This is a genomic window from Roseovarius sp. JB2-10, from assembly GCF_055693585.1.
The window spans coordinates 114095-171216 of the sequence record NZ_CM146337.1; the positions used below are offsets into that span (position 1 = coordinate 114095).

General features: G+C 56.6%; 53 protein-coding genes and 1 pseudogene (2 of these 54 running past the window's edge). 23 read left to right on the plus strand and 31 right to left on the minus strand.

From position 1 onward, the window contains the following. Positions 1–812, minus strand: partial view of a glutathione S-transferase family protein gene (locus ACZ1HJ_RS00550; protein ID WP_472720425.1) — the 5' portion only. Its footprint begins 133 nt before the window's first position; 812 of the gene's 945 nt are visible here — the first part of the coding sequence; its start codon is at positions 810–812; the stop codon falls past the left edge of the window. Between the two features lie 348 nt (positions 813–1160). On the opposite strand from ACZ1HJ_RS00550, the gene ACZ1HJ_RS00555 reads away from it, so the two are divergent. Next, positions 1161–1937: a methyltransferase domain-containing protein gene (locus tag ACZ1HJ_RS00555; protein ID WP_472720426.1), complete on the plus strand. Its 777-nt coding sequence runs from the start codon at positions 1161–1163 to the stop codon at positions 1935–1937. Positions 1938–2138: 201 nt separating this feature from the next. Here the strand turns inward: ACZ1HJ_RS00555 and ACZ1HJ_RS00560 are convergent, their stop codons facing one another. The 3 genes from ACZ1HJ_RS00560 to ACZ1HJ_RS00570 form a co-directional block, all read right to left on the minus strand. Further along, the gene (locus tag ACZ1HJ_RS00560; RefSeq protein WP_472720427.1) at positions 2139–2468 is read right to left on the minus strand and encodes a hypothetical protein; all 330 of its coding nucleotides are present in this window, start codon (positions 2466–2468) and stop codon (positions 2139–2141) included. A 392-nt stretch (positions 2469–2860) separates the two neighbouring features. Continuing rightward, complete coding sequence (locus ACZ1HJ_RS00565; RefSeq protein ID WP_472720428.1) at positions 2861–3493, minus strand: Hint domain-containing protein; 633 nt, start codon at positions 3491–3493, stop codon at positions 2861–2863. A 254-nt stretch (positions 3494–3747) separates the two neighbouring features. Next, positions 3748–4422, minus strand: a complete 675-nt coding sequence (locus ACZ1HJ_RS00570) for a sulfotransferase family 2 domain-containing protein (protein ID WP_472720429.1) — start codon at positions 4420–4422, stop codon at positions 3748–3750. A gap of 95 nt (positions 4423–4517) precedes the next feature. Between ACZ1HJ_RS00570 and ACZ1HJ_RS00575 the strand changes: the two genes are divergently transcribed. The 3 genes from ACZ1HJ_RS00575 to ACZ1HJ_RS00585 all read left to right on the plus strand — a co-directional run bounded on the left by ACZ1HJ_RS00575 (position 4518) and on the right by ACZ1HJ_RS00585 (position 8070). Then, the gene (locus tag ACZ1HJ_RS00575) at positions 4518–6146 is read left to right on the plus strand and encodes an AMP-binding protein (RefSeq protein ID WP_472720430.1); all 1629 of its coding nucleotides are present in this window, start codon (positions 4518–4520) and stop codon (positions 6144–6146) included. Positions 6147–6228: 82 nt separating this feature from the next. Then, positions 6229–6951, plus strand: coding sequence for a VPLPA-CTERM sorting domain-containing protein (locus tag ACZ1HJ_RS00580; protein ID WP_472720431.1), 723 nt, complete (start codon positions 6229–6231; stop codon positions 6949–6951). A gap of 93 nt (positions 6952–7044) precedes the next feature. Further along, positions 7045–8070 (plus strand): hypothetical protein, encoded by a 1026-nt coding sequence (locus tag ACZ1HJ_RS00585; protein ID WP_472720432.1) that lies wholly within the window; start codon positions 7045–7047, stop codon positions 8068–8070. Between the two features lie 16 nt (positions 8071–8086). On the opposite strand, the gene ACZ1HJ_RS00590 is transcribed toward ACZ1HJ_RS00585, so the two are convergent. Both ACZ1HJ_RS00590 and upp read right to left on the minus strand, forming a co-directional pair. Further along, the gene (locus ACZ1HJ_RS00590; RefSeq protein WP_472720433.1) at positions 8087–9187 is read right to left on the minus strand and encodes an SPOR domain-containing protein; all 1101 of its coding nucleotides are present in this window, start codon (positions 9185–9187) and stop codon (positions 8087–8089) included. A gap of 64 nt (positions 9188–9251) precedes the next feature. Next, entirely contained in the window at positions 9252–9884 is a 633-nt protein-coding gene (gene upp / locus ACZ1HJ_RS00595; RefSeq protein WP_472720434.1) for a uracil phosphoribosyltransferase, read from the minus strand. A 250-nt stretch (positions 9885–10134) separates the two neighbouring features. On the opposite strand from upp, the pseudogene ACZ1HJ_RS00600 reads away from it, so the two are divergent. Beyond that, positions 10135–12415: pseudogene (locus ACZ1HJ_RS00600) on the plus strand (NADP-dependent malic enzyme). Positions 12416–12612: 197 nt separating this feature from the next. After that, positions 12613–14505, plus strand: a complete 1893-nt coding sequence (gene prpE / locus ACZ1HJ_RS00605; protein WP_472720435.1) for a propionate-CoA ligase PrpE — start codon at positions 12613–12615, stop codon at positions 14503–14505. A 406-nt stretch (positions 14506–14911) separates the two neighbouring features. Here prpE and ACZ1HJ_RS00610 read toward each other — a convergent pair whose 3' ends face one another. Beyond that, entirely contained in the window at positions 14912–15673 is a 762-nt protein-coding gene (locus ACZ1HJ_RS00610) for an NAD kinase (protein ID WP_472720436.1), read from the minus strand. 174 nt (positions 15674–15847) lie between these two features. On the opposite strand from ACZ1HJ_RS00610, the gene glyA reads away from it, so the two are divergent. After that, the gene (gene glyA / locus ACZ1HJ_RS00615; RefSeq protein WP_472720437.1) at positions 15848–17131 is read left to right on the plus strand and encodes a serine hydroxymethyltransferase; all 1284 of its coding nucleotides are present in this window, start codon (positions 15848–15850) and stop codon (positions 17129–17131) included. A 79-nt stretch (positions 17132–17210) separates the two neighbouring features. Here glyA and ACZ1HJ_RS00620 read toward each other — a convergent pair whose 3' ends face one another. Beyond that, the gene (locus ACZ1HJ_RS00620) at positions 17211–17585 is read right to left on the minus strand and encodes a hypothetical protein (RefSeq protein WP_472720438.1); all 375 of its coding nucleotides are present in this window, start codon (positions 17583–17585) and stop codon (positions 17211–17213) included. A gap of 90 nt (positions 17586–17675) precedes the next feature. Between ACZ1HJ_RS00620 and ACZ1HJ_RS00625 the strand changes: the two genes are divergently transcribed. Next, a complete protein-coding gene (locus ACZ1HJ_RS00625; protein ID WP_472722252.1) occupies positions 17676–18434 on the plus strand; it encodes an alpha/beta fold hydrolase in 759 nt (252 codons plus the stop codon). A gap of 894 nt (positions 18435–19328) precedes the next feature. On the opposite strand, the gene ACZ1HJ_RS00630 is transcribed toward ACZ1HJ_RS00625, so the two are convergent. Further along, complete coding sequence (locus ACZ1HJ_RS00630; RefSeq protein ID WP_472720439.1) at positions 19329–19505, minus strand: hypothetical protein; 177 nt, start codon at positions 19503–19505, stop codon at positions 19329–19331. A 405-nt stretch (positions 19506–19910) separates the two neighbouring features. On the opposite strand from ACZ1HJ_RS00630, the gene ACZ1HJ_RS00635 reads away from it, so the two are divergent. Both ACZ1HJ_RS00635 and ACZ1HJ_RS00640 read left to right on the plus strand, forming a co-directional pair. Continuing rightward, positions 19911–20066 carry a hypothetical protein gene (locus ACZ1HJ_RS00635; protein WP_472720440.1) on the plus strand — a complete coding sequence of 52 codons (156 nt, stop codon included), beginning with the start codon at positions 19911–19913 and terminating at the stop codon, positions 20064–20066. Positions 20067–20169: 103 nt separating this feature from the next. Then, on the plus strand, positions 20170–20322 hold the full coding sequence (locus ACZ1HJ_RS00640; protein WP_472720441.1) for a hypothetical protein: 153 nt from the start codon (positions 20170–20172) through the stop codon (positions 20320–20322). A gap of 61 nt (positions 20323–20383) precedes the next feature. On the opposite strand, the gene ACZ1HJ_RS00645 is transcribed toward ACZ1HJ_RS00640, so the two are convergent. Continuing rightward, the gene (locus tag ACZ1HJ_RS00645) at positions 20384–20626 is read right to left on the minus strand and encodes a hypothetical protein (protein ID WP_472720442.1); all 243 of its coding nucleotides are present in this window, start codon (positions 20624–20626) and stop codon (positions 20384–20386) included. Positions 20627–20896: 270 nt separating this feature from the next. Next, positions 20897–22696 (minus strand): translation elongation factor 4, encoded by a 1800-nt coding sequence (gene lepA / locus ACZ1HJ_RS00650; RefSeq protein ID WP_472720443.1) that lies wholly within the window; start codon positions 22694–22696, stop codon positions 20897–20899. Between the two features lie 60 nt (positions 22697–22756). Here lepA and ACZ1HJ_RS00655 point away from each other — a divergent pair, with 60 nt between their 5' ends. Continuing rightward, positions 22757–23377 carry an Hcp family type VI secretion system effector gene (locus ACZ1HJ_RS00655; RefSeq protein WP_472720444.1) on the plus strand — a complete coding sequence of 207 codons (621 nt, stop codon included), beginning with the start codon at positions 22757–22759 and terminating at the stop codon, positions 23375–23377. Between the two features lie 107 nt (positions 23378–23484). After that, entirely contained in the window at positions 23485–24633 is a 1149-nt protein-coding gene (locus ACZ1HJ_RS00660) for an amidohydrolase (protein WP_472720445.1), read from the plus strand. Here the strand turns inward: ACZ1HJ_RS00660 and ACZ1HJ_RS00665 are convergent, their stop codons facing one another. The 4 genes from ACZ1HJ_RS00665 to ACZ1HJ_RS00680 are packed head-to-tail and all read right to left on the minus strand — an operon-like array spanning position 24634 to position 27986. Continuing rightward, positions 24634–25185, minus strand: coding sequence for a hypothetical protein (locus tag ACZ1HJ_RS00665; RefSeq protein ID WP_472720446.1), 552 nt, complete (start codon positions 25183–25185; stop codon positions 24634–24636). Next, positions 25182–26294 (minus strand): exo-alpha-sialidase, encoded by a 1113-nt coding sequence (locus ACZ1HJ_RS00670; protein WP_472720447.1) that lies wholly within the window; start codon positions 26292–26294, stop codon positions 25182–25184. Before ACZ1HJ_RS00670 ends, ACZ1HJ_RS00665 begins: the two co-directional genes overlap by 4 nt. Positions 26295–26301: 7 nt before the next feature. Next, a complete protein-coding gene (locus ACZ1HJ_RS00675; protein ID WP_472720448.1) occupies positions 26302–27285 on the minus strand; it encodes an NAD(P)H-quinone oxidoreductase in 984 nt (327 codons plus the stop codon). An 11-nt stretch (positions 27286–27296) separates the two neighbouring features. Continuing rightward, on the minus strand, positions 27297–27986 hold the full coding sequence (locus ACZ1HJ_RS00680) for a COQ9 family protein (protein WP_472720449.1): 690 nt from the start codon (positions 27984–27986) through the stop codon (positions 27297–27299). A gap of 108 nt (positions 27987–28094) precedes the next feature. Here ACZ1HJ_RS00680 and rpsU point away from each other — a divergent pair, with 108 nt between their 5' ends. Beyond that, positions 28095–28301, plus strand: coding sequence for a 30S ribosomal protein S21 (gene rpsU, locus ACZ1HJ_RS00685; RefSeq protein WP_008207378.1), 207 nt, complete (start codon positions 28095–28097; stop codon positions 28299–28301). Positions 28302–28951: 650 nt separating this feature from the next. On the opposite strand, the gene ACZ1HJ_RS00690 is transcribed toward rpsU, so the two are convergent. Both ACZ1HJ_RS00690 and ACZ1HJ_RS00695 read right to left on the minus strand, forming a co-directional pair. Beyond that, complete coding sequence (locus ACZ1HJ_RS00690; protein ID WP_472720450.1) at positions 28952–30097, minus strand: M24 family metallopeptidase; 1146 nt, start codon at positions 30095–30097, stop codon at positions 28952–28954. A gap of 54 nt (positions 30098–30151) precedes the next feature. Next, positions 30152–31054, minus strand: coding sequence for a LysR substrate-binding domain-containing protein (locus ACZ1HJ_RS00695; protein ID WP_472720451.1), 903 nt, complete (start codon positions 31052–31054; stop codon positions 30152–30154). 209 nt (positions 31055–31263) lie between these two features. Here ACZ1HJ_RS00695 and katG point away from each other — a divergent pair, with 209 nt between their 5' ends. Then, a complete protein-coding gene (gene katG, locus ACZ1HJ_RS00700) occupies positions 31264–33426 on the plus strand; it encodes a catalase/peroxidase HPI (protein ID WP_472720452.1) in 2163 nt (720 codons plus the stop codon). A 195-nt stretch (positions 33427–33621) separates the two neighbouring features. Continuing rightward, positions 33622–34218 (plus strand): YceI family protein, encoded by a 597-nt coding sequence (locus ACZ1HJ_RS00705; protein ID WP_472720453.1) that lies wholly within the window; start codon positions 33622–33624, stop codon positions 34216–34218. A 77-nt stretch (positions 34219–34295) separates the two neighbouring features. Here the strand turns inward: ACZ1HJ_RS00705 and ACZ1HJ_RS00710 are convergent, their stop codons facing one another. The 9 genes from ACZ1HJ_RS00710 to ACZ1HJ_RS00750 form a co-directional block, all read right to left on the minus strand. Further along, on the minus strand, positions 34296–34949 hold the full coding sequence (locus ACZ1HJ_RS00710) for an SCO family protein (protein WP_472720454.1): 654 nt from the start codon (positions 34947–34949) through the stop codon (positions 34296–34298). Then, entirely contained in the window at positions 34949–35515 is a 567-nt protein-coding gene (locus ACZ1HJ_RS00715) for a hypothetical protein (RefSeq protein WP_472720455.1), read from the minus strand. Before ACZ1HJ_RS00715 ends, ACZ1HJ_RS00710 begins: the two co-directional genes overlap by 1 nt. Beyond that, positions 35512–35967 carry a hypothetical protein gene (locus ACZ1HJ_RS00720; RefSeq protein WP_472720456.1) on the minus strand — a complete coding sequence of 152 codons (456 nt, stop codon included), beginning with the start codon at positions 35965–35967 and terminating at the stop codon, positions 35512–35514. The genes ACZ1HJ_RS00715 and ACZ1HJ_RS00720 overlap by 4 nt, the downstream gene beginning before the upstream one ends. 155 nt (positions 35968–36122) lie before the next feature. Continuing rightward, the gene (locus ACZ1HJ_RS00725) at positions 36123–40052 is read right to left on the minus strand and encodes a tetratricopeptide repeat protein (protein ID WP_472720457.1); all 3930 of its coding nucleotides are present in this window, start codon (positions 40050–40052) and stop codon (positions 36123–36125) included. A 231-nt stretch (positions 40053–40283) separates the two neighbouring features. Continuing rightward, complete coding sequence (locus ACZ1HJ_RS00730; RefSeq protein ID WP_472720458.1) at positions 40284–41543, minus strand: TRAP transporter large permease; 1260 nt, start codon at positions 41541–41543, stop codon at positions 40284–40286. Next, complete coding sequence (locus ACZ1HJ_RS00735) at positions 41540–42073, minus strand: TRAP transporter small permease (protein ID WP_472720459.1); 534 nt, start codon at positions 42071–42073, stop codon at positions 41540–41542. The genes ACZ1HJ_RS00730 and ACZ1HJ_RS00735 overlap by 4 nt, the downstream gene beginning before the upstream one ends. A gap of 68 nt (positions 42074–42141) precedes the next feature. Next, entirely contained in the window at positions 42142–43116 is a 975-nt protein-coding gene (locus tag ACZ1HJ_RS00740) for a TRAP transporter substrate-binding protein (protein WP_472720460.1), read from the minus strand. 32 nt (positions 43117–43148) lie between these two features. Further along, the gene (locus tag ACZ1HJ_RS00745; protein ID WP_472720461.1) at positions 43149–43691 is read right to left on the minus strand and encodes a 3-hydroxyanthranilate 3,4-dioxygenase; all 543 of its coding nucleotides are present in this window, start codon (positions 43689–43691) and stop codon (positions 43149–43151) included. Positions 43692–43874: 183 nt separating this feature from the next. Next, entirely contained in the window at positions 43875–44828 is a 954-nt protein-coding gene (locus tag ACZ1HJ_RS00750; RefSeq protein ID WP_472720462.1) for a dihydrodipicolinate synthase family protein, read from the minus strand. Between the two features lie 152 nt (positions 44829–44980). On the opposite strand from ACZ1HJ_RS00750, the gene ACZ1HJ_RS00755 reads away from it, so the two are divergent. From ACZ1HJ_RS00755 to ACZ1HJ_RS00765, 3 genes are all read left to right on the plus strand, one after another. Next, complete coding sequence (locus tag ACZ1HJ_RS00755) at positions 44981–45760, plus strand: aspartate dehydrogenase (protein WP_472720463.1); 780 nt, start codon at positions 44981–44983, stop codon at positions 45758–45760. A gap of 15 nt (positions 45761–45775) precedes the next feature. Further along, complete coding sequence (locus ACZ1HJ_RS00760; RefSeq protein WP_472720464.1) at positions 45776–46720, plus strand: LysR substrate-binding domain-containing protein; 945 nt, start codon at positions 45776–45778, stop codon at positions 46718–46720. A 105-nt stretch (positions 46721–46825) separates the two neighbouring features. After that, positions 46826–48256 carry an NAD-dependent succinate-semialdehyde dehydrogenase gene (locus tag ACZ1HJ_RS00765; RefSeq protein WP_472720465.1) on the plus strand — a complete coding sequence of 477 codons (1431 nt, stop codon included), beginning with the start codon at positions 46826–46828 and terminating at the stop codon, positions 48254–48256. A 32-nt stretch (positions 48257–48288) separates the two neighbouring features. On the opposite strand, the gene ACZ1HJ_RS00770 is transcribed toward ACZ1HJ_RS00765, so the two are convergent. From ACZ1HJ_RS00770 to ACZ1HJ_RS00785, 4 genes are all read right to left on the minus strand, one after another. Next, positions 48289–49395, minus strand: coding sequence for a phosphagen kinase (locus tag ACZ1HJ_RS00770; protein ID WP_472720466.1), 1107 nt, complete (start codon positions 49393–49395; stop codon positions 48289–48291). Continuing rightward, positions 49385–50551, minus strand: a complete 1167-nt coding sequence (locus ACZ1HJ_RS00775; protein ID WP_472720467.1) for a phosphagen kinase — start codon at positions 50549–50551, stop codon at positions 49385–49387. Before ACZ1HJ_RS00775 ends, ACZ1HJ_RS00770 begins: the two co-directional genes overlap by 11 nt. 232 nt (positions 50552–50783) lie before the next feature. Beyond that, positions 50784–51380, minus strand: a complete 597-nt coding sequence (locus tag ACZ1HJ_RS00780) for a tetratricopeptide repeat protein (RefSeq protein ID WP_472720468.1) — start codon at positions 51378–51380, stop codon at positions 50784–50786. A gap of 177 nt (positions 51381–51557) precedes the next feature. Further along, positions 51558–52436, minus strand: a complete 879-nt coding sequence (locus ACZ1HJ_RS00785) for a LysR family transcriptional regulator (protein ID WP_472720469.1) — start codon at positions 52434–52436, stop codon at positions 51558–51560. 116 nt (positions 52437–52552) lie between these two features. Here ACZ1HJ_RS00785 and ACZ1HJ_RS00790 point away from each other — a divergent pair, with 116 nt between their 5' ends. Next, positions 52553–53185 (plus strand): glutathione S-transferase family protein, encoded by a 633-nt coding sequence (locus tag ACZ1HJ_RS00790; protein WP_472720470.1) that lies wholly within the window; start codon positions 52553–52555, stop codon positions 53183–53185. 334 nt (positions 53186–53519) lie between these two features. Beyond that, a complete protein-coding gene (locus tag ACZ1HJ_RS00795; RefSeq protein WP_472720471.1) occupies positions 53520–55322 on the plus strand; it encodes a 2Fe-2S iron-sulfur cluster-binding protein in 1803 nt (600 codons plus the stop codon). A 71-nt stretch (positions 55323–55393) separates the two neighbouring features. Here the strand turns inward: ACZ1HJ_RS00795 and ACZ1HJ_RS00800 are convergent, their stop codons facing one another. Then, positions 55394–55984 carry a LysR family transcriptional regulator gene (locus tag ACZ1HJ_RS00800; RefSeq protein WP_472720472.1) on the minus strand — a complete coding sequence of 197 codons (591 nt, stop codon included), beginning with the start codon at positions 55982–55984 and terminating at the stop codon, positions 55394–55396. Between the two features lie 149 nt (positions 55985–56133). Here ACZ1HJ_RS00800 and ACZ1HJ_RS00805 point away from each other — a divergent pair, with 149 nt between their 5' ends. The 3 genes from ACZ1HJ_RS00805 to ACZ1HJ_RS00815 all read left to right on the plus strand — a co-directional run. Next, positions 56134–56517, plus strand: coding sequence for a RidA family protein (locus ACZ1HJ_RS00805; RefSeq protein ID WP_472720473.1), 384 nt, complete (start codon positions 56134–56136; stop codon positions 56515–56517). Then, on the plus strand, positions 56514–56993 hold the full coding sequence (locus tag ACZ1HJ_RS00810; protein WP_472720474.1) for an L-2-amino-thiazoline-4-carboxylic acid hydrolase: 480 nt from the start codon (positions 56514–56516) through the stop codon (positions 56991–56993). Before ACZ1HJ_RS00805 ends, ACZ1HJ_RS00810 begins: the two co-directional genes overlap by 4 nt. A gap of 61 nt (positions 56994–57054) precedes the next feature. After that, positions 57055–57122, plus strand: partial view of an arginase family protein gene (locus ACZ1HJ_RS00815; protein WP_472720475.1) — the beginning only. It continues 853 nt past the right edge of the window; the window shows 68 of its 921 coding nt (coding positions 1–68); its start codon is at positions 57055–57057; its stop codon lies beyond the right edge, outside the window.

Below are 57122 nucleotides of genomic sequence, written 5' to 3' on the forward strand. Positions count from 1 at the left end.
CCGTCGAGGTCAGGGCTGACCATCACTGAACTTCCGATTTCCAGACCTTGCGGATCATTCGGTGCTACACCGGTTTCGGAGGCAGGCATCAGGCTATTCGCGCGTGCAATGGCGTCTTCCGGGCTCATGTCGCTTGGCGTTCCATGGCCAATTGCACGCACATTGTCTTCCCAACGAACAAGATCGGGAAACTCGGACAACATTGCTGGTCCGCCAACCCATCGCCCACGGATGAACCAAACGATATGGTAAATCTGCGCATCGATTGCTGCAGGGTCAGAGCCGAGCAAATAGCGCCGCCCATCACTTAACTGAGCATTCAGCCAAGAAAGCGGTGCCCGCATTTGCGCCACAAGGTGGGGAAGCTGGTCGTTGGCGCGTTTGAGCCCTTCCGCCCAATTCTCGCCGAGATACAAACGGCCCCGGTCTTCTGCGAAGTCGCCCGGTAGATCGTCGCCCGCCGACCCGAGGACAAGCTTTACGGCGAGGGTGAAGAATTCACCATCTGTCCATCGACTTAGGCACCACATCAATCCAGCCTCGGCTGTCGGCATGTAGGATGGGGAAGGGTAGCGGCGCTCAAGCTCGCGAATGATGCATTGGCTGTCGCAGTAGATATCAGCACCGATTTGCATGACGGGTGTGCGTCGGTATCCGCCTGTAAGCGCGGTGAGCATCGGTTTTGGTGGCAGGCGTGGTATTTCGACATCGCGCCACGAAAGACCTTTCACGCCAAACGCAATACGCACTTTTTCTGCGACTGGTGATTGCGGATAGTTGTGAAAGACTATCTCCGTAGCTGATTTAGACATATTGCCTCTTTCATGTTTCCACTGATCTGCAGCACTACCGTACCGATCAGACCCATGGAACCCCAGTGGTATTGAATGCCCATTTTTCCACGTTGCGGCCGCAACTTCTTCGAGCTGCTGTGTCGCGAACAAAGGTCCGGTTTCGGGAAATCGGAAAGTCGTAAAATGGATAGCCGGACGGCGGCTATGTACCGCTCGTATCGCTCGGTGACGCAAAGATTGAGAAGATGCTACACCGGCCCCGATGACTGCTTCGCGCCCAAACTGACCGATCCTGCGAAGCGCTTGAGCGTCGACTAACGGCGATCAACGATGTCATATTTGCCGTATGCACATTAAGAGTTGGTCATGCTTAAGTTTGATGAAGAAACGACAAAGCTGCTCGAAATTGCCTACCAGGGCGGTGATGTAACACGGCGAAGACGCAAGGCACTCGATGCTCTCCACCTTGCCGAAGGCGACACAGTCATCGATATCGGCTGTGGAAATGGGTTGCTGACAGAAGAAATTGCACTTGCTATCGGAAAGACCGGGCGAGTCATCGGGGTTGATCCTAGTGAAGATATGCGTGCTCCGGCTTCAGCGCGCTGTGCTGCCTTTCCGTCCGCACAAATCATGGACGGATTAGCGGACCAGCTTCCGTTGCGAGATGGTGAAGCCGACAAGGCAGTGGCAGTGCAGGTACTTGAGTACCTTTCGGATATTCCGTCAGCTATTCGCGAAGCCCACCGCGTTTTGCGCGTTGGCGGCAGGTTCGTTGCCGTGGACACGGGTTGCAAGACACTGGACTGGTTCTCCGAAGACACAGACCGAATGCAACGTGTTCAAGCAGCATGGGATCACCACTACACTGAGGCTCGTGTGGCTGCACTTTGGCCCAGCCTGACACAGGATGCCGGTTTTGCCGCGGTAGAAGTCGAACCGTTTACTTTTTGTGATGTGACTTTGCGGCGCGATGGCATCGCTTTTATGTTAATGCATCTGATGTCGCGTTATGCGGCTGAAAACGGCCATATGCCTGAGGCAGAGACAACTGCTTGGTTTGACGAACAGGTGGACCTCGCAGAAAAGGGCCGCTTTTTCTTTTCTCTCACGTACTATCGATTGAGCGCAATTAAGGCGTAAGCCGTGAGCGACTTCGTTACTATTCAAAGTCTTGCATGCGGTATCAAAGCGGCCATTGGCGCCGACGCCGCGAATGCTCATTAAGTTCGCTGAGCCGCTATACAGCCATGGAATGACCGAAAGTTTGCTTCAGATGACCGTATTGAGCCCGTTGCAGTCATTGGTATGGCCCCCCTTTTTTAACTTGTAAAACCACCATTTTTATCCATCGTGTAGATCTGCTGAGAGTTGGCAGAAATAGTCTTTTATAGGCGCACCTTCGACACCAAGAATTTTGCTAATCCCAAATGCACGCCACATAAATTCTGCACTCAAGAAAACAACTAAGCACATTGGCAGAAAAAGCAGCAGCCATAGAGGAAGCGTCAAAAAAATTAGAATGTCTGGATCCAGCGGAAGTATTGTCTTGAGTAATTCAAAAATAATTCCAACAACAGCCATGGCTGAAAACAAGAGGAATATACCTAGCAGCGAAGTAAGTAGTGACCGTTTACCATAAAATTTTAGATACCTTTTTACGATCCTTTTCATTAATTTACCCTGCATTCTTCCAAGACTATCGACCTGAACGTTCCTGGCAAAAGTGCTGGTAGCGCGGTTTGTTGCTAGCCGCAAACGCATACTCACAACAATCTGGCAGTGACGGTACCATGAACGATTCCAGACATACGCCACGTAAAGATGCATCGTAACTCGGTCATCAGCGCAAGCGTAACGAAATTACCCTTTGACCGCTGAACAGACACACAATCTAAAACCTCGAAGCAACGCCAGATTTCACGCTTGAGGCGGTTGATTTGCGCTCAAAGCCAGCGCTTCCAAGTCCGGCCGCGCGTTCTAGGTTTTGTCGATCACAAAATAAAAACCGCGCGGCCTCCATGCATAGGCCACGCGGTTTAAGTATGCCGCCTCTTCTCTGCCCGTCAGGCGGCAACCATGCCCTCACAAATCGACATGTCGCATACGGCAGCGGTGGCCGCCTGTATTTCCTTGGCAAACACGCGCGCCTCCACCAGGGGACGCACGACATAACTTGACTGCTCGACGGTCTCGAACGCGTGATCCAGAAGATCGCGGGCGGAGGGGCAGAAGAACAGCGCACCGCTGTTGCCAAACACCACCTGATCGCTCTCGAAGTGGATGACCAGAACCTCAAAACTTGGATTTGGCTCGACCCGGCGAATGCCGTTGACGCCGTCCAATGCAACAGCCGGGATGAGCGTGAACGGATCACCATAAGCCGCCTCAGCCGCATCGCTTTCGATCATCACGCTTTGGTTTGGCAGAACCGTCATCTCGTCGCGATTACCCAGAGCACCAACCGGCACATGCAGCGGCCAGAAGCGTTCCGGGCAGGGACCATCGCTGCTCCAGAGTTGTAAACGTGTGATTTTGCTGATGGGTTGCATGCCTGCGTCAAACGTCAGGACCTTGTCACCTTCGGTCAGCGCGCCAACCTTGCGCCATCCCATCGAGGACGCCACTTTGGTGTTCAACGAGAGGCCCGTCATGACCCCTGTGGCGCCGCCGTCATAGGCTCCTGTTGTTTCTGTCATCCGGCGGGTTTTCCCGTCTCTGGTGTTTGACCAACCTAGCATTTCTTGCATCCCCTCGCGGTGTTCCGGTGGCAGCCGGGCAGTGTGGCATTAACCAGTTTAGTTTGAGAGTTTCTTTTGCCCGCTCTTGGGCCGAACCGGGGCAGAAATAAGGCAATGTCGCCTCATTGTGGTCAATCAAACGCCGCGATCCATGATTGTTCACGTTTCGGGTGAAGTTATTCCGGTATTTAGGAGAATCTCACCCAAGCGCTCTATCCGAATCGGTAGCCAAACCGCCCGATATCTGCCGCAGAAATGTCCGCAACAAGCGCACGATCCGCTTCCGTGTAATAGTCTTGGTACGCCGCCCGCCTTCTGGATGGGTTGAGCATGGGCAGGTCTATCTCAAACCCGAGGTGATCAAAAAACGGTGCCGCGTCGGTTCCAAAATGCTCCAACCGCACATAGGCGTTACAATATTCAACACCATCTGCGGCCGTCATGTAATGTCCGTAGGGTTGCGCCCTGAGGGCTTCTTTGATCGGCGTTGCATTAATGAACCCGCTGAAGTCGCGCGATTTCGCCACCTCTACAGCCGGGTGATCAAAGCTCTGATCCTGCAGCCAGTGATAATAGCTGACCAACCGATCCCAGGGATTACGAACCAGGGTGATCGTGAAACTGCGTTTGATCTGATCAAGCGATACAGCCCCATTGATATCGGCAAGCGTTGAATGCTTCCACAACCGACCCGTCGCTTGCATTGCGGACACACGCGCGCGACGTCGCACCGCCTTGGGCGTATCGCCAATCAGGATATCATCCTTCTTGGCGCGATCCTCCAATGCCAGCGCCAAAGACGTCCCGCCGGTTTTCGGGATATGGACGAAGATATAGCCGCGGCCGGGTGAAATGATCATGACCCGCAGGCTAAGTCGGCGCTGCATCGAATTCAATTGTCTGACATTTAAAAATTGATCACGGGCGCATTTTCAATATCCTCACCCAAATCGCCACGGCTGGCAGAATCAGGGAGACGCCAATGGGTTGGATGAAAGACGAAACCGGGCTGGAAAAGAATGCGGCTAATTTCGTACCGTTAACACCGTTGTCTCACCTGCGCCGCGCCGCAAAACTCTTTCCGCAATATGACGCGGTTATCTATGGCGACACGCGTGCCACCTATGCCGAATATTATGAACGCTGTTCGCGATTGGCCTCGGGCCTTGCCAAATTAGGTGTGACACCCGGCGATGTTGTGGCATCGGTCATTCCAAACGTACCGGCGCAGGCCGAGGCGCATTTTGGCGTGCCTGCCTGTGGTGCCGTTCTGAATACCATCAACACGCGCCTTGAGGCCAATACGGTCGGCTACATCTTCGATCATGGCGAGGCCAGAGTCGTAATGGTCGATACGCAGTTTCTACCAATGGTTCTGGAGGCGATTGATCATATGACGGGCCCTGCCCCGCTGATCATCGAAGTTCCCGATCCCCAGGCCGGTATGCCCGCCAGCGGCAACCACCAAACCTATGAAGATCTTTTGGCATCCGGCGACCCGGCATACGATTGGATCATGCCAGAGGATGAGTGGGAAAGCATTTCGCTGAATTACACCTCCGGTACAACGGGCAGACCCAAAGGCGTGGTTTGCCATCACCGGGGCGCGTATCTGATGACCATGGGCACCGCTCTGTCGTGGGAAATGACGTTACATCCGCGCTACCTGACCATCGTGCCGCTTTTTCATTGCAACGGCTGGAACCATACATGGATGATGCCACTGCTTGGCGGAACACTGATTTGTCTGCGCGATGTGACGGCCAAGGGAATTTATGATGCGATCGCAGATCAAGGTGTGTCGCATTTTGGTGGCGCCCCGATCGTTTTGAACATGATCGTCAATGCAGATGACGCGGACCGGCGCGACTTTGATCACGTGGTGAAGGTGTTCACCGCTGGTGCCCCGCCGCCCGCGGCAACGCTGAGCAAGATCGAACCTCTGGGGTTTGAAGTTACCCAGGTCTATGGCCTGACCGAAACCTATGGCCATGTCACGGAATGTTTGTGGCACAGCGAATGGGACGACAAACCACAAGAAGAGCGTTATGCGATCAAAGCGCGCACTGGCGTGTTGATGCCCATGACCGAGGACATCACCTCGATGGATGCGGACACGATGACGCAAATCCCGATGGACAATGAAACCCAGGGCGAGATCATGATCCGGGGCAACACCGTCATGAAGGGGTATCTGAAAAACCCCGAAGCGACGGCCGAGGCGTTTGCCGGGGGCTATTTCCATTCCGGCGATATTGCGGTGCAATTGCCCGACGGATACCTCAAGATTGCGGATCGCGCCAAGGACATCATCATCTCCGGTGGTGAGAACATTTCATCGGTCGAGGTGGAGGGCGTCTTGATGGCCCACCCAGACGTTTTGCTCTGCGCCGTGGTGGCTAAACCTGACGAAAAGTGGGGGGAAGTGCCCTGTGCCTTTGTGGAGTTGAAACCGGATGCCACGGCGGATGAAGCCGCATTGATTGCGTTTTGCCGCGAACACCTCGCCGGGTTCAAATCCCCCAAAACCGTCGTCTTTCAGGAATTGCCCAAAACCTCGACCGGCAAGATTCAGAAGTTCGAATTGCGGAAAGTCGCTCAAAACCTTTAGCAGAACGGCGCATTCCGACGACACCCTTGACCGGTTCCGGGAAACCCAACCAAATGGTGCTCCTGGACAGGAGGGTTTGCGCATGAAACTGCTTTTCTCGATTTTGGGGATCACGTCATTGGCCCCGGCGATTGCCTCGGCCGTGGTGATTGACACGTTCGATACAGACCAAAAGGCACGGTCCATTCCCGACCCTATGGGCGGGCTAAGTGACTTCGTGGAGTTAGCGGACCCGCTGGTTCTCACCGGATACCGCGATGTCGAAGCGGCCAATTTTGATTCCGTTGTCGACGGCACAACCGCCAGAACAACGGCAGGCATTTTCAACGTGTCTCATGCCATCGGCGACGCGGGCGGTCTGGGTGCGCTTTCATATGACGGGAATGACGACACGCCCGACCTCGATCTCACGGGCCTCGACTCTTTTGACCTGACCGAAGGCGCCAATAGCGGCTTTTCCTTTGATATCGTCTTCAACGACCTGTCTTGGGACTACGCAATTCAGGTGGCAGATCAGGAGAATACCGAAACGGTCGGCGGCACGATTGACGGGCTCAACAACGGCGGCATCGCTACAGAAACCCTCTTTTTCGACGCCTTCACCGCCATTGACTTCAGCCAGATCCGTGCCATCCGCCTTGCCTTCATCGGCGACGAGAATTCGGAACTCCTGATTGATAATTTCCAAACCTTCGGGGATGGCGAGCCAATCGCACCGGTCCCCCTGCCGGCGTCGGGTCTTTTGATGCTCGGCGGCATTCTGGCCCTTTGCGCGGGCCGTCTGCGGTCACGGCACTTCATCTAGGTCAAAAACTCAAAGACCCTCCACCGCAATTGCCCCGCTTGCCCCGGGCATGCTACGCTTGCACGCAACGAGGCGGAGCAGGCCCACACGGAAATGACAGCACTTGAAGAATATCAACGGCTTGAGGCGTCGGGCCTGTGGCGTGCCACACCTGATGCGCAACGGGTTGATGTGATTGTTGCCATCGGGGATGCGACCTTGATGATCACAGATTTGCGCGAAACGCCCCTGGCCCATTGGTCCATCCCGGCGATTGAACGCGCGAACCCTGGCCAGCACCCGGCGATCTACCACCCTGACGGGGATCCCGGCGAAACGCTGGAACTCTCTGAAAATGAAGCCGAAATGATTGCGGCCATCGAAAAGCTCCGCGTTGCGGTCGAACGCAAACGCCCCCATCCCGGACGCCTCCGCATGATCATGTTCCTTGCCTCCATGGCGACAGTCGCGGCCTTGCTGGTGTTTTGGCTGCCGGGTGCCATGCGCGCGCATGCCGTGTCGGTCGTGCCGGATGTCAAACGCGCCGAAATTGGCCAATCGCTTCTGTCTATGATGCAGCGTATCACCGGCCCAGCCTGTCGTGATACTGAAGGGATGCACGCGCTGTCCAAGCTGGCCACGCGCTTGCCGTCGCCCAACGGGCCCGGTCAAATCATGGTGGTTCGCAGCGGCGTCACTGATGCCAGCCACGTGCCGGGTGGCACCATTCTGATCAACCGCGCCCTTGTGGAAGACCACGAAGAACCCGACGTCTTGGCAGGCTTTATCGTGGCCGAAAGGTTGCGTGCCGAACTTGAGGATCCATTGGATAAGCTGCTGGAATATAACGGCTTATGGGCCAGCTTCCGCCTCTTGACCACCGGGGAATTGAAACCAGAAATGCTGCAACGATATGCCCAGCACCTTCTGACCGGACCACGCGAGCAATTGGAAGACACGGCCTTGTTGCCCGGATTTCGCGCGTGGTCGGTGCGCTCGACGCCTTACGCTTATGCCATCGACATTTCGGGCGAAACGACCCTGGGCCTGATCGAAGCGGATCCCTATGCCGAGATCGAACCGGAACCGGTGTTGAACGACGCAAATTGGGTGCGCCTGCAGGGGATTTGCGGCGGCTAGTGCGTTTGCCGGGGGTTTACTTGCGCAATGTCGGGTTTTGATATCCAGCGGACCGGACGGAACGGACCGCCCGATCAAGCTGCGCCTGCGTGCCAAACGGCCCCGCCAGAACCGACAGGTACGTTTTGCCCTTGTACCGAACCTTACCCATCCGCGTAGGCAGCCCCGTTGCAGCAATCCGCTTGGCAGCTGCGCGCGCCTTGGCATCTGTGGAAAAGAGGCCGGCCTGCACATACCGATGGCTTGCCTTCAGCTTGGGTGACTTGACCTGCGCAGACCGCGTCGACAACGTAACAGAGCCGCTGGTTGATGTCGACGTAACATACTGGCCTGAAACATTTTTCACCGTCGGCGCAGTTGTTCTTCGCGTGATCAGTTTGCGTGGCAGTGTCTTCGTCCACACCTGATCCATCTGGGCTTTGCCCGACAAGGTCTGGTGCGCGCGTTTCGTATTCAACCTGTCATCGTCCCACGCCGGTTTGTACCCTTCGGGCACACGGATCCCCGGCACGCTGACCAACTGGCTTTCATACACATGGCGCGGCGCAACACGCGCCTCCCCTTGGCGCGATCTGCTGTGCGACGCAGTGCGACCCCGGTTGTCATGCGTGTTTGCAAACGCCCGTGAGCCGGATTGTGGACCACATCGTACGTTTTCTCCCACATTCCCCACATACCGCTGCGATACGGCATTCCCACCGCGGCAGGCGTATTGCGGATCGACCGCAGCGGGCTGCGGCGCCGTCCTTACGGCAGGTTTCGCCGCGGCCTTCCGGGGTTTCTTCGCGGGCTTCGGCGCGGTCACAACAATCGTTGCCGCAGGCGCGGTGGCCTTCGGGGCGGCCGGAGCCGCTGGCGCAGCCGCTTTGGCAAAGGTCGGTTGGAACCCACAGATCACCGTTCGACTGCGAGTCACACGCGGCACCCACGTGACATTGCCGTCGATTCCCGCCCGGATGAAGACACATCCCTTGCTGTCCACATATTGCCGCCCCTGGTAGGAGGCTGGCGGAAATTCAGCAGGAACAATGCCTTGCGACACCGATTGTGCAGAGACACCTGTCAGGTTGAAAGTTGCAGCGATGGCAGCCGCCGCAAACATACGCAATTTGCTCATTTTACCCCCAGAACAATTGGGGGAAGAGTGCCCGATTTTCCCTGTTTAGTAAACAGTAGATAGCTTATTTAGTACCGAACATCCGATCACCCGCATCACCTAGTCCTGGCAGGATGTAACCCACATCATTCAATCGATCATCAAGTGCGGCGGTCACAATGGGCACGTCCGGGTGCGCATCTTTCATCCGCGCCACCCCTTCAGGGGCCGCCAAAAGGCACAGGAAGCGGATGTCCTTGGCGCCGGCGTCTTTCAGCAAATCGATCGCAGCGGCCGATGAGTTACCTGTGGCCAACATGGGGTCAACGACAATCACCAAACGCTCTGACAGATTGTCCGGCACTTTGAAGTAGTATTGTACAGGCTTCAGTGTCTCTTCATCGCGGTAAAGACCGACGAACCCGACACGCGCTGATGGGATCAATTCCAACATCCCATCCAACAAGCCATTGCCCGCGCGCAGGATTGAAATCAGCGCCAATTTCCGTCCCGCCAATGCCGGGGCATCCATTTCCTGCAGCGGAGTTTCGATCACCCGGGTGGTCATCGGCAATTTGTCCGTCACCTCATAGGCCAGCAATTGGCTGATTTCCCGCAGAAGCTGACGGAACACAGCCGTGGAAGTGTCCTTTTCGCGCATCAATGTGAGTTTGTGTTGAATCAGCGGGTGGTCCACCACGCGTAAATGCTGGGTCATGTCCTCTCCTGTGCTTCGGGCGCGATTGCGTTCCATCGTCATTCCAGAATCCGGCGGCAAGGGCAATGCTCAAGTCGGGAGACCTTTCGCCGTCAATCTCGTTCCAGTTAACCTTCTGTTGATCTTTCAATGCAATTCGAGATTGCGTCCACACGTCACTGCGGGCAAGCTGGTTGAAAGCCAAGTGATACGCAAACCAGGTGGCGATAAAAAATAGTTTAATACTAAACTAAATAAATGGGAGAGTGATATGGACGACAGCCAAAAGGAAAATTTACGTCAGGCGGCCTTGCAATATCACGAGTTTCCCAAACCCGGAAAACTGGAAATTCGCGCAACAAAACCTCTGGCAAACGGGCGCGATCTGGCGCGCGCCTATTCGCCCGGCGTGGCGGAGGCCTGCCTTGAGATCAAGGAAAACCCGGCCGACGCGAGCAAATACACGGCGCGTGGCAATCTGGTCGCTGTTGTCACCAACGGGACGGCGGTTCTGGGGCTTGGCAACATCGGCGCGTTGGCCAGCAAACCCGTGATGGAAGGCAAAGCCGTCCTGTTCAAGAAATTCGCCAACATCGACTGTTTCGACATCGAGGTTGACGAATCCGATCCTGAAAAACTGGCCGATATCGTCTGTTCTTTGGGGCCTACTTTTGGCGCGATCAACCTCGAAGACATCAAGGCTCCAGATTGCTTCATCGTTGAAAAACTATGTCGCGAGCGGATGAACATCCCGGTATTTCATGATGATCAGCACGGGACCGCAATTGTTGTCGGCGCGGCTGCCTACAACGCGCTGCACGTGGCTGGCAAGAAATTTGAAGACATCAAGATTGCCTCAACCGGCGGCGGGGCGGCGGGCATTGCCTGCCTCAACATGCTGTTGAAGTTGGGGGTGAAACGGGAAAACATCTGGCTCTGCGATATCCACGGACTGGTCTACAAAGGCCGGACCGAGGATATGAACCCGCAAAAGGAAGCGTTTGCACAAGACTCGGACCTGCGCACACTGGATGACGTGATCGAGGGCGCGGATCTCTTCCTCGGCCTCTCCGGCCCGAACGTCCTCAAGCCTGAAATGGTGGCGAAAATGGTTGATCACCCGATCATCTTCGCCCTGGCCAATCCCAATCCGGAAATCATGCCCGAAGAGGCGCGCAAAATAGCGCCCGATGCCATCATCGCAACCGGCCGCAGTGATTTTCCCAATCAAGTTAATAACGTACTATGCTTCCCCTTCATTTTCCGCGGGGCATTGGATGTGGGTGCCACGACAATAAATGACGAAATGCAGGTGGCCTGTGTCGAAGGTATTGCCGCGCTGGCCCGCGCCACCACCAGCGCCGAAGCCGCAGCCGCCTACAAGGGCGAGCAGCTGACATTTGGCGCAGATTATCTGATCCCCAAACCCTTTGATCCGCGTCTGTCCGGCATTGTTTCAACCGCCGTGGCCCGGGCGGCCATGGAAACCGGTGTTGCCACCCGTCCGGTCGAAGATCTGGAGGCGTACAAAGACAAGCTCGACGCCTCAGTCTACAAGTCCGCCCTCTTCATGCGCCCGGTCTTCGAAGCTGCGGCACAGGAAACCAGACGGATTGTGTTTGCCGAAGGCGAAGACGAGCGGGTGTTGCGCGCCGCGCAGGCCATTTTGGAAGAAACCAATGAGCAGCCGATCCTGATCGGCCGGCCCGCCGTCATCGATCAACGGTGCGAAAGGCTCGGCCTGAACATTCGACCAGAACGCGACTTCAGGCTGGTCAACCCGGAGGACGACCCCCGCTATCGGGATTATTGGGGCAGCTATCATGAAATCATGAAACGCCGGGGCGTCACCCCTGATCTTGCGCGCGCCGTGATGCGCACCAATTCAACTGCGATTGGGGCCGTGATGGTACACCGTGAGGAGGCCGACAGCATGATCTGCGGCACCTTTGGTGAATATCGTTGGCACCTGAACTACGTGACACAAGTTCTGGGCAACGACGGGTGCAAACCGCAGGGCGCGTTGTCAATGATGATCCTCGAAGACGGCCCATTGTTCATTGCCGATACCCATGTCCGCACGTTTCCAAGTCCTGAATACCTGACCGATGTGGCAATCGGTGCCGCGCGTCACGTACGGCGGTTTGGTGTCGAGCCCAAAATTGCCTTCTGCTCGCAATCCCAGTTTGGCAACCAGGGCGAGGATCTCGGGCAAAAGGTTGCGCGCTACGCTGGCTTTGCTCGACAGCGAGCCGCGCGATTTCAGCTATGAGGGGGAGATGAATGTCGACACCGCCTTGGATCCTGAATTGCGCGCACGCCTGTTGCCGGACAACCGCATGGAAGGGTCCGCAAACGTGCTGATCTTCTCGAATGCGGATGCCGCGTCGGGGGTGCGCAACATTCTCAAGATGAAGGGGGGCGGCTTGGAGGTTGGCCCCATTCTGATGGGCATGGGCAACAGGGCGCATATCGTGACCCCCTCCATTTCAGCGCGTGGATTGCTCAACATGGCGGCCATCGCGGGGACACCGGTGGAAAATTACGGCTAAAACAGATGTCGTCGGTCGAAACGGCCAATTGCGCACCCAATTGCCGGCACGTCCGACCCAAATCCCGGAAAAATTTTCGATAATGACGCCCGAACACTTGGAATTCCGAGCCAACGCCATGTTGGCAGCTAAAACCAGCTTGTCGGGGTAACCGCCAATCTCGTAAAAGCAGTCCGGGGAATGTGGAGGACTGCACCATGGCTTACAAAGACGTTTATGAGGGCTGGCAAAAAGACCCGGAGGGGTTTTGGATGCAGGCGGCTGAAGCCATTGATTGGGAAAAAGCACCAACAAAGGCGCTTTTTGATGAAAACGCTCCGCTTTACGAATGGTTCAGCGATGGCATGGTCAACACCTGCTACAACGCGGTCGACCGCCATGTGGAGGCGGGCAAGGGTGATCAAACGGCGATCATCTACGACAGTCCGATCACCGGCAAAAAGGACGCTGTGAGCTACGGCGAGTTGCAATCGCGCGTCGCCTCGCTGGCCGGAGCCCTGCGCGCCAAAGGCGTCGATAAAGGGGATCGCGTCATCATCTACATGCCCATGGTCCCGCAGGCGATTGAAGCGATGCTGGCCTGTTCCCGTCTGGGCGCGGTGCACTCGGTCGTGTTTGGGGGATTTGCGGCCAACGAACTTGCCGTGCGGATCGACGATGCACAGCCCAAGGCCATCATTGCAGCCTCCTGCGGGCTCGAGCCCGGCCGCGTCGTGGACTACAAGCCGCTTCTGGACGGGGCGATTGATCTGGCCGCGCACAAACCCGAATTTTGCATCATTCTGCAACGCGAAGAACACCCCGCCGCCCTGACCGAGGGGCGCGACCATGACTGGTACGCCGTGCAACAGGGCGTGACACCCGCCGAATGTGTCCCGGTTGAGGGCAATCATCCGGTCTATATCCTTTATACGTCCGGCACTACAGGCGCGCCCAAAGGCGTTGTGCGGCCCACCGGCGGGCATCTGGTTGCGCTGAACTGGACGATGAAGAACATCTACAACGTCGATCCCGGTGATGTGTTCTGGGCTGCCTCGGATGTGGGGTGGGTCGTGGGCCACAGCTATATTTGTTACGCGCCCTTGATCCATGGCAACACCACGGTTGTCTTTGAAGGCAAGCCCGTTGGCACACCGGACGCAGGCACATTCTGGCGGGTCATCAGCGAACACAACGTCCGCTGCCTTTTCACGGCGCCAACGGCCTTCCGGGCCATCAAGCGTGATGATCCCAGGGGCGAGTTGATCAAGGATTACGACGTCAGCTGCCTGCGCGCGTTGTACCTTGCGGGCGAGCGTGCTGATCCGGATACGATCGAATGGGCGCAGGATGTGATGAAGGTCCCTGTCTACGACCATTGGTGGCAGACAGAAACCGGATACACGATCGTGGGCAACCCCGCGGGGATCGAAGCATTGCCCGTCAAAATTGGCTCTCCCACCGTGCCGATGCCCGGATACGACGTCCAGATTCTGGATGACGCAGGTCATCCGATGGCACCCAACGAACTGGGTGCGATTGCCATCAAGCTGCCCCTGCCCCCCGGTACCTTGCCTACACTTTGGAACGCAGAAGAGCGGTACCTGAAATCGTACCTCAATACCTTCCCCGGCTATTACGAAACCGGCGACGCGGGCATGATCGATGAAGATGGATATCTCTACATCATGGCGCGCACGGATGATGTGATCAACGTGGCCGGGCACCGGTTGTCCACGGGAGGCATGGAGGAAGTTCTGGCCGCGCATCCGGAGGTTGCCGAATGCGCCGTCATCGGCGTCAGCGATCAGCTCAAGGGCCAATTGCCCGTAGGCTTTTTGTGCCTCAACAAAGGCTCAGCCAGCAGTGATGCGGACGTGGCCAAGGAATGTGTAAAGCTCGTCCGTGACAAGATCGGACCGGTTGCCGCTTTCAAACTGGCCGTAGTGGTAGATCGGTTGCCCAAAACGCGGTCGGGCAAAATCCTGCGCGGCACGATGGTCAGCATTGCCGATGGTAAAGATTACAAAATGCCCGCCACCATAGACGATCCTGTGATCCTTGATGAAATCAAAGAGGCGCTACAGGGTATCGGCTACGCGAAAGTCTGAAAAAGAAAAGTCCCCCGCGCCAGCAACGCGGGGGAACTGCCCGATGTACAAGTTACACACGCGACTACTGCGTGAAAAGGTCGTGCACCCCATGCAGGATTACCTGAGACAAACTTGCCGAACGCTGTAAAAACTCAAACACCAAACCATGGCTGCCGTCTGCTTCAGAAGGTACGACCGAACTGATCAAAATCAGAACCGATAACGACACGGCCTTTATATTGTTGTTCCGGCGCATTAACCCCACCCAGTTATTGATTCGTAGTCTTATACTCACAACTCATCGGGTGGCGAATATTTGCCACATTTTACCCAAGTCAGGCAATAACAATCGCATGTTATCAGATAACAATAGCGTAACAGTCTGTTTCAGAATGATTCTTTAGAATGCAAGTTTTTTCTTTATTTACACAAACTGTTCTCGAATCAAACGTTCTTCCAGCCCATGTCCCGGGTCAAACAGGATGCGATGCGCAATACTGGGCTCTGATTTGATCTCGACCCACAAAACATCACGCACGGACTGATTGTTGGCATCCGCCATAACAGGGCGTTTCTTCGGGTTGATGACATCAAAACGTACCGTCGCTGTTTTGGGTAACAAGGCACCCCGCCATCGGCGCGGTCGAAACGCGGCAACGGCCGTGAGCGCCAAAACATCCGATCCAATGGGCAATATTGGGCCATGGGCGCTGTAGTTATACGCGGTGGATCCGGCGGGTGTTGCGACCAATGCACCGTCACAGACCAGTTCTTCCATCCGCGGATGCCCATCAATTGTGATCTTCAGCTTGGCCGCCTGCGGCCCGCCACGCAGCAAAGACACTTCGTTAATTCCAAGCGCATGATGCATCTGTCCGTTGACGCATTCAGCCGTCATCGACAGCGGGTTGATCACTTCTTCCGCCGCTGCGGCCAGGCGCGCGGGCAAATCATCGCGGCTGTATTCATTCATCAGGAAACCAACGGTGCCCCTGTTCATCCCGTAGACCGGAACATCCAGGCCCTGTGTCCGGTGCAGGGTCTGCAGCATCAGGCCATCCCCGCCCAAAGCCACGATCACATCGGCCTCTTGCTCGGGCACATTGCCATATCGTTTGGTCAGGCGCGCGAGGGATTTTTGCGCCGAGCTCACGTCGCTGGCGACAAAGGCTATCTTGCTGGCCATATCGGGAGATCCTGTTTCCTAAGCGCGTTCATTGGCTATGATCGAACCACAAGTTGACCCGCTGCACCAGTGGTGACGGTCCTGCCGGGGTAATTGTCGCTTTATAGGCTTACACATCCCGCATGTTTCCTATAGGAAATCCCGCAAACATAACCGATTTTGGAGAAATGCATCATGTCTGATTCTGGTTTTTTCACCGAATCCCTCGCCTCGCGAGATCCCGAACTCTACGCTTCCGTCACGGACGAACTCGGCCGTCAACGTGACGAAATCGAACTGATTGCCAGTGAAAACATCGTCTCAGCCGCGGTCATGGAAGCGCAAGGCAGCGTGATGACCAACAAATATGCCGAAGGCTATCCGGGCCGTCGCTATTATGGCGGGTGCCAGTTTGTTGATGTGGCTGAAAACCTGGCGATCGAACGCGCCAAACAGCTTTTCAGCTGCGGCTTTGCCAATGTGCAGCCAAATTCGGGATCACAGGCTAACCAAGGCGTGTTTCAGGCGTTGCTGCAGCCCGGCGACACCATTCTGGGCATGAGCCTTGACGCGGGTGGCCACCTGACCCACGGCGCGGCTCCAAACCAATCGGGCAAGTGGTTCAACGCCATTCAATACGGTGTGCGCAAACAGGACAATCTGCTGGACTATGATCAGGTGCAGGCACTGGCGACAGAGCATAAACCAAAAATGATCATTGCAGGCGGGTCCGCCATTCCGCGTCAGATCGATTTCGCCAAAATGCGCGAGATTGCTGACAGTGTTGGTGCCTACCTGCACGTGGACATGGCCCACTTTGCCGGTCTGGTCGCCGCGGGCGAGCACCCCTCACCTTTCCCTCACGCCCATGTGGCCACGACAACCACGCATAAAACCCTGCGCGGCCCCCGAGGCGGCATGATCCTGACCAATGACGAAGCGCTGGCCAAGAAGTTCAACTCGGCCATCTTCCCCGGCATTCAGGGCGGACCGCTGATGCACGTGATTGCCGCCAAGGCCGTTGCCTTCGGCGAGGCGCTGCGTCCTGAATTTAAGTCCTACATGAAGTCTGTGATCAACAACGCCCAAGCGCTGTCGGATCAACTGATCAAGGGCGGCCTCGATACGGTCACCCACGGCACCGACACCCATGTGTTGCTGGTCGACTTGCGCCCCAAAGGCGTGAAAGGCAACGACACCGAAAAGGCCCTGGGCCGTGCTCATATCACCTGCAACAAAAACGGCGTGCCGTTTGACCCTGAAAAACCCACCGTAACATCGGGCATCCGTTTGGGCTCCCCCGCCGGCACAACCCGTGGCTTCGGCGAGGCTGAGTTCCGTCAGATCGCGGATTGGATCGTGGAAGTGGTTGACGGACTGGCCGCCAACGGCCCTGATAACAACGGCGCCGTCGAAGAGAAGGTCAAAGCCGAAGTGGCCGCCATGTGCGCACGCTTCCCGCTTTACCCCAATCACTGATCCTTTCCGGATACATAACTGCCCCGTGCAACCCGGTTGCGCGGGGTTTTTATATGCCTGATTGGTTTGATTTGTGCTGCTAGATCACATTCTGCCAATGCAGCAACGCCACGATCGCGCCGATCAAAACCAGTAGGTTAAAGACCAGCCCACCAACAACACCCAACACAATGCCTTTGCGCCTGTCCGCCGGATCGATCGTATCAAGATGTGCGCTGATATCCGCAAATGCCCTATCTACGGCCTTTGGGTCCTGTAGCCGTGCCAGTTTGGGATTGCTGGCGACGCGCTGTGCATCCGTGATGACCTTGCCCGATTTCTGAATGCGTTTGGGCAGGCGCCGCCCTGCACGCGCCAAGCGTTTAGACAAGTCGCGGCCGCGCACGCCAAGCTTGGCCTGCAACTGGTCTTCCAACGCCTCCGACCGGCGATTCAATTTCTCGATATCTGTCACGTGGCAGTCTCCCGGCGCATAACTTACTCCGAAGGATGCGCGGCCTCAATGGGGCTGGTTCTTGTCCCTGCGGGCCTGTATCAATCGCGCATGCTGAACATGATCACACATGGCGAAAAAACAGATCTGCCGGGTCTATTGATTGTGCACGGTCTTTATGGGTCGGGGCGCAATTGGGGCGTGATCGCCAAAAGGCTTTCAGACGCGCGTCAGGTGGTTACTGTCGACATGCGCAACCATGGCCATAGCGCATGGCAGGACACGCATAGCTATTCCGATCTGGCCGGAGATCTTGCCGAGGTTTTGACCCATCTGGGAGGATCGTGGGACGTGATGGGCCATTCCATGGGAGGCAAAGCATCAATGGTGCTGACCTTGGAGCAGCCTGAACTGGTTCAAAACCTGATCGTCGCTGATATCTCACCTGTCAGCTACACGCACACACAACTGCCGTACATCCACGCGATGAAGGCCGTTGACCTCAGTTCTATTGAACGGCGCTCTGATGTGACCGCTCTATTGGAGCCCCTGGTAGATGACCCGCAATTGGTGCCCTTCTTCCTGCAATCGCTGGATGTCAAAAACCGCCGCTGGCTGCTGAACCTCGACGTGCTGGAACGTGAAATGCCGCGGATCATGTCCTTTCCAAGGATCGAAAGTACGTTCAACGGCCGCACGCTTTTCCTGTCCGGCGCACTTTCGGACTATGTCACAACCGACCACCGGCCCGAAATCAAACGCCTCTTTCCCGAAGCGAAATTTGCAAAAATTCCGGGGGCCGAGCACTGGTTGCACGCCCAGAAACCACGTGAATTTGAAGCGGCGGTTCGCACATGGCTCACCGCCTAAGACCGCGCCCGGCAATGTGACGATCCCGCCACAAATTATGGCCTACACCGTCATATTGGGGAAAAACGTCACATCACCTCAACATATCGTTGATCTGAGACGCATCCGCGTGTAGGCAAAGCGCACAGGTGCATAGACGCGGTAGCATCAACTGACGGCGGGGTCCGGTTTGCCAATGGCAGGCGGGCCCCGTTTGCTTTGACGATAGAGTGTTGGGAAAAGCGCTTCGGAATCGGATAAGGCGCCAGGTGCTCAGACGCGGTCTTTGCATTGTGGCCGAAACCACACCCTGACGCCCAACCGAACATGCCAGCCCCGAAAGGCGACATACCCGTGGTGCAATGACCCCGAAGGATCATCACTGCCTCACCATGCCCGAAGGTACGGTTCGGCGTGCGTCACAATGCCCGAAGGCGTCGATCAGCGTGCGCAAGCCCAGTGAGACCAAACCGGATTTCAGTTTCCGAAGACGCTGAAAACACAACTCGATGCCGCTTGAACTTTGACGATTGGCCGATAATCCGAAGACCCGTATCCGACCGTCAAAACCCCGAGGGGCTCTTGCGTACCGCTCTGGTTTATAAAAACCGTTGCGATGTCTTGATGGTTGTCGAGCTTTGGATATCACGCAAGCAAAAATGCGCCCCAAGATGAAATTTCTTGGGGATAAGTTCTTGGATTAATTGGGGAAATCCCTGTGGATAACCCCAAATTCCCGCATGTTTTGGCGCAGTTACGTGAGTGGTGGAAAGCGCTTTGCGGGAAATCTATGAACCGCCTGTTTTCGTTCCAGTCTGGACGGGAACCGCGTCTCACAGCTGCGCCCAATCCGACTCAGGGACCGGGCAGAGGCGTGATTCAGCGTCGCGATCTCGCGCGATCCAGGTGTTCGTTTCAGGAACTCTGCAGCTGGTAGACGATGCGTTCGCGCATCTGCACGACTTTGGCATCATCCGGATGAGCCGCCATCTTGGGCGTTGCTATTCCCGGATTTGCGGGTTGGCGGCGCTCCAGCACTTTGAGCGCGACCAGGCGTCGCTCACGCGCGACGTTTACATAATTAACATTCATACTCTTTAACTGTCCCATACCAGTATTTTTACAGCCCTGTCATTTTGTGTCGAAAATGGGGCAATTTGAATAGATTTGTTAGAAACTATTTGTTTCCTGATGGGAATGAATATTGACTGAAAATTCGTATTTTTACATTTATTTTCAATGGTTTAAATTTCTCCATCGATTCCAAGTCGCGCAATCATTACGGTACCATCCCACACCCTTTTCGGGTGTATGCGCCAAAATAAGGCAAGAATGTGATTTGTCGTCCGACGTCAGAAAACCCCTTCAAAACGCGAAAAACGCAGCGGTAGCGCGTGTTATGTTGTTTCGCGCAACCCCCGGAATGTGCTATGAAACACGCAACAGGTTCGGCGCAGATCGAACCGAATGATAATAAAATCGATGAGGAGAGCTGTCATGACATCGAAATTCTGGACCACACTCGCGCTAATTGTGAGCGGCGCTGCGATATCCGGCTGTGCGCCGGTTGTACTGGCGGGCGCAGGCGCGGGCGCGGTTATCCTTGCGGATAAATCGGCCGAGGATGAAAACGGCGACGACGGTCTCTTCTAGGACCGATCGCAACATGCCACAGGCCCGCCAATCAGACGGGCGCATGAAAGGCCGGTCCCAACCGGGGCCACATCATCACAGAATTCACCTGGGGAGAGCTGACATGACACCGAAAGTCTGGACCAAACTGGCATTGATTACCTGTGCCGCAAGCCTGACCGCCTGCGCCCCCGCCGCCATCGCCGTGGGCGCTGGTGCGGTCATCGTGGCGGACAAAAAGCTGGAAGAAGACAACGGGGATGACGGGCTGTTTTAATCGCCCGCCGCTCGTGATTGTACGTGCGGGTTGACGCCCGAACCGGGCATCAACGCCCCTTCTATTCCAGACCCAGCATTTCCTTGGCTTTGGCCAGCGTATCAACCGATGCCTGATGATCACCGGCGGCATGCAGGGTCTCCCCCTCATCGCGCCACGCCTTAACCTGTGCAATTTCCGCGTCCGACAAAGACGTTCCCGCCTCAAGTGCCGCATCTATTTTGCTCATGTCCGCAGGACATTGGAACGCAAATGCCGAACTGGCCGTCAGGATGAATGCAAGTGTCAGTGAAAGTTGTTTCATTTAACGATCCTCCCATTGAATGCACGGCAGAATAGCATGGCGCTGTTCATGGTTCAGCAAATTCGCACAAAATGAAGCGTAAGGGCGGTTGCTTGCTGAGCCGAATAGCGCTTGTGCACACGGCATACTGCTTAGAAATTCTCAAATCTGGATAGGTCAGATAGACGTAGCACCCGACCATCCTCAAAAACGTCTCGCAATTCGCAAACGGGTGCGGCTGCAATTGGCTTCGCCAACCGCTTACCCGCACACACCTAAAAAGTGGCCGGCTTAGCCGTCCATTTTCAGCGCGGAAATAAACGCCTCTTGCGGGATATCCACCTTCCCGAACTGGCGCATCTTTTTCTTACCGGCCTTCTGCTTATCCAAGAGCTTGCGTTTCCGCGTGGCGTCGCCACCGTAGCATTTGGCGGTCACGTCTTTGCGCATGGCCGACAGGGTTTCGCGGGCGATGACCTTGCCGCCGATGGCCGCCTGGATCGGGATTTTGAACATGTGTCGGGGGATCAGGTCTTTGAGCTTTTCGACCATCGCGCGGCCCCGGGTTTCGGCGCGGTCCCGGTGAACCATCATGGAGAGCGCATCGACCGGCTCTTCGTTGACCAGCACGGACATTTTCACGAGGTTATCTTCACGATACCCCGTCATCTGGTAGTCAAAGCTGGCATAGCCCTTGGTGACCGATTTCAGACGGTCATAGAAATCAAACACGACCTCGTTGAGCGGCAGATCATAGACCGCCATCGCGCGGCTGCCCGCATAGGTCAGATCTTCCTGAATGCCGCGGCGGTCCTGACAAAGCTTGAGCACATCACCCAGATATTCATCGGGCACAAGAATCGTGGCCTTGATCCGTGGCTCCTCCAAATGGTCTACATGGGTAAGGTCCGGCATATCCGCCGGGTTATGCAATTCGATCATCGAACCATCACGCAGGTAGACATGGTAAACCACAGATGGGGCCGTGGTGATGAGTTCGATATCGTATTCGCGTTCGATCCGATCGCGGATCACCTCAAGGTGCAGCAGCCCCAGGAAGCCGCAGCGGAAGCCAAAGCCAAGTGCGGCAGAGGTTTCCATTTCATAAGAAAAGCTGGCGTCATTGAGTGCCAGTTTGTCGATGGCATCGCGCAGGTCTTCGAATTCGGCCGAATCCACCGGGAAGAGGCCACAGAAAACCACCGGCTGTGACGGGTTGAAGCCCGGCAGCGCTTCGGTCGCGCCCTTCTTTTCGTGGGTAATGGTGTCGCCCACACGGGTGTCGCGCACCTGTTTGATCGACGCGGTCAGAAAGCCGATTTCGCCCGGGCCCAGTTCGTCGATATCCGCGCGTTCTGGCTTGAAGACGCCGATGCGATCCACATGGTGGACCGAGCCGTTGGACATCATCTTGACCCGTTCGCCCTTTTTCAGAACGCCGTCCATAACGCGGACCAGAACGATTACGCCCAGATATGCGTCATACCAGCTGTCCACCAACATGGCCTTCAAAGGCGCGTCGCGGTCACCGGTCGGGGCGGGCAGTTCTTTGACAATCGCCTCCAGTGTTTCCTTAATCCCGACGCCGGTTTTAGCGCTGACCTGAATGGCGCCGGTGGCGTCGATACCGATCACATCCTCGATCTGTTCGGCCACACGGTCACAATCAGACGCGGGCAGGTCGATCTTGTTCAGCACCGGCACGATTTCATGGTCGGCATCGATGGCCTGATAGACATTCGCGAGCGTTTGCGCCTCGACCCCTTGCGTGCTGTCAACCACCAGCAACGAACCCTCAACCGCGCGCATGGAACGCGAGACCTCATAGGCAAAATCCACGTGGCCCGGCGTGTCGATCAGGTTGAGCACATAGGCCTCGCCATCCTCGGCCACGTAATCGATGCGCACGGTGTTCGCCTTGATCGTAATGCCGCGTTCGCGTTCGATATCCATGCTGTCAAGAAGCTGCTCTTTCATATCCCGATCCGCCACCGTGTTGGTGGATTGGATCAGGCGATCAGCAAGCGTGGATTTCCCGTGGTCGATATGCGCGACGATCGAGAAATTGCGGATATGGGCAAGGTCTGTCATAGCCTTGGGATATGTAGGGGAAATAGGATTTGGTCAAGGCGCGTTACGTGCACAAACGCCATGATCCAGCATAACCTAAGCAGTGGGAATGCGTGGGCTTGTTTTTTCGAACGCCTGCTCGAAACTTCTCGCCGCCCGGTCCGCGTGGTACACTCAAGCCATTCAAGAAAATTTATTGGAGAGCACACCATGCCGATCACAGGGTATTTGCAAATTCCAGACATTCCTGGCGAAAGCACATTAGCCAGCCATGAAGACCAGATTGATATTCACGGTCTGGAATGGGGCGTTGCACAAAAGTCCAAATCCGCCCGGCCGGGCAGCGGGCGCACGAAGAGCCGGGCTATGGCGTCGCCGCTGGAAGTCCACAAGTTTTATGATGCCAGCTCGCCCTATATCGCGCTCGCTGCGTTGCAGGGGAAAAGCTTTGATGAGGTTGTTCTGAGCGTGCGCAAAGATAGCGGCGAGGCGCATTTGGATTACCTCGTTATCACGATGACCATTTGCGCGATTTCCGCGTACAACATGTTCAACGACGGCGTCGATGACCCGCTGGAGGTAATCAGCGAACGTGTTGGGATCACGTTTGAGCAGATCAAGGTTCTCTACACGGTTCAGGCTGACGATCATTCTGCCGGTGATGAACATGAGATTGAGTATGACCTTGTCGTCGGGGCTTAACCCAACGTGATTGTCATCCTCAGGCGCGAAAGCCGTCTGATCCCGTTGATCTTTGACACCTCCCGGTGCCCGTGGTTACGTACGCGGATGTAATTAGAGGGCCCCGGATGGACGCGTTTCACGACAGATTGACGGCCTTGCGTCACGAATTTCACCGCCACCCTGAATTGGGATTTCAGGAGACCCGCACCAAGGGAAAAGTAGCCCGTTTGCTGCGCGATATGGGCATTGAGGTGCATGAGGGGGCTGGCGTGGTTGGTATCCTGCGCGCGGGCGGCGGTAACCGCGCCATCGGTTTGCGCGCGGATATGGACGCGCTGCCCATCCATGAGACAAGCACGCATGACTATGTCTCGGGCACGCCCGGTGTGATGCATGCCTGCGGCCATGACGGCCATACCACGATGTTGCTGGGTGCGGCCGAACTTCTCAGCAAGGACCCGCAGTTTGACGGCACGGTCGTGTTTCTCTTTCAACCCAATGAAGAACATGGGCTGGGCGCGCGGGCGATGATCGATGAAGGTGTTCTGGAACGTTTTCCCATCGATGAGGTCTACGCCATTCACAACCTGCCCGGTGCCCCTGTTGGGCAGATGTCGACCCGCACAGGGCAAATCTGTGCCAGCGAAAGCCTGTTTGAGATTGAGATCATCGGTCAGGGCGGGCACGCATCCATGCCCCATGTGGGGGTTGATGCCATTACCGTCGGCGCAGAGATGGTGGGCGCGCTGCAAACTATCGTGGCGCGCAAACTCGCACCGGGCGCCGGGGCGGTGGTGTCTGTGACTGAATTTCTGACCGATGGCACCCGAAACGTTTTGCCCGGGCGCGCAACTCTCAAGGGCGATGTGCGCGCCCGCGTACCAGAAGACCGCAATGCCGTCGAAACGTTCATGCGCCAGATCGTTGCCGGCGTTGCGTCGACCCATGGCGTCACAGCCACGATGCAATTCAACACGGAATTCATTGAGACCATCAACGCCGCGGGCCCCACGAACGCCGCAGCAGACGTAGCAATGGCGGCTGGCCTCGATACCCTTCCCGATCGCCCCGCCATGAGTTTTTCCGAGGATTTCGCGCATTTCTGCGCCGCCGTTCCGGGCTGTTTTCTGTTGTTGGGCAACGGAGAACGCGGACCGCATGGTCAACCGCTGCACGCGGCGGATTACGATTTCAACGATGCGCTTTTGCCGATTGGTGCCCGTTTCTGGGCCGATCTGGTGCGCCATCGGTTGCCTGTCCGTCCGGACAGCTGATCAAAAGAGCCGCCCTATCAACACCACAAACACGATGGGCACCAACAAAGCATGCAGGACGTGATCAAACCAGTTGCTGCTGCCCCATCCCATCACCCATGCCGCCTGCCCCAAGACGGCGACCAGTGCGACAAAGAAATTACCGGTGAGCACCCCGTACGCACAAACCGCCAGCACCATGACACCCACCGGCAATGGCAGATATCCAAACCGGTAAAGATCAACCGGCAGCACGCCCATCGACGTGGCCAGAAACGCCATATATGCCAGCAGGAAAACAATCATTTCCACTGTGCCAAAGGGGGCAATCGAAACCCCTGCCCCGGCGGCCGCATGCCGCAAAGCCAGCATCGGCAACATGATCCCAATGGGGCCAAGCACAGCAACCATCCCACGGATCGCAACCGTGTCGCGCAGGAAAATCACACTGGCAGCGCCGATCAATCCGCCTGCGATCAAGGCCACCGGTGTGGCCGCAAAAAACCCGGTCAGCGCGTAAACCACCCACCCGATCAGGATCGCAACCGAGGCATATGTGAGCAGCCCGATCATTGCGCATTTACCCATGCATCATTCAGCAGATACGCGCGGATGCCGCGCTTGGTGCTATGGGAATAGGTCAGCAGAATTTCACCAGAGGTCAGACGGCGTAGCATCGGGTAGCGCGCGTCGCCTGCATCATCCTCAAACCGATGGATCATGCGCCACGTGGTGCCGCCGTCTTCGGAAACTGACATGCGCAACTCATGCCGCCGCTCGGGATCATCATTCATCACCGCCAGAATGCGCTCGCCCCCAAGGGACAGTGCTGCCACCGGCGCGCTCGAATTGGCCACATCGGTGGCTTCCACCGCTGACCATGTCTGGCCGCCGTCTTCTGTTCGGCTTCGCCAGAGTTTGAAACTGGGGTCAAAATCGCGCAGGAACGCAACCGCACGGGTGGCATCCAAGGGCACGATCATCGGCTGGATCGCCTTGACGCCCTGTGCAGGCATCCGGCGTTGATCAATCACCTGACCGTCATGGCCCAGCCGTGCCAAAGTGGCATATGCACTCCCCATTTCGAAATACGCGGGCAATGCGTAACTGCCATCGTCATAGGCAATCATCGGTGATTTCACCAAATGCGAGCGATTAAGGAGCGGCGACAGGTTCAGTTTGGCCGCAGTCTCCGGCACACCACCCGACATGCGCACATCGGCCACCGATGCCATCGCCCAACCGCCAATCGAAACGACCGTGGCATAAAGCGCGTTAGGTGCTGCGTCATTCTGGATGGTATTGCCCAGGGTCACCACCAACTCACCGGGGTCGAAAGCATCCCCAAGAGAGGCCCGCGTGACATACGGCGCGGGCTCTGAAACACGCCATGCCCCCTCGCTGAAGGCGAAGTGAGCGGCATAGATATCGACATCCGCCTGCGCTTCTTCGGACCCTTCGAACCAGACCAGCGCAAAACCCTCTTCGCCCAAGACAATGCCCGGTGCATGGGCCTGCCCGGTTGGCGCAGCATATTCGAAGAGCTTGGTGAATTTCGGGGGGGCCTCGGGATCGGATGTCTTTGGCACCGCAAAACGCCAGCTTAGCGGGTCGTGACTGGCCATCGCCACGGCACTCAAGGCGAGGCTGACCAGGACCAGAACGAAGAAGGCGACTTGCATCAGGGCCTCAAGCGATTTTCAGGACGATCTTGCCAATATGGCCGCTGCTTTCCATCCGGGCATGCGCGGCGGACGCTTCCTCCAGCGGGTATTCACTGTCCATCACCGGTGCCACCTTGCCCGCCTCGATCAGAGGCCAGACATGTTCGCGCAACGCCTCGGCAATCTCGGCTTTCGCAAGGTCGCTTTGTGGGCGCAAAGTGCTTCCTGTGATCGTCAATCGCCGCATCATGACAGAGGCGAAGTTCAGCTCGACCTTGGGCCCTTGCAGAAACGCGATCTGAACCAGACGGCCCTCTGTCGCCAACGATTTCACGTTTCGCGGCAGATAGTCACCGCCCACCATATCCAGGATCAGGTTTGCCCCACCTTCCCCGCGGATCACCTCGACAAAGTCCGCGTCACGGTAGTTGATTGCCTGTTCCGCGCCCAGATCGCGGCACACGGCACATTTTTCATCCGACCCGGCCGTTGTGAAGACACGCCCGCCAAAGGCATTGGCCAATTGGATCGCCGTTGTACCAATCCCCGACGAGCCCCCGTGGACCAGAAAAACCTCACCCGCCTGCAATCCGCCGCGCATGAAGACATTGGACCAGACGGTAAAGAACGTCTCTGGCAGACACGCAGCCTGATCCAGTGTGAGGCCGTTTGGCACGGGCAAACAATGCGCGGCCGGTGTGGCAACATATTCGGCATATCCGCCACCGGGCAGCAATGCACAGACCAGATCACCTGTTTTCAGATCACTGACACCGTCGCCAACGGCCACAATTTCGCCCGCCGCTTCCAAGCCCGGCAGATCACTGGCCGTGGGGGGCGGCGCATAGAGCCCGGCCCGTTGCAATGCATCCGGGCGGTTCACGCCCGCATAGGCCAGCTTGATCACCACCTCGCCCACGCGCGGCGACGGAACCGGGCGCCGCGTGACCTGCAAGACATCAGGCCCGCCGGGTTTTGTGATCTCCACGGCCTTCATCATCTCTGCCATCGACTTGCTCCTTATTGTGGGCCGTTCCAGCGACCCGGCATACCTGTTTGCTGACCCTGCTGCGGGGCCTTGATCCGGCTGAGAAACGCAAGCGGCCCCGCCATCAGGCCGCCGACCAGCTTGTTGTCGCGCATCTGCGCCTTGAACTTCTCAATCTGCATCACGTCTTCGATGCGACGGTCCAGAAAATCCCAAGTCTCATGATGATCCGGGCTGTCATCCCCCAGCCAGTAGAGCACCGTCGCGCTGTAGACGCCGCTCAGCGTCATGCGCTTGGTGTACCAGTTGATGTCATTGGAACTGTCACCCAGCGCCACCCAGATCCGGTCACAGGTTTTCCAGACCGCCTGGGCGCCGTCAGTCGCATGATGGGGCAGTGAAAAAAGCGCCATGCCCCGGCGCACCAGTTCCTTGTCCTCAACGGCCTCCAACCGGGCGCGCACGCAAAACGCCACACGGTCACGGTATTTCATGTCATCAAGCTCGGCAGCATCAATCGCGGCCAGCATCGCCATATCCCCCGCCTCGTGATAGGCCAGCGCCAGATCAACCGCCCCGCGCGGGCAAACGGCACGGGCCACGCCCGATTCAATCTGCGCATCGGCAATCGCCGCCAGAAACGTAACTTCGCTCCAGCCATCAAACGGCACATGATTCTGCGCGGCATCCAGCAATTTTGCTTTGATTTCAGCGTCTGACATCGTCTTCTCCTGCGGTTCGTGCCACCCTAGACAAAACAAAAGCGCTTTGCTATACGGCCACTTCCTGCAATCTCTTGCAACTTTAACTTAGGAAGGTGGTGACACCACATGCAGGTTAGTGTTCGCGACAACAATGTCGACCAGGCGCTTCGTGCCCTGAAGAAAAAGCTGCAGCGCGAAGGCGTGTTTCGTGAAATGAAGCTCAAGCAACATTTCGAGAAGCCGTCCGAGAAAAAAGCGCGCGAAAAAGCTGAAGCGATCCGTCGTGCCCGTAAACTGGCACGTAAGAAAGCCCAGCGCGAAGGGATGCTCTGAGCGTCTTTCACGTAGCTTGATCAGCACTTATGACTTTGACGACCCCCGAGGCCCTGCCGCGGGGGTTTGTTTTAGTGACGCAATCTGAATGTCCGTTTGGAGGCCATAATCGACATTGCGGTCTGGCCCTTTTCCGGCGGTTCACATCTATAGGACGCGCGAAATTTACCCGATTTTTTGCGTCAGATGAACGGTAACGGCACCGAAGCAATGAGAGACCGTTTAATCCTTTCAGTTTCATGTTCAGGTTGCCTGCTTCGGTTGCTTAACCGCCTCCTTTAATTTTAAAGAATTTTTCAGCCAAATCCTGCACTGCGAAACCCAACCCTAAGAATAAGAACAAGGAATCCACATTTATGACCTTCATGAAAACCAAACCGGCAATATAGAGAAATGTCCTCAAAAGAAGCGATTTGTACTTTTCCAAAACGGCTTCCTTTGAAATTCCTTAAAGATACAAAACTCATAGGGTAACAGATGCCATTTTTAAACGGGATTTAGCGGTAGCATCTCGTTAGATCCATTCTTCATCATCTTCTACTCAGATACGGGTTTAAGCATACGTACCAAATCTGACATCTGGATTCTCTGAATTTACAGCCACTTTGTCCGCTTGTCCGCTTAACCGTAATTCGCAAACTCCGGCAACATCACAGGATTGTATCTTCAATCCGCTTCGGATGATCTGTAACCGCCTCATACCCGTCTTCGGTGATGATGAAACTGTCGCCCACCTGCGCGCGGAAGGTCTCGACGGAAACCGAGCCATCGACCGCCAGCACCATACCCGGTTGAAGGATCGTCGTGTCGCCCGTCACAAGCTGCGGATGCTCCAGAAAGCTGTAGCCCGTCGCGCGCCCGCAGCGGAATGGATAATCGTAACCCGCGCCTTGTATCACCTCGGCATAGGCGGCGTGCACGCTCTCCGCCGTCACGCCCGGACGCAATGCATCCAGCGCTGCCTTCTGGCTGGCCAGGGCTACCTCGTACACCGCTGCCTGTGATTTATCCGCGATCTCGCCAATCCAGAAGGTCCGGTCAAAACCCAGTTTGAAGCGATGGAAATTGGTCATCCCACAGAAGCACAGAAAAACCGGTTCCCCATGGCGCATCACGCGGGTTGTGGCGCGGTGATGGGTTTTGGTGATCTCGGGGCCAGATGCCATGATCTGCAGGAAGTGCGTATTGGGGGACATGTCCGCATCCGCGTAATGCGCGGCCAAGAGCTCGGCCGCCTTGCGCGTACCCGCCTGAGACGTGGCAATCGCCACCTCGAATTCCGGCACGCCATCGCCAATCGCGGCACGCCCAGCGGCCATCATCGCGTTGGCCACCTGCCCCGCGTGTCGTGCCAGTTGCAGCTCCTCCGGCGTCTTGATCATCCGCATCTCGGCCAGAAGCGGTGTGACGCTGATCGGCGTAGTGCGCCCGGTTAATTCATCCACATAGGCCCGCACAACAGGTGGCATATGATCCGGCTCGATAGCGACGCGATCCGCATGTTTCAGCGCGCCGGGCAACTCTTCGCGCCATTCATTGCCAGCGCCATCATTCCAGGGCACAATCCGATCCACCTGCGCCGCGGCCTCTGCCATCACCAGATCGATCGTCGGCGTGATCAGCAAAGTACTGCCATCCCTTGGCACCACCAGAATGGTCGGACGGCCAAACTCCATGTGCAGGTAATCGTAATACCCGGTCAGGTAATAGACGTTGTCGTCATCAGTGATAAGCGCCACATCAATACCCGCATCGCGCATTCGCGCCTGCAACTGTGCCCGTCTTTCTGCAAACATGTCGCCCCCCTCATTTCTTCAACCGTTACACCGGTCATGCCTGACCTCAAATGGTTAATCCGCACGCAATTCTTCGGCAGATTGTCGGACGACTTCGGAAATCTGGTGAAGATGGTCCGCCAAGGGGCTTGTCTTGCGCCACACCATACCGACGGTGCGCGTGGGCTGGGGGTTTTTGAAATGCCCGACGCAGACGGCTGCAGAACGGGTCTCAACCGGTACGGCCATTTCTGGGATCAGCGTGACGCCAATGCCAGCACCTACCATCTGCACCAATGTCGAAAGGGAGCTGCCGTCCAGACCCTCCTGCGGCAGAGAAGACGGGATATTGCAAAAGGACAGCGCCTGATCCCGAAAACAATGCCCTTCCTCCAACAGCAACAGACGCATTTCCCGCAGCGCATCCTTGTCCGGCACCGGTTTTTGGGCATCGGCGTCCGAACGCACCAAGACCATATTTTCGGTGAACAGTTCGATTTCGGTCAATGTTGGTTCCGAGATTGGCAGGGCGACCAGCGCCGCATCCAGCCGACCTTCGGACAATTCCTGAACCAGCCGGGGTGTCAGCGTTTCGCGAATGTGCACATCGAGGCCCTGATGGCTGGTGCCGAGATTGGCGATGATGCGCGGCAGGAGGTAGGGCGCGATCGTCGGGATGACGCCCAGACGCAGCCGGCCCACCATCTTTTCCGTCGAGGCGCGGGCCATGTCGCCCAGCTCATCCACGCGGCGCAAAATATCCTGCACCCGGACTGCAAAATCCTCACCAAAGCCCGTCAAACGCACATGCCTGGCACCTCGCTCAAAGAGCTTTGTGCCCAGATCCTGCTCGAGTTCCTTGATCTGAACCGAAAGCGCGGGTTGGGTCACAGAACAGGCTTCCGCCGCCCGACCGAAATGGCCGTGAGCCGCCAAAGCCTCGAAATATCGGAGCTGTCTGATTGTCAGGTGAGTCATTAGAAAATATTATGACTGAGATCAGAAAATGCAACTTATAACTATTCTAAACAGTTGCTACATATGGTCTGTAACGGCAGGGAGGCCGCTGCAACTCGTCCTGGTCTCATGCATCGTCATGACATGGCGCGCCTGCCTTCCCCAGCAAAATTCAATCGCGGCCCGAGCCCTTTCGGCAGCCCAAGACGCAACCAGCATCGGAGACAGACATGGATGGAAACGATATCGGCAAGTGCCCGGTAATGCACACAAATTTGGGGGTTCGCTCGAACCGTGACTGGTGGCCAAACCAGTTGAACCTGAAAATCCTGCACCAAAACCAACCTGTCGAAAACCCGATGGGCAAGGATATCAACTACGCCGAAGAGTTCAAGAAACTCGACCTGAAGGCGCTCAAGAAAGACCTTTATGCGCTGATGACCGATTCTCAGGATTGGTGGCCTGCGGATTACGGCCATTATGGCGGGTTCTTCATCCGCATGGCCTGGCACGCGGCAGGTACATACCGCACCGCAGATGGCCGCGGTGGCGGCTCCACCGGCAACCAGCGGTTTGCGCCGCTCAACAGCTGGCCGGACAATGGCAACCTCGACAAAGCGCGTCGCCTGCTCTGGCCGATCAAACAGAAATACGGCAATCAGATTTCCTGGGCTGACCTCTTCATCCTGACCGGCAACTGCGCCATCGAATCCATGGGCGGCAAGACATTTGGCTTTGCCGGCGGGCGCGAAGATATCTGGGCCCCTGAAGAAGACATCTATTGGGGTGCGGAAGACGAATGGCTGGGCGACAAGCGCTATTCCGGTGATCGCGAACTGGCAAACCCTCTCGCCGCTGTTCAGATGGGCCTGATCTACGTCAATCCCGAAGGACCCAATGGCAACCCGGATCCAGTGGCATCGGGCCGTGACATCCGCGAAACATTTGCGCGTATGGCGATGAATGACGAAGAAACCGTGGCGCTGACCGCCGGTGGCCACACGTTTGGCAAGGCGCATGGCGCGGGCGACGCGGCCCATGTGGGCCCCGAGCCGGAAGCCGCGCCGATTGAAGCGCAAGGCTTTGGCTGGCTGAGCACGCATGCATCGGGCAAAGGCGGGGATGCGATCACATCCGGTATCGAAGGCGCCTGGACACCGAACCCGACCCAATGGGACAACGGCTATTTCGACGTGCTTTTCGGCTACGAATGGGAGCTGACCAAAAGCCCTGCTGGTGCAAACCAATGGCAGCCCGTGGGCCTTTCGGAAGACGACATGGCACCCGATGCGGCGGATGGGTCCAAGAAAGTGCCGATCATGATGACCACCGCCGATATGGCGATGCGCATGGACCCGGCCTATGAAAAAATCTCGCGCCGGTTCCACGAAAACCCGGACGAGTTCGCCGATGCCTTTGCCCGCGCATGGTTCAAACTGACCCACCGCGATATGGGACCGCGCGCGCTTTACCTTGGTGAAGAAGTGCCTGGTGAAGAGCTGATCTGGCAGGATCCGATCCCCGAATGCGACCACGAATTGGTGACTTCGGGCGAGATTGCCGATCTGAAGGCGAAAATCCTCGGCTCCGGCCTTTCGGTGTCTGAACTGGTCTCGACAGCCTGGGCTTCAGCCTCGACCTTCCGCGGGTCGGACAAGCGCGGCGGTGCAAATGGCGCACGCATCCGACTGGCCCCGCAGAAGGATTGGGAAGCCAATGATCCTGCACAACTGGCGAAAGTTCTAGGCGTTCTGGAAGGCATCCAGTCCGACTTCCAATCCGGCGGCAAGAAAGTGTCTTTGGCTGACCTGATCGTATTGGGCGGATCGGCAGCCATCGAAAAAGCCGCGGCGGATGCGGGCACCAGCATCGAAGTGCCTTTCACGCCCGGCCGCATGGACGCTTCGGCGGAACAGACCGATGTCGAAAGCTTTGACGTACTGGAGCCAGAAGCCGACGGTTTCCGCAACTTCCAGAAGCAAACCTTCAGCGTCTCAGCCGAAGAAATGCTGGTGGACCGCGCACAACTCTTGACCCTGACCGCACCGGAAATGACCGTCCTGGTCGGTGGCTTGCGGGTCCTCGGGGCCAACACTGGCGGGTCATCGCATGGCGTCTTCACCGACACCCCCGGCAAGCTAACGAACGACTTCTTCGTGAACCTTCTGGACATGGCTAACGAGTGGAAACCCGCAGGTGACGACACCTACGAAATCCGCGATCGCGCCAGCGGGTCCGTGAAATGGACCGGCACACGCGTTGATCTGGTCTTTGGCTCCAACTCGCAATTGCGGGCGCTGTCCGAAGCCTATGCGCAGGCCGATCGGGGTGATGCCTTTGTCGCTGATTTCGTATCGGCCTGGGTCAAGGTCATGGAGGCAGATCGCTTTTGATCTGACATGATCTGTTAAGATCAAAGGGGCGTAGCACATACTCTGCTGCGCCCCTTTTTCATGGTGAATTTCGTTTCACGTCAGCATGTTACAAACTTCTCCCCCTTCGCACCGAATAAAGTCAGGCATCCGCGTGTTTCCCTATCAGCCGCCCGGAAAACCGAAGGCGTGTCCAACAACGAAGGGAAGAAGACTATGCGGAAACTCACATCAATCATGGCAGCCACCGCGCTGTCGCTGGCAGCAACCACCGTCTACGCGGGCGGACATGCCCAAAGCTGGACGCTGGATCCGGAACTGTCGAACGTGTCCTTTGGCTCGATCAAGAACGACTATGTCGGTGAGTCGCACAGCTTTGGCGATGTCAGCGGCAAGGTGAACGATTATGGCGATGTGTCGATTGATCTGAACCTGGGTTCCGTCGAGACGCTGATCGACATCCGCAACGAACGCATGGTGGAACATGTGTTCAAGAACGCCCCATCAGCCACAATCACCGCCAAGATTGACATGGCGACACTGCATGACATGCCGGTGGGCGACTCCGCCGTGGTGGAAACTTCCGGCACGCTGAACCTTCTGGGTACAGAGAACGAGCTGGATGCAACCTTCTTTGTGATGCGTCTGAGCGATGATCAGGTGATGGTGGCGAGCAACGGTATGCTGATGCTGAGCACCGAAGATGCGGGCATTGATGCCGGCATTGACGCGCTGCAGGAGCTTGCCAGCCTGGACAGCATCACGCGCGTAAGCCCTGTGTCCCTGCGGCTGATCTTCAACGCGGACAAGTAATCAGTTCGCAGCATGTAAAAGCAAATGAGGCGCTCTGCCAGCGAGCGCCTCATTGGTCTTTCAGACCTTTGCAAGACCTATGATTGTGGCTCGCCGTTCAGGTAATTCGCCACGATCTCACTGGCCCGATCCACGCCCAAAATCGGCGGGATCAGCGTCAGCACCTTGCCATCGGCATCCAGCAGATAGATGTGGCTGCCATGGGCATAAACCGCGCCATACTGGGGATCGTCGAAAATCTTCTCGCGGCTGACCTGAAACAGATCATAGATGTGGTTCAGCTGTTGCTTGGAGCCGGTCAACCCAACGAAATCCTCATGGATTTCCGCCAACGCAGGCCCCATATTTTCGATGGTGTCGCGCTCAGGGTCCACTGTCACCATTACCGGGCTGACTTCGTGGCCGTCCTGGGCCAGAACATCAGTCAATTGCGCCATGAGCGGCATCGCCACGGCACAGATCGATGGGCAATTGGCATAACCGAAAAACAGAAGCTGCGGCCGCCCTTCGGGATTGGCCTCGTCTCTGACAGCTCCCGTATGGTCAACCAGCGTGAATGGCCCGCCCAGATCAAAGGGCAAATCCGTGGGCGCCCCTAAAGGTGGCAGCGCTTGCAGCGCCGTTTCAGCGCGGTGCGCTTCCGCCTCGGCTTGCGATCCATGGACCACCCCGTCATGCGCGAAGGCCAACACCGGAATCAGGCTGACCGCGACGCCCGGCCACCAGCGCATCAGAAGTTTTCCTCGTAATAGGCCTCATCAACATCGAGACCCAATCCAAAATAGCCATCGGTTGCGATATGTTCCTTCACTCGCGGATCGCGCCGGAACCATGGGCCTTTGCCCTTTGCTTCCGGATAAGTCTTGGCCCATTCCTTGGTCCAGCGATTGGCCTTGGTCCATTCCTCGGCGCCAGTTTCACGGATTTTCTGAAGCAGATAGATGTTCTTTGATCCAAGATCCGGATCGTCGATCATCAACCCGTCAACTTCGACCTGCTTGCCACAGAAGGGCAGCATTTCAACGGCAGCGCCGGTAAAAGCGGGTTGCGAATTTTTGTTGGGAAAGATCAACGCGTCATCCGCAGCACGCAGCAGGCCCAGCTGCCGCCGTCCATCACCGCAGTTATCCGGGCAATCACCGGTCAATTCGCATAAGATATCCACCACCTTGGCTTCAAACCGTGCGGGTGCTTCAGCGTAAAGGTTCCAGGTTTTGGCTTCAGAACCCTCTGAGAAATCCTGAGCAGAGAGTGGGCTGGCAACAAGTGCCAGTGCGCATACAATCTGTTTCATCATTTTTTCGGATCCGGTACTGCGAAGCCCGGCACAGCGCCGTAGTCTTCGTGGTTTTTGTAGGTGATGCCGTTATCTGCCATCACGTTTTCGACAACGATGTAGTTCAAGCCATCACGCTCATAAAACAGGCCATCCGCTTCAATCTGATGACTGGCAAGCGACAACAACGTATCGCCAGACGCGGAGGTATCATCGTTTTCGATCTTCAGGACCATATAAACCTTGCCGTCTTCGCCCAGCAGACCCACAGGGATACCACCCGCAGAACACCACAGCGCGCAAGTATGATGCGCCGAACCGACAACCGCGTCAGGACCGCCCATAACACCGGAAAAATAACACCATGTGTCGATCAACTCACCCGTGACCTGGATGCGTTCGCCCTGCTCTGCCGCAAAACCCGGCAAAGCGCTTGCGCTGAGCGCAACCATGGACATGATCAGATTTTTCATGTCGAAACCTCCCTTTTGGTTATGCCGAGTGTTCCACAGAAGCCGACCATTTCCAACAACCCAGCCGGTAAACAAACCGCGGTATCTGTAAATACTCCGTGAATAGGTGCGATTTACGACGATGCCATTGGTCAGCGGCCTTGCGCCTGAGCTGGCTAGTCGTCGATCACAAATGCCGGATCGTCACGCATGTCCCTGACCCATTCGGCCAATCCCAGCGGTAAATTGTCCGCAAGATGTGCCTTGTACGCCGCGCGTGCGGCCTCGATATGGCCACTGTCTCGCGTCGTCGTCGCACGCAGATAGAGCGCGTTGAGTTCATCCAGCTTGAGGTAGTAGCTGTGTGGCGAAAGGTCCCGACCAAGGCCCGTCAGTTCCAGCGCCTCGTCCAAAAACTCTGTAGCCACCTCAGGATTTTCTGCGGCCATTTCATACCGTGAACGGCGCATCAGGCAATCCGCCAAAGTCCGCAACGAAAACACGTTTGCACCTTCTTCATATTTCTGGCGAAAGACGGGGATCATGCCTTTGTTCAGGGTGATCGCCTTTTCAATGTCTTTCGATCCGAACGCCCATTCCGCGCGCGTGAAATCAAAGATCGCATTCAAATGGTGCTTTTGATCTTCGTTCTCCAATTTGGACGTGAATTCGTCCACCAGTGTTTCAACCTTGTCCAAGATATCTCCGGAGGCCAGCAATTGACCCTTGTAAGACCGAAGCCGGAACCGGGTTAGCAACCCATCCGCGAGGTCGAGCTTATGGTTCGGATTTTCTGGGTTTTGTGCAATGATCTTTTCTCGCAGATCGATGCGGGCGTCTATGCATTGTTCCAGCTCTTCTTCTTTCTGGAGATTTTCGGCAATGTCCCCGCGCAAAGACATGATTTCGGCATATCGCTGGTAGACCAGTGTCAGATCATCTCGATCCTGCGCAAACTCTTCGAAATCACCTTGCGCTTTATCCAGAAACGGCAAAGCCTCGTGCGTTTCGCCCATAGATACCATCGCATCGGCGATCAGTTTGTTCAAAACCCCAAAAGCATGGCCCATCCGCGGCAGACGCCCATTTTTTGCAACTACCTGCTGTTGCTCCAAACCGCGTTCAGCTGCCATTTTGGCGTCTTTGCCCCAGCCAAAGCTGAGATGTGAAGAGCCTAACGTGTACCAAGCATCCACCGCTTTGATCGCCGCCCGGGTGTTGCCGGGGAAATCAGCCTGCAGCGTCTCAAGCATAGCAACTATCGGTGCAAACTGCTCTGGGCCCTTGTCATAAACGGCCGCATTGCGCGCCTCACCCACCACCAAGGCCAACAGATCCAACCGTTTGACAAGGTTTTTGGGATCTGATTTTGCCTGCGCCTTGCTGTATTCCAGACGCTTTGCCATGCATTTTTCAACGGTCTCACTGTCTTTGACCATCGCGGCAATTTCCAGTTCCGCGCCAATGATACCCTGCTCCCGTTTGTCGCGGATTTCCTGAACCTTCAGCCGGGCTAAAACTTCTTTGGCCTCCGCCAGGTACTCGCGCGCCTTGGGCACATCTCGATCTTGTCGCGCCCAATTGATATGCGTCACCAGAGCCGCAACCACATTACCAATTTCGGTATCCCCGGCGCCCTCACCCGCCGCACTTCGCGCTAGTTCAAGCCATTGTGCATCGCAGTCTTTCGCCTCTTCCAAACGGCCAAGGGATTGCAAGGCATTGGACCGAAGGTTCAACAGAACAATCCGAAAGTTACCATCGCCCTTCGCATTCCGGTTGGATGCGGGCGGCAACAACGCTTCTGCCTTGTCGATCTCCTTCAAAGCCTCGTCGGATTTGGCCGCCGCGTGAAACAGCTCTGCCAGCGACAGACGCTCTCGGCACAGTTCATTGGCCATATCCCGCGGCCCGGAAGACGCGTCAAACTCTTGCTGCAGCTCATCACAAATCTGCTGGCGCAGCGCCAGCGCGTCCTCTAGCTGGCCCATTTCAACATAGACACTGGCCAGAAGGGCACGCGCAGAATTGAGTGTGGATTTGCCGCTATCCTTTCGCCCATTCTGTTCGCACAGTTGGACCAGTTCGAGGTGGGTTTCCTCTGCAAGCGCCAGCGCCTCTTCGGTCCTACCCACCTGCAAATACGATGCCGCCTCACACCGCTTACAATCTGATGCCATGATCTGGGCACCGAAATTCCCGGGGTTGGCTGCGGCTTGCTCAACGGCCAAGGCGGTCGCGCGCTTGGCCAATCGCAAAGCCTCATCATATTCATGCACCACATGCGCGCCGTGGCGTGCCTTTGCCAATGCGTGGTTCAACTGGTTTTTGGCGTCCCAGCTGCCCGGGTTGCGCCGTACCATTTCTTCGCCATAGCCAAGATTTTCCATCGTGAGTTTGTAATAGCCCTCGTGGTCCATGGCAGCGATCAGGATATCCGCCATTTTCCCGACAGCGATGCCGACATCGCGGCGTTTCGAGAGGTTACCGGGGTCTTCACGCGCATGTTTCTTGGTGATTTGAACCGCTTCGGTAATCGCTTCCTCAGCGGTCAGATCATCGCCCACACGCGACGCCACATTAGCCTGTTCGTAGAGCGCGACATTCAGAAGGTATTCCGATGAAACCGTGCCACTTTCGGCCCGCTTCCTGGCGCGTGCCACCTCTTGTGCGGCGCGTTCCCCTGCTTCCTCGGTCTGGTTTTGGCGCGCCAGCACCCGGGTCTGCAAAACCGTCGACCACATATACACTGTCTGAGCTTCGGCATAATCCGGATCGCGTTCCACAATGGCGCGCGCCAATTCTTCCGCCTGTGCCGCGGTTTCCAGCACCGGCACATACTCCCCCAGATTATCCAGCAAAAAGGCCCGGCGCAGCACCGCCATGGCATGCGCATTTGCCAGCCAAAGATTGCTGGGATACCGCTCGGACGCGGCTTTGACTTCCTGCGTCGCCGTCTCCAGAACGGCAATGGCCGCCTGCGTATCGCCACCGGCATTCTCCAGATAGGCCAGACTGAACCGCGCACGCGCTATGTCGTACAGAACCTCTTCGTCATCGGGATGCGCCGCCAGAATGTGCTCGTAAAGCTGGATTGCCTTGTCCAAAGCCTCTCTGCTGGCGGGCCCTTCACCGGAATTGCCCCGAATGGACGATTGGGCTTCGAAAGCATTGGCCAGAAGGCGCGCAACCGACACATCCTCCGGCGCGTCCTGAGCCGCCCCACGCGCATGCTTTTCCGCCAGATCCGCAGATTTCGACGCACCGACAAGATCGCCAAGTGATTGCTGTGCCGTACTCAACCGCAGCAAGGCACGCGCTTTGTGTCGTGGCTCCATGGCATGGTTGACTGCTTCCTGTGCCACCTCCAATGCCTTGCCCGGATTATCAATTGATTGATAAGCGCGTGACAGGCGGCACATGCTGGGCACATCCCCGGGGTCCAGCTCCAGTGCTTTTTCAAGCGCAAGAATTGCCTTGCCCTGATTGAAAGGTCGCGCCAGAGCCGCCAGTTCACGCCACACCGGCGCCCCATCCGGGCCGGCACTCTGGGCGCGTTGTTCCAGCGTGGCAATCGCTGCATCGTAATCGCCGCGGGCATATTTCAGAATGACCGCACGGTCCGTGGCATCCGATGAAGATGCCAGTTCCTGGACGACATTGATAAAGCCCAGCCGTTCTTCGTCATTGCCGGTCAATGCCTGAACCGTATCACCCCGTTGTGGCGGCTCCTGCACGACCATTTCGTTGCCGCGCTCTGGCAATTCACCCATCGCGTCCACATCGGCATTTTGCTCGGTCGCTACGGACGCGTTTTCCTGCGTCAGGCTTTTGGCAGGTTGATCAACCGCGCCATACATAAGCCGCGCCAAAGTGTTGATCTGTTCCGGCGACGCTTGGCCTTTTTCCAGCAGGGCCAGCAGGACCTCTCGCTCGGACACGTCTTTGGCAAGCGCCGGTTTGTCTGCGCGCATCCATTTGGCAAGCTTCCACAGCCCCACAACAAACCCCGCCGCAAATCCCAAAACGGTGATTGCCAATGTGATTTGTTCGGTTGGTGAACGCTGGAAAAAGTCCCCGAAAAGCTCAGCGATCCACGTTAACATCTCTTCTTGCAAATCGAAGTGCCCACTTCCTCAAATACCCCGGAGATTGCGGGCATTCATCACCGGAAAAATACCGGGACCACGCGCGATTCCGGCACCATCCTTGGGTCAAGTAGACTTGCTCTTCTCCCCCAATCAAGAAGATTTTGGGAAAACCACCGTCCATGATCAACCGATAGGCGTTTTGGCCTTTGCGCATGCCCCAAGTTGCATCTTCAGATGTACCGCAGATCAAATCAGAGCCAGCGACAGGATCGGAAAATAGCTCAGAAGAACCAGAACCAGAGCGACCGCCACAAGAAACGGCCAAAGCGCGCGCATGATCGTACCCGGAGACGTCCCGCTCATTGATGACGCGATGTAGAGCCCGATCCCCACCGGCGGCGTCAGCAACCCCAAGACAAGGTTCAGGCAGACAACCACGCCAAACTGGTAGGGGCTGATATCATAAGACCCCATTGCGATTGGCAACAGAATGGGCGTGATCAAGATGATCGCCGCAATGCCATCGATCACCATGCCCACCAGCAGCAAGGCCGCATTCACGATCAGCAAGAAAAGGAACGGGTTTGCCGTGATGGACGTGATCAGCCCCGCGAGTTTCTGCGGCACCTCTTCGTAGATGATGACCCAGCCGAAAACACTGGCCGCCGCGATCATGAAGATGATCATCGACGCGTTCACGGCAGTTCTTTTGAACATTTCACCTAACTGAGATGGTTTGAGCTCCCGGTAAAACGCCCAGCCGACCACGAAAGCAATCAGCGACGCAATCGCCGCAGATTCCGTAGGTGTAGCGATGCCAAAGAGAATGCCCCCGATGATGGCAAACGGGATCATCATGGCAGGAAGCGCCTCGACAAGCGCACGCACCGCTTCCTTGCGCGACAGCCAGTGGCCCTCCGGAAACTCCTGCCGCCAGCCGATCAGCGCGATGACCAACGCAAAGCTTGATGCCAAAATCAACCCGGGCAATATGCCCGCTATGAACATCTCACCAATCGGAATTTGCGCGAGCACCCCAAAGATCACGAACATCATCGACGGCGGGATGACCGGCGCCAGCAGTCCGCCCGCAGCGGTCGTGGCCGCCGCAAAGCCTTTGTCATATCCTTCCGCTTCCATCGCGGGCACCATGGCGCGCGACATAACCGCGATTTGCGCCGTGGCCGAGCCGATGATTGCGGCCATGAACATGTTTGCCAGCAGGTTGATGTAGGCCAGCCCACCGCGAAACCCGCCCACAAACACGCGAGCCGCATTGACCAGTCTTTTGGTCATACCCCCTTCATTCATCAGCTCTCCGGTAAGCATAAAGAGCGGAATGGCGAGCAGCCCGTAATTCTCCAACCCGGCGAACATCTTTTGCGCGAAACTGTCGTAAAGCACCGTGTTGCCGCTCTCCCAGATGTACCAGATCGCAGCGACGGCCAGCACGATGGCAATGGGCACGGATAGTAAAAGCGTGGCGAGGAAAAGAACCGGAGTCATGTGGCAGGCTCCACCTTAGTGCGGGACAATAAATGCGCCGTGGCATGCAACAAAGCGCCAAACGCAAAAAGCCACATCACCAGCCAAAAGAGATACTTGGGAACGCCCAGGGTCGATGTCGGTTCTGAATAGATGAAGTTGAAAGTGTTGCCCTGAAAGACGGTTTTGTCAAAGCCTGCCCGCGCGATTTCCAGCGGTGAAAACCAGCGCCAGCAAAACCAGACCATGGCCAGCGCAAAGATGAAAACGACCACATCCACAAATTTCGCCATGACAGATGCAGCGCCTGAGGGGACAGCACCGGTGATCAGGGTAATGGACACAGAATTTCGGTGATGCAACGCACAGGACGCCCCCAGAAAGGTCATCCAGACCATCGCGTAGATTGCAAGCTCATCGACCCAGAAGAGCGCGGCCCCCATATACCGCGTGACGACATTCAGCAGGACCAGAAGCGTGACGGCAAGCGCCAAGGCCGCAGCGGTCCAAAGCTCAAGACGCGCCCAAGCTCTTGATAGCCGAAATAACATGATTGCCGTTCCCTCCAAGACAATGGGCGCAGGATAAACCTACGCCCATCCCTTGGTCTTAACTTTTCTTACTCTGTTTCTGCCGCTACAGCACGCAGATCGTCAAGAGAGGCGGCCTTGTCGGCCCATGTGGCATTCCACTCATCAATGGCACCGCCAAAGAACGATGCATCCACCTTGGTGTAGGTTTTGCCCGTGCCCGCGATTTGCTCCAGCCAACCGGCCTCTTTCGCAACATAGCTGTCGATGGTACTGTCGACATGCTTGGCCATCAAATCACCGATCATCGCGCGATCATCTTCTGAAAGCCCGGCCCAGACTTTGGCCGAAACCAAGCCCACCATCGGAAACATCATGTGGTCGGATTGCACGATTGTGTCCGCATGTTCGTAATATTTCAGGACCCAGATCAGTTCGGCATCCATGTCGATTGCATCCACCTGACCGTTGGCCAGCGCATCGTAGACCGACGGCAATGGCATCGGCGTCGGGGCTGCACCAAGTGCGTTATAGAAATCAAGGATCGGCGTGAAGGGCGTGATGCGAAGCTTCAAACCTTCGAGGTCTTTCGCCGACGTCACATCGCCACGGCTGACGATCTGACGCAAACCTGCCATGCCGTATCCAACACCCACAACACCGACCTGGCCGGGCAGCGGATCCAGCATGCCCTTGGCCGTGTCCGAGCGCAGGATACGCCCCGCATGGCCGATGTCATTTGCCAGATACGGCGCATAGAAAGCGCCGAGGTTGGGCGCGCGGTTCGACACTTCTGCGACGGTCATGAATGCCATGTCCAATGCGCCCGTCTGCAATTGCTGAAGCATCTCGGCTTCGTTGCCCAATTGGCGCGCCGGAAAGACCGACACGCTGTGTGCGCCACCGCTGGTTTCCGCCAACTCAGCGCCAAAGGCTTCGGCGGCTTTGGTCCAGATATGCGGCGGCGGCGTGATCAGGCCCAGACGAAATTCTTCCGCCTGTGCGGCCAATGCGGATGCGGCAACCAGTGCCGACGATAAAAGAGCGTTTACTACCTTGTTCATAGTGGTTCCCTGTTAGGTTTGTTTTTTGTTGTTCAAAGTTTCACCCACCCGTCAGGTGGTTCCTTTCCCGGATGAACCGCATTGCAGTTCGGACATGTGCGGGCCTCCTCGGAGGCATAGAATTTCTCGTATATCGGCGGCAAATCTTCAACGATTGATTTCAGTTGCATCTCAGCGCGGTGCACGCGCGTGCCGCATTCAAAGCAATACCATTCCACCGCATCCAACTGCCCCTGTTGCCGCTTGGGTTCGATCACCAAACCAACCGACCCTTCCTGAGGCCGCTGTGGCGAATGGCGGACATGTGGCGGCAAAAGGAATATTTCGCCCTCGCGGATCGGCACATCATAGAAGTCATCGCCATCAAAGATCTTGAGGACCATATCGCCTTCAAGCTGATAGAAAAACTCCTCCACCGGATCATCGTGATAGTCGGTCCGCTTGTTGGGGCCGCCGACAATTGTGACCATCATATCCGCATCTTCCCACACCTGTTTATTGCCCACAGGGGGTTTGAGCAGGTGGCGATGTTCATCAATCCAGCCTTGGAAATTAAACGCAGACAGTTTTGCCATGGTCGCCTCCTATCGGTTCAAGAGTGGTGGAATTTGCGCCAAACACCAAAAGGTAAAGACGGAAATAGATATCTGATTTCGTTATATCCAAGCTGGCTTTGATGGTCATTAAGTCATATGCCCCATCTGCTCGGTTTTTCGGCACGGGTTCCGTAGCCGCGATCCTGGGCGAAATCCCTTTCGCTAAAGGCGCAAACCACTGCCTTCAAAGGCCTCACGGATGGCCGTTTTCTCGTCCGGGCTCAGTGCCAGCATCGGCGCGCGGACGTGGCCCCCGACCTGTCCCAAAAGCTCTTGCCAATATTTGCCAAAAGCTGTGGGTTTGGCCGCGGGTTTTGTGCGTTTCATCGCGGCACGTACCGGCTCCAAACTATCGCGCACGGCCCGGGCTTCGTCAAAGCGGCCTGCAAACGCCAGTTCAGTATATTCATGCATCCGTTTGTCGTTCTTGGTCTGCAACTGATAGGGCGGTGATGAACACAGATAGAGCCGCCACCCCAGTTCTTCGATGTTATCAAGCCAATCGTCTTCCAAGGACGTGGACACCTGAATTTTGTCGCCCACCATATGCGTCAGCTTCACGTACATGTCCCTAGGCACGGAGTATTTGATCGCAACGATATTCGGCAACTCCGCTATTCTGGCGCATTCTTCTGGCTGCATCAGATAGCCGCTGTCCGGGTGGCTCCACATGGCGATGCCGATGTCCAACTGATCGCAGAAGGCTTTGTAATATTGATATAAAACCTCACCGCGGTCATGCACGAAGCTCAACACAGGCGCATGCAGGACAATGTAGTCGGCCCCGCAATTCTGGGCGTGGTGCGCCAGTTCCAGCGCTGTGTTCATATTCTGATCCGAGACGGACACAATTACACCGGCTTTGCCCGCGCACTCGTCTACAGCGATCTCGAAATTTCGTTTGCGTTCGGCCAGCGACATTGAGAAAAATTCGCCCTGCTTGCCAGCTACAAACAGACCTTTGATGTCCAGATCATCAACCCAATGCCGGATATTCGATCGCAATCCGGCCTCATCCAACGACAAATCCGCATTGAACGGGTTCAAGGCAGCGGCCCAGATGCCCCGCATGTTTTCACGGGCATAGGCCTTGGCGTCGTGCTTGGAATATTTCATCAAAATGCCTTTGACTGTTGGTCGGCTAGTGCGGCCAATCTGCTCGCTTTTTCACGCAGGGGCCAATGCCAAACGGCAAAAATAGGTATCGCAAAATTTGATACCAAATCCAATCCAATTCAGCTTACATGGCGGATGTAAGGGAGGCTGCCATGAAAATCGGGATCATCGGACGCGGGGCAATCGCCGGGTTTGTGCGTCAGCACCTGTCGCTGCGCGAGCATGATGTGGCGGCCATTCTTTTGCGTCCCAACAGCGCGCCTGAAACAGATGCGGGCATCTGCGTCGACACTGTTGCGGCACTCCCCGGCGATATCGACGTCATGATTGATTGCGCCGGTCACGATGCCCTGCGCAGCCATGGTCCGGCAATTTTGAACCGCGGGATAGACCTGATCACGCTTTCCCTGGGCGCGCTTGCCGATCCAGAAACCCATACAACGCTGACATCCGCCGCAGAGGCAGGAGGCGCGAGACTGCATCTGGCCAGCGGGGCCATCGGCGCGCTGGATTGCCTGAAAGCCGCGAAGGTCGGAACGCTGGAGAACGTCACATATTACGGGCGCAAACCACCGCTCGGCTGGAAGGGATCTCCGGCCGAGGATGTATTTGACCTCAGCGCAATCACCTCAGGCGCCAAAACACATTTTGAGGGAACAGCCCGGGATGCGGCGTTGAGATATCCCAAAAACGCCAATGTGGCGGCGGCTGTTGCGCTGGCCGGTATCGGGTTTGACGGCACTCAGGTACGTTTAATCGCAGATGCGGATATCTCTGATAACATTCATGAAATTACCGCCAATGGCGCATTTGGCCGCTTCACGTTCCAAATCAATGGCAATGCCTTACCCGACAACCCGCGCAGTTCGGCACTAGCGGCCATGAGTGCCCTGAGCGCGTTGGATCGGCTAACCCAACCCATCGTGATCTGAGAAAGGACACGCGCCATGGCCACGCGGCATTCACGCATTCTGGATCGCGCCCTGACACGCCTCAAGCTGCGACAACTGCGTCTGCTTGTGGCCGTTGGCCGCCATGGCAGCATCCAGAACGCGGCGCGTGAATTGGGTATTTCGCAACCCGCCGCCACCAAAATGATCCAAGACCTCGAACTGGATTTCGAAGTCACTCTGTTTCAGCGCACCAATCGCGGCGTGATCCCGACGGTGTTTGGCGATGCCCTCATCCGTCATGGCAAACTGATCTTTTCGCAGGTGTCAAATGCCGCGCAGGAGCTTGATGACCTCAACGAGGGCAGCAGCGGTCGCGTGGTGATCGGCACACTTCTGGCAGCCTCGTCTTTCCTGCTGCCCGCCGCGGTTGAAATTCTGCTCCGGGATCGGCCAAAGGTGGCCATCAAGATCGTCGAAGGCACGAATGAGGTATTGATGCCCGGCCTGCTCTCCGGGGAAATCGATATGGTGGTGGGGCGTTTGCCCTCGCATCGGTACCGTGAGGGCATCGAACAGATGAAACTCTTCGATGACCAAACCCTTGCCGTTGTGGGCAATCAACACCCGCTGGCGGATCAACGCGCCCTGACATTCGACAAAATCAAACCCTATGGCTGGATTTTACCGCCGCTCGAAACCACATTGCGGCGCCAGATCGACCAATATTTTATTGATCAGGCCCAATACGCACCACCCTTGGCGATCGAATCCGTCTCCTATCTGGCAAACCGGGCGCTTTTGCACTCACGCAGTTTGATTGGTCTGATGCCTGCACAGGTCGTGGCGCAGGACATCGAAAACGGCTATCTGAAACTACTCGACTGGAAGGTGCCCTTCGGTGCCGGGCCCGTCGGGGTATCCTATCGAAGTCAGGATGGCCTGTCGCCCGCCGGCCGCGCGTTGATGCAAGCGCTGGAAGAAGCCGCACATCAGATTTGAGCGCCTGATATACCGCAAAATTATATCTGTATTCGGTCAATTCACTTGAATAGAGGTGCGGCATTGCGTGATCTGAGCCAGCGAGCGCAAGGAGATCGATCGTTCATGTATCCGGATCTACACCTCTTTATCGATGGAAAATGGCGCAAAACGGCGCGCGACATGCCCGTTATCAACCCTGCCACCGAACAGGAGATCGGCCGCCTCCCCCATGCGGAACAAAGTGATCTGGATGATGCATTAGCTGCAGCCGAACGTGGGTTTCGCCTTTGGAAAAACGTGCCCCCCCGCGACCGCGCCAACATTATCCGCCGGGCCGCCGCGCTGATGCGCGACCGGCAGGAGGAGATTGCCCAAGACATTACAGCAGAACATGGCAAGCCCCTGCCCCAGGCGCGGTTAGAGGTCATTCGCGGCGCCGAGTTTTTTGAATGGGACGCAGGCGAAGCGATGCGGACCTATGGCCGGGTTATTCCCGCCCCGCAGGGTCACAAATTCTCTGTCCACCATCATCCGATTGGCGTGGTTGCGGCCTTTTCACCATGGAATTTCCCGATGAGCCAACCCGCCCGGAAAATAGCCGGGGCCTTGGCCTCGGGCTGTTCGATCATTCTGAAAGCAGCCGAAGAAACCCCCGCCGGGGCCCTTCACATCGCCCGCGCGTGTGATGATGCAGGTCTGCCGCCCGGTGTGTTGAACTTAGTTTTTGGCACACCGTCCGATATTTCCGGCCATCTGATCCCGCACCCTTCCGTGCGACTGGTGGCATTTACCGGCTCAACCACGGTTGGTCGGCATCTCACAACGCTGGCGTCGGAACATATGACACCGGTTTTGATGGAACTGGGTGGCCATGCCCCCGTGATCGTCTGCGATGACGCCGACGCGGCACAGGCCGGCACCTCCAGCGCGATCCGCAAAATGCGCAATGCCGGGCAGGTTTGCACCTCGCCCACGCGGTTTTTTACACATGAGAGCCTGTTTGACACCTTCACCGATCATTTTGTGGCGCGCGCCGAAGCCACGCGGGTGGGCAACGGGAGGGAAGATGGAGTGGAAATGGGCCCCGTTGCGAATGACCGCCGCATCCCGACGCTGAACGCACTGGTCGAAGATGCCGTCAGCAAAGGGGCCGACTTACGCACTGGAGGCAAACGCATGGGCAACACCGGGTATTTCTTTGAGCCCACAGTACTGGCCAACGTCCCGGACACCGCGCGGATCATGCAAGAAGAACCCTTTGGACCCATTGCCGTGATCAACCCGGTCCCCACCTTGGACGCCGCAATTGCCCAGGCAAACGCGGTGCCCTACGGCCTTGCAGGATATGCCTTTACCAACCGGGCAGATTACATCGACCGTCTGATCGATGAGGTTGAGGTGGGTAACCTGTCGATCAACACACTCGAAGCCTCCATGCCGGAGACGCCATTTGGTGGTGTTAAATCAAGCGGTTACGGTCGCGAAGGTGGGTCTGAAGGGCTTGATAACTACCTGACCACAAAAAATGTCTGGCACGCACGGGATCCGATCTGATCCCGCCCATTCAATGCTTCGAACACCACGTTTCAGCCTGCGTTGTCCTCTTCTTTTTTCAGCAAAGCGATGCCCTTGTAGAGGGCCGTGATAATCTCAGCCTCTGTGATGCAAAACCGGGCGGATGGCGAAATATCAACGGTCCCATCCGCGCCAATGGGCGTGTGTTCCCCGCCCGCACCGCGCACTGACAACCCCAAAGGTTTCGCAATTTCTTTGGCACGTTTATCGGTGCCATCCGCCGTCAGATTGGGCAACTGGATGTGGACAGACGCTCGCATGCCCGTGCCGAGGTTTGTTGGACATGACGTGACAACGCCGTAATCATCCGACATCGCGAACTCGAGGCCCTCAATGCCAGACACAACATCAAGTGCACCTTTAAGGCGGTCAAAAACACGGTTCAACACGGTGCCGCGTTCCATACACATGATGCGCAGGTGATCCTCTTCGCCGACCCAGATGATAAATCCACGATCCTCAGACACGTAACACCCCCGGCCATAGGGCCAGTCCGACGCAATCCCGGCGGCGGTCAGATAGGTATCATTGCTCATGTCCTTGAACATGATATGGGCGTCGACAAGCGCCTGATATGCGGCCGCGTCAATCTCGTTCGGGTTGCCCGGGGTCAGCGAATGATATCCACCACCGTAATCTGGATCGTTGATCAGCTTTTCAAACGCTGACATCATCCGGTTTTCCAACAGCACTCGATCTTCGCGTGTCATGCTGCCCGGCAGGGGGAAATCCGCCAGATTGCGCCCAACCCGAACCCGCATCGACAGGGCCGGCAGGCCAAGAGCCGCCATATCCAGCACACCGCCCTCCGGCAGGCCATCAACGCCTTCAAGTGACCAGTTGTTCACATGATGCGCGTCCTCGGGCGTTTTGTGATAGGCCGCCAGCGCTTTGGAGAAGAACGGGCGGAAATCATCATAGTCGCTCGGTTGACACGCGTAGCATCCCATCTCGCTGTTGGGATTTTCGATGCCGGAGTTCAGGCAGGTCATCAACCGTGACTTCTGCGCAGCATCCAGCGTCTCAAAGTAAGACCGGTCAAAGCTTTGCAACGCGATATTGCCAGGGTTTTCAGCCTTCAGTTTAGCGATCAGATCAATTTGGTCATCAAAGGGCATCTTCGCGCTCCGCCAGGTAGTTTGCACAGTTGATCATGTCTTCGACCAGCTCATATTCCGGCAATCCGATACGGCGCCAATTGGAGACGTCGATCCGGTCAATCACTTCCGAATGTTCACCGCTGGATCCGCGCGCTTGGCCATTGCGGGCCCGGCACAGTTTGTCGATTTCCTCAAATCCAATGGCCTCGATCAGCTTGGGCACCAGAATATGAACCGACCCCCGCATGCCTGTGCCAATATTGGACGGACAGCAGGTCACCGCCCCGAATTTCGGATGCATCATGAATACATCCTCTTCGCCCGTAATGGCCCGCACGCCGTCTTCGATTGCGGCGGCGGCGCGGCTGAGACGGCTGAACACGGCCTTTACGTCACCGCCCTGTTGCATCGAAATGATCCGCAGATGATCCCCTTCGTTGACCCAGTTCACAAAGGCCTTGTCCCCGCTCAGATAGACACCGCGCCCATGAGGCCAATGTTCATGATACCCGCTTGCGGCCTGCATTCTGTCTCCACCGCGAAACAGGAAATGGTCATCGATCAATTGCTGTCGCTCGGCATCGGTCATCGTGGTGTGACGGAAAAACGTACCCTTCAGATCGGACCCATCCGGGATCGTGTCATAGACCTTTTCCATCAGGTCCGCGATGGCCTCCCGGCTCTCCTGACTGCCACCGGGGTTGAGCGGAAACATCGACAGATTGCGCGCCACGCGGATGCGCGTCGATATGATTTTGGACTGCGCGCTCTCCGTCAGATCGACCGAAATCCGGCTGGCATCCATACGTTCTGACGGCGTGCCCTTCAGGTCGCTGCCTTTCTCCATCGAAAAGCCTTTGTGGTATTTTTCGATGACCGGATAGAAGAATTCCGCGAAATCATCGTAGGATTCCCGGTCGCCCGCATGGCAGCCAACAAAACTCTCGGGGTACATCACGCCGGTGTTGATCGCGCGCGCAAGCGTCCAGTTTGCTGGACCACTACTTTTGCGATCCTTCAGCTTTTCCCAAAGGTCGGGCGTACAAACCTGCGCAGAAAGCGGCGTGTTCTCTGCCGCGCGAGAGGCCTCCAGTTTCGCTGCAGGATACTCATTTGCTGCGAGCGATTCCTCGAATTTGAAATCGTAGTCCGGATCGTACGTTCCACTGGCCATGTTTTCACCCCTCTAAAAAGCTTTTCATTTCTGTAGTTGGTCGGTCGTCTCTCACTCAAAATTTCACCGCGCCAACGCTACTTCAAAAGCTGCGACCTGCCAAATCTGCTAATTTTTTCAATAGTAGTGGTATGTTGAGAACGAAACGTCCTATGCACCCGCGCTGGCGGGACCAACTCGACTGCCATAAATCGGGAATCAGACTATTGGCGTTCAGGCTAAATTCAGCACCCTAGATTTTCTGCGCGTTCAGCCAATCCCGCGCCAGTTTTTCAGCTTGCATCACTTCGCTCGGGCTCAGCAATTGCGAAACATGTGCGAGGTGTTTTGTCATCAGATCCGCGCGCTGTACTGCCGCGATTTTAAGCCACTTATACGCCTGAACCCTGTCGACCGGTACACCCGTTCCGTTGAGGTGCATAAACGCCAGATCATGCTGGGCCAATGCATGATCCCTTTGCGCCGCGCGTTCATACCAAACGACGGCCAAACCTGGGTCACGCGTCACACCCCAGCCATTTTCATGTAACACACCAAGGCGGTATTGCGCATCCGCCACGCCCTGATCCGCAGCCTTCATGTACCAAATCGCGGCCAACTTATCATCGCGCGGCACCCCGCGACCGTATTCGTGCAACATTCCCAGGGCGTTTTGCGCCAGCGGGTCACCTTGATCAGCAAGCGGCTGCCATTCCTGCAGCGCCTGTTCGACATCACCGGCTCGAAACGCCTTGAGGCCTTGCTCAAAATCAGCGGCCAATGCAGGTCCGGGCAAAAACAACAGGGCCGCTGCCAATCGACAAACCAGGCCGAAAAACCTTCGTTTCATGCTGACCCCATTGCTTTTGCCACGTCCCCGACAGTTGAACTGCGCCAACCGTCTGTGCAGCAAGGGTAAGGCCTGCAGCGCATCCGGCAAAATCACGTTTACGCGGGCTGTCGCGCACAATGGCCAACAGCGGCAGATCCTTTCCAAAACCAAGTTGCAGTCACGCGCCGTAGACCCTCAGAACTGCGCGGCCACTTGATCGATCAAGGCACGAATGCGCGCCGTCAGGTGTCGACTTGGCGGATAGACCGCGTACAGGCCGATGACATTGATTTCTTCCTTTTCAAAGATCAGCTGCAATTTTCCCGCCTCCATGAAAGGCTCCGCCGTATAGAGCGGTAAGCGCCCGATACCCAATCCATCCGCCGCCATATTGGCCACAGCCAAAGGTGAATTCGCGCGAAAATTGCCTTTAACGGGAACGGTGTATGGCCCCTTTGACCCTTTGAATTCCCACTGGTCGGTCGATCCAGACACCACCTGAAGCAAGCAGTTATGCGCCGCCAACGCCGCGGGGTTCGGAGGCGTGCCATATCGTTTCAAATAAGCGGGCGATGCACAGCATACGATGCGCATATCCATCAGTTTTCGAGCCACAAGAGACGAGTCCTTCAAGGCCCCAAACCGGACCGCAAGATCATACCCCTCTTCTACCAACGAGACGTGGTGGTCCGACAAATGCAGCTCTATCGACACCTTTGGGTTGGCCGTTTGGAACGGTTGCAGAAAGCGCACCAAATGCGCCGACCCATACCCCGTTGGCGCAGTTATCCGTATGCGCCCCGCAAGCTCGGACTGTCGTTGCTGCACTAAACCTTCGAGCTCATCGAACTGGTCCAGTAGCGGAAGACAGCGTTCAAAATAGGCCCGGCCTGTATCCGTAAGCGACACGGTGCGGGTCGTTCTGTTGAACAGCTGGGCGTTCAGTCTTTCTTCCAACTGTCCGACATATTTGCTGGCCAGTTTGGTACTGATGCCGACCTGGCGCGCGCCTTCGGTAAAACTTTCATGGGTCGCAACCGCCGCGAATGTGCGCATCCCAACGATGGTATCCATTATCTACATTCCGTTCATAAATATTCAATATATTGATATATTATCGCCGAAAATCAAACAAGGTATCAGTCGTTCATCGCCGGGGAAAGGCCTCGGCTCATCAAAGGAACGAAACGATGTCCAAAACGGTCCGCATTCACAGTTTCCCTATTTCCGGTCACGCCCATCGCGTTGTCCTCTTTGCCAACCTTGCTGGCATTGATCACGAGGTTATCGATGTCGACCTTCCGGGTGGCGCGCATAAACAACCTGAATTTCTCGCCAAGAACCCCGCGGGCCAGGTGCCGGTGATCGAGGACGGCGACACAGTGATCAGCGACAGCAATGCGATCCTGGTGTACCTGGCGCGGAAATATGCCCCATCCTACATCCCCCAGGACCCCGTGCAGGAAGCAGAAATGCAGAAGTTTCTGACACTTGCCGCAGGTGAACTTGCCTTTGGGCCAGCTGCGGCGCGGTTGATCAATGTATTCAATGCCCCCCTCGACAAGGACTTCACGCATATGGTTGCGGCCCGGGTTCTTGGTAAGCTTGAGGCACATCTTGAAGGGCGTGATTGGCTGGTCGGCGATACGCCAACGATCGCTGATGTATCAGTCTACAGTTACACGGCCCATGCCCCCGAAGGCGATGTATCGCTTGAGCCTTACCCGAATGTGCGGCGCCTTCTGACCAATGTCGAAGCACTTGATGGTTTTGTCCCGATGCCCGTCACGGCCGCCGGGCTGCGCGCGACACAATCCGCATAGAACGCAAAGGTCCGGCACGTTCAGCGGCCGGGCCTTCACCCCACCCGAATTGTTGCACGAGGCACGCCATGACGGTTTCAACACCTGCATCACAATCCCCCTTCCACGCGGGCGAACAGGACATGCAAACCCGCGTCGGCAAACGCGACGCGATGGAAGCCATGGGCAAATCATTCATCCGGCCCTACATGCCCGATCAGCACCGTGCGTTTTTCGAACAAATCCCATTCATTTTGGCCGGCACCGTTGACCCGCACGGCTGGCCGTGGGCATCACTGTTAACGGGGGAGAAGGGTTCATATCATCACCGTCCAGTACCCAACTGGTCCTTGATGTGCGCCCCCTGGCCGACGATCCCGTTACCAATGCACTACGTCCCGGCGCGTCCATCGGCCTTCTGGGCATCGAGCTTGCCACACGACGCCGGAACCGTATGAACGCGACGTTGACGGAGGTGAATGGGCGCCAGGTTTCACTGGAAGTCGCACAGTCTTTTGGGAACTGCCCGCAATACATCCAAACCCGCGACATCACGTTCATTCGTGAACCCGACGCGGCGGTGGATCGTGCACCGACCGAGACATTCACCGATCTGGATGCGGCGGCGCGCAAATTCATCAGCAAAACAGAGTCGTTTTTCGTAGCTAGCGCGGCACCTGATGTCAGCAACCCAACAACCCGTGGGGCAGATGTATCTCATCGTGGCGGACAATCCGGGTTTCTCAAGGTTGACGGCAACACGATCACAGTGCCTGATTTTGCCGGCAACAATGTATTCAACACCATCGGCAATTTCCTCTTGTATCCGAAAGCAGGGCTTACTTTTCCCGACTACCAGACCGGCGATCTGTTGATGCTGACCGGCACCGTTGAAATCCTGCACGATGGTCATCCTGACATCGCGCATTTCAAAGGGGCAGAGCGGGGTTGGAGGTTTACGCTGAATCACGGGTTGCGGATTTACGATGCTTTGCCGTTCCGGGCGACATTCGGTGAATGGTCCCCAAACAGTTTGATGGCAGACACCTGGAAAACGGCCGAAGCCCGCATTCGCGCAGAAACGGAGCGCAATGCGTGGCGTCGCTTGCAGGTCACCGCTTTGAAAGATGAAAGCAGCGTGATCCGGTCATTTACACTCTCCGCCGTGGATGAGGTACCTTTGTTGCCTTTTGAAGCAGGCCAATTTCTGACGATCCGCATACCGGACGCAGATGGCTCACCGATCACGCGTACCTACACTGTCTCGTCGGCACCGGGTGATCAGGATTATCGGATTTCAGTGAAACGCGAGCCGGGCGGCTTGGCCTCAAACCGATTGCATGACACCTTGAGCGTTGGCGACATCATCGAAGCCAAAGCCCCTAAAGGCGCATTTTTCTTGGATGCGGCGGAGCCACGCCCCGCGGTCCTGATTGCGGGCGGGGTGGGCATCACACCGATGGTTTCGATGATGCGCCATGTCCTGAACGAACGGGTCCGCAATCGCGTGACGCGGCGCCTGACGATTTTTCACGCATCCCGAACAACAACGCAGCGGGCATTTGCCGACGAATTCCGCGCCGGAGAGTTAAAAAGTGGCGGCTATATCCGCTACATCTCGATCATCGGCCACCCCAAGAAGGACGAAGCGCCAGGAAAAGACTTTGACGCCGCAGGGCGCATTACTGCTGATCTGATCCGCGCAAATTTGGCTTTGGATAACTACGATTTCTACCTGTGTGGACCCGCGTCCTTCATGCAGGCCACTTATGACGCACTGCGCGGGCTGGGCGCCCGTGACGCCCGGATTTTTGCCGAAGCCTTTGGACCCGCCGCACTTCTTCGACGCCCTGACGATACGGCCATCTTGCCAAGCATCACGCCAGAAGCCGAAACAGCCAAGGTAGAGTTCAACGCATCTGGCCTCGAACACCGATGGGAAAAGGGCAACACCACACTGTTGGAAACGGCAGAGGCCTTAGGTCTTTCGCCCCCCTTTTCCTGCCGCGGTGGAACATGTGGAAGCTGCGCAACCAAAGTACTGTCGGGCAATGTAGCCTACCGGACAGCCACAACCGCGCCGCGTGCCAAAGATGAGGCTCTGATCTGTTGCGCCGTTCCGGCGGAGGGCACCGATACCCTCATCCTTGATCTCTGAACCGACCCAAAATCTCGAAATAGAGAGGCGCCCGCCGCACAAATGCAGCCTTGGGTTTCCGAGCGGGAAGTCTACGTCGCCGCAAGTGCCTTCAAGTCCGCCAAAATAGCACGGGATTGTCGGCAATGGGCAAGACCCGCCTTGCAGACAAAATGCAAAGGTGGCGCAGCGGCACCCGATGGCACAACTTCCACCAATGCCAGATCACCATAGGGCCCGCCTGCCATACGCAGAAGGCAATCCACCTCGTCCCGGCGAACGCGATCAACGTCAGATGTCTCAATAATTTGCCGAATATGCGGCTGAAGCGCATCGCGTTGACCGGGCCATCCATGCGGTAAAAGCGCTGCTGCTTTGGGGCAGAGGCCCAACGTGAATTTCCGACCGTTGATTTCCGGTGCAATCTCTTCGGTTGCATCGGTGAGATCCTCGAACACCCGCGTGATTTTGGGCAGGTAAGTCTCACCTTCCCGGGTGAGCAGTAATCCATGGGGCAAGCGGCGGAAAAGTGCGACACCCAAGGACGCCTCGAGCTTTTTGACCTGCTGGCTGACAGCGCCGGACGTAACGCCAAGTTCGCTCGCCGCTGTCTTGAAGCTCAGATGTCGCGCCGCAGCCTCAAAGGCGCGCAGGGTATTTAGTGATGGCAATCGGTACGTCATATCAGCTCTCCTCGACATCCATTCTACATCGAAATCCCAGTTCTAAGGGCGAGTTTTTCTACCCCTCCGGCGCAGTTTTATTGAGTTGTCCGCCGCCCAATACGGGCGATAGCGTTGCCTTGATTTCATCCCGGAGGAAGGCCGTTTCAATGCACACCGAAAACATCAATTCACCGCAGGCACATAGTTTGAACAGTGGCTATTCACAGGCTGTTTTAGTGTCTGGCAACACGCGGACATTATATATCAGCGGCCAAATTCCCGTGGCAAAAGACGGCTCCGTACCGGCCGCGTTTTCAGAACAGGCCGCACAGGCATGGGCCAATGTCGAAGCCCAACTGAATGCGGCAGGCATGGAGCTTGGCAATATTGTCCATCACACGACTTATCTGTCGGATCGCGCCTTCAAACGCGAAAACTCGGAAATCCGCCGTAAGGTCTTCGGGGATCATCACCCGGCCCTGACCGTGATCATCGCGGGCATTTTCGATGAAAGTTGGCTGCTGGAAATCGAAGCCGTGGCCGTCGGATGAGCGACAGGACATCAAACAAGGCGCTCTATGATGCCATCAAGGAACGCGGGATGGTCTATCTCGCGACCTTTCGGGAAATCCGTCAGAGGTATGGGCAGGAAGAAGCGATCAGCGTGATGCGTGCCATCAGCCATGCCCATGGCGTGCAGGTCGGCCAGAGCATGGCGCATCTGGGACCGCGTGATTTTGACGGCATCTGCACGTGTTGGGTGTTGTCACCTGATGACGGCGCCATCTTCAAACCCGATATCCGGCACATGGATGACACTGGCATTGAAGTGAAAATGCAGGCCTGCCCGATCAAGGACGCGTGGGTTGATGCTGGATGCAGTGATGCGGAAATCTGCACCTTGCTGTCCTGCGCATCGGCCTATGACAAAGCTGCGCTGGAAACCGCAGGTTTTGATGTCGAAATTGAGCTCTGGTCCCCGGGGAAAGACGGGTGCTGTCTGACCCGGATCACCGAGAAATCTTGATTTAACCGGTCAGCGACGTGCAAATGGAACCACACTTGGCCAGCTGAAAGGGCAAATCTTCATGACAGATGCGTTTGACCCCCCGGGGACCCCGTTCATGGGCGCGACCATCGACGCCGATCCAACGAC

Bases quoted from the DNA above. Each gene is read 5' to 3' on its own strand.
- ACZ1HJ_RS00555 (WP_472720426.1), top strand. From the start codon at position 1,161: ATGCTTAAGTTTGATGAAGAAACGACAAAGCTGCTCGAAATTGCCTAC.
- ACZ1HJ_RS00560 (WP_472720427.1), bottom strand. From the start codon at position 2,468: ATGAAAAGGATCGTAAAAAGGTATCTAAAATTTTATGGTAAACGGTCA.
- ACZ1HJ_RS00565 (WP_472720428.1), bottom strand. From the start codon at position 3,493: ATGACAGAAACAACAGGAGCCTATGACGGCGGCGCCACAGGGGTCATG.
- ACZ1HJ_RS00570 (WP_472720429.1), bottom strand. From the start codon at position 4,422: ATGCAGCGCCGACTTAGCCTGCGGGTCATGATCATTTCACCCGGCCGC.
- ACZ1HJ_RS00575 (WP_472720430.1), top strand. From the start codon at position 4,518: ATGGGTTGGATGAAAGACGAAACCGGGCTGGAAAAGAATGCGGCTAAT.
- ACZ1HJ_RS00580 (WP_472720431.1), top strand. From the start codon at position 6,229: ATGAAACTGCTTTTCTCGATTTTGGGGATCACGTCATTGGCCCCGGCG.
- ACZ1HJ_RS00585 (WP_472720432.1), top strand. From the start codon at position 7,045: ATGACAGCACTTGAAGAATATCAACGGCTTGAGGCGTCGGGCCTGTGG.
- ACZ1HJ_RS00590 (WP_472720433.1), bottom strand. From the start codon at position 9,187: ATGAGCAAATTGCGTATGTTTGCGGCGGCTGCCATCGCTGCAACTTTC.
- upp (WP_472720434.1), bottom strand. From the start codon at position 9,884: ATGACCCAGCATTTACGCGTGGTGGACCACCCGCTGATTCAACACAAA.
- prpE (WP_472720435.1), top strand. From the start codon at position 12,613: ATGGCTTACAAAGACGTTTATGAGGGCTGGCAAAAAGACCCGGAGGGG.
- ACZ1HJ_RS00610 (WP_472720436.1), bottom strand. From the start codon at position 15,673: ATGGCCAGCAAGATAGCCTTTGTCGCCAGCGACGTGAGCTCGGCGCAA.
- glyA (WP_472720437.1), top strand. From the start codon at position 15,848: ATGTCTGATTCTGGTTTTTTCACCGAATCCCTCGCCTCGCGAGATCCC.
- ACZ1HJ_RS00625 (WP_472722252.1), top strand. From the start codon at position 17,676: ATGCTGAACATGATCACACATGGCGAAAAAACAGATCTGCCGGGTCTA.
- ACZ1HJ_RS00630 (WP_472720439.1), bottom strand. From the start codon at position 19,505: ATGAATGTTAATTATGTAAACGTCGCGCGTGAGCGACGCCTGGTCGCG.
- ACZ1HJ_RS00635 (WP_472720440.1), top strand. From the start codon at position 19,911: ATGACATCGAAATTCTGGACCACACTCGCGCTAATTGTGAGCGGCGCT.
- ACZ1HJ_RS00640 (WP_472720441.1), top strand. From the start codon at position 20,170: ATGACACCGAAAGTCTGGACCAAACTGGCATTGATTACCTGTGCCGCA.
- ACZ1HJ_RS00645 (WP_472720442.1), bottom strand. From the start codon at position 20,626: ATGAAACAACTTTCACTGACACTTGCATTCATCCTGACGGCCAGTTCG.
- lepA (WP_472720443.1), bottom strand. From the start codon at position 22,696: ATGACAGACCTTGCCCATATCCGCAATTTCTCGATCGTCGCGCATATC.
- ACZ1HJ_RS00655 (WP_472720444.1), top strand. From the start codon at position 22,757: ATGATCCAGCATAACCTAAGCAGTGGGAATGCGTGGGCTTGTTTTTTC.
- ACZ1HJ_RS00660 (WP_472720445.1), top strand. From the start codon at position 23,485: ATGGACGCGTTTCACGACAGATTGACGGCCTTGCGTCACGAATTTCAC.
- ACZ1HJ_RS00665 (WP_472720446.1), bottom strand. From the start codon at position 25,185: ATGATCGGGCTGCTCACATATGCCTCGGTTGCGATCCTGATCGGGTGG.
- ACZ1HJ_RS00670 (WP_472720447.1), bottom strand. From the start codon at position 26,294: ATGCAAGTCGCCTTCTTCGTTCTGGTCCTGGTCAGCCTCGCCTTGAGT.
- ACZ1HJ_RS00675 (WP_472720448.1), bottom strand. From the start codon at position 27,285: ATGGCAGAGATGATGAAGGCCGTGGAGATCACAAAACCCGGCGGGCCT.
- ACZ1HJ_RS00680 (WP_472720449.1), bottom strand. From the start codon at position 27,986: ATGTCAGACGCTGAAATCAAAGCAAAATTGCTGGATGCCGCGCAGAAT.
- rpsU (WP_008207378.1), top strand. From the start codon at position 28,095: ATGCAGGTTAGTGTTCGCGACAACAATGTCGACCAGGCGCTTCGTGCC.
- ACZ1HJ_RS00690 (WP_472720450.1), bottom strand. From the start codon at position 30,097: ATGTTTGCAGAAAGACGGGCACAGTTGCAGGCGCGAATGCGCGATGCG.
- ACZ1HJ_RS00695 (WP_472720451.1), bottom strand. From the start codon at position 31,054: ATGACTCACCTGACAATCAGACAGCTCCGATATTTCGAGGCTTTGGCG.
- katG (WP_472720452.1), top strand. From the start codon at position 31,264: ATGGATGGAAACGATATCGGCAAGTGCCCGGTAATGCACACAAATTTG.
- ACZ1HJ_RS00705 (WP_472720453.1), top strand. From the start codon at position 33,622: ATGCGGAAACTCACATCAATCATGGCAGCCACCGCGCTGTCGCTGGCA.
- ACZ1HJ_RS00710 (WP_472720454.1), bottom strand. From the start codon at position 34,949: ATGCGCTGGTGGCCGGGCGTCGCGGTCAGCCTGATTCCGGTGTTGGCC.
- ACZ1HJ_RS00715 (WP_472720455.1), bottom strand. From the start codon at position 35,515: ATGATGAAACAGATTGTATGCGCACTGGCACTTGTTGCCAGCCCACTC.
- ACZ1HJ_RS00720 (WP_472720456.1), bottom strand. From the start codon at position 35,967: ATGAAAAATCTGATCATGTCCATGGTTGCGCTCAGCGCAAGCGCTTTG.
- ACZ1HJ_RS00725 (WP_472720457.1), bottom strand. From the start codon at position 40,052: ATGTTAACGTGGATCGCTGAGCTTTTCGGGGACTTTTTCCAGCGTTCA.
- ACZ1HJ_RS00730 (WP_472720458.1), bottom strand. From the start codon at position 41,543: ATGACTCCGGTTCTTTTCCTCGCCACGCTTTTACTATCCGTGCCCATT.
- ACZ1HJ_RS00735 (WP_472720459.1), bottom strand. From the start codon at position 42,073: ATGTTATTTCGGCTATCAAGAGCTTGGGCGCGTCTTGAGCTTTGGACC.
- ACZ1HJ_RS00740 (WP_472720460.1), bottom strand. From the start codon at position 43,116: ATGAACAAGGTAGTAAACGCTCTTTTATCGTCGGCACTGGTTGCCGCA.
- ACZ1HJ_RS00745 (WP_472720461.1), bottom strand. From the start codon at position 43,691: ATGGCAAAACTGTCTGCGTTTAATTTCCAAGGCTGGATTGATGAACAT.
- ACZ1HJ_RS00750 (WP_472720462.1), bottom strand. From the start codon at position 44,828: ATGAAATATTCCAAGCACGACGCCAAGGCCTATGCCCGTGAAAACATG.
- ACZ1HJ_RS00755 (WP_472720463.1), top strand. From the start codon at position 44,981: ATGAAAATCGGGATCATCGGACGCGGGGCAATCGCCGGGTTTGTGCGT.
- ACZ1HJ_RS00760 (WP_472720464.1), top strand. From the start codon at position 45,776: ATGGCCACGCGGCATTCACGCATTCTGGATCGCGCCCTGACACGCCTC.
- ACZ1HJ_RS00765 (WP_472720465.1), top strand. From the start codon at position 46,826: ATGTATCCGGATCTACACCTCTTTATCGATGGAAAATGGCGCAAAACG.
- ACZ1HJ_RS00770 (WP_472720466.1), bottom strand. From the start codon at position 49,395: ATGCCCTTTGATGACCAAATTGATCTGATCGCTAAACTGAAGGCTGAA.
- ACZ1HJ_RS00775 (WP_472720467.1), bottom strand. From the start codon at position 50,551: ATGGCCAGTGGAACGTACGATCCGGACTACGATTTCAAATTCGAGGAA.
- ACZ1HJ_RS00780 (WP_472720468.1), bottom strand. From the start codon at position 51,380: ATGAAACGAAGGTTTTTCGGCCTGGTTTGTCGATTGGCAGCGGCCCTG.
- ACZ1HJ_RS00785 (WP_472720469.1), bottom strand. From the start codon at position 52,436: ATGGATACCATCGTTGGGATGCGCACATTCGCGGCGGTTGCGACCCAT.
- ACZ1HJ_RS00790 (WP_472720470.1), top strand. From the start codon at position 52,553: ATGTCCAAAACGGTCCGCATTCACAGTTTCCCTATTTCCGGTCACGCC.
- ACZ1HJ_RS00800 (WP_472720472.1), bottom strand. From the start codon at position 55,984: ATGACGTACCGATTGCCATCACTAAATACCCTGCGCGCCTTTGAGGCT.
- ACZ1HJ_RS00805 (WP_472720473.1), top strand. From the start codon at position 56,134: ATGCACACCGAAAACATCAATTCACCGCAGGCACATAGTTTGAACAGT.
- ACZ1HJ_RS00810 (WP_472720474.1), top strand. From the start codon at position 56,514: ATGAGCGACAGGACATCAAACAAGGCGCTCTATGATGCCATCAAGGAA.